We start from the raw sequence: 57671 nt of genomic DNA, 5'->3' as shown, positions 1-57671 counted from the left end.
GTGATCGCACTGACGGTCTACAACGCATCGGTCATCGCGGAAATCGTGCGCTCGGGCATCCGGTCGCTGCCCTACGGGCAGACCGAGGCTGCGCAGGCACTGGGCCTGCGCAAGGGCCAGATGATGTGGTCGATTCTGCTCCCGCAGGCGGTGACGGCGATGCTGCCGGCGCTGATTTCGCAGATGGTGGTCGCTCTCAAGGACACCGCGCTCGGCTATCAGATCACCTATCAGGAGATCGTGCGCCAGGGCCAGCAACTCGGTGCCGCCGAGCAGAACACGGTGCCGGCGCTGATCGTCGTCGCCGTCATCATGATCGCTCTGAACTGGACGCTGACCATGCTCGCCACGCGTCTGGAGCGCTATCTGCGGACCCGGCGGCGCGGCGGCGGGACCGTCCTCGGCGTCGATTCGGTCATCACCGACGGCGCCGCGGGTGTGAACGCCACCGGCGTCCGGTCCTACCCGGATTGATTCGCGCCGAGCACAATCCTCGACCGCCCGCGCCCGGTCATCGATCCTGAACAGGCACCTCCCCCGGCCGCCGGCCACGCCACTCGCGACGGCCGGGGACGGGTGTCCACATCCATCTGCCTCAGCGTGCGAGAAAGTGCCAGCCGAGCCAGGCCCACACCGCCACCGCCACGATCCGCGCGAGCCTGGTGCGGGTCAGATACCGCACCGTCTCACCGAGCGTTGCCCAGGACCGCCGGCGCAGATGAGTTGTCACCACCGCGAGAACGATCGCTACGGCCAAGACGATGAATCCGGTGATCACCACCGCGGATTCGGTCATGGCCGCACCAGCCACCAACCGGCGGCGAGCCACACCAGCCAGCCGGCGAATCGCCCCGGTCCGCCATCGAGCCCCGGGCTGAGCAGGGTCGACAAGGTGGGATGGGCGGGGTCGGGTACCAGCAGCGCCGGTTGTCTCGACCAGGCGAACAGCTCCCAGGCCAGAACCACCGCAAACAGTACCGACCAGAACACGACGCCACAGCGCAGCCGCCGGGTGAACGCGATGTCGACCACCCCGGCTCGCAGGGCGAAGCCGATCGCGACAATCGTGGCACCGGCGACCAGTCCGGTCGCGGCGGCACCGAAAGGCCGCGTACTCGCACCCGCCAGCGCCACCGCGATCCACGCGACCACCAGCGCGGCGCGCTGTGTGCGACTTCGCCGACCGGCCGAATCCGAGGTCATTCGCGCAGCATAGGACGCTTCCGGCCGAGAAGTGGCCAAGACCGCGCCTCCTCCACAGGCTTCGGCCCCCGGCCGATCTGCGCGCCCGAAGATCAGGCAGCTCACCGCGACCGCCGCCCAGACGTCGCGTGTCGGCTGTGGTCAGCGCCCAGCTTCGGGCTCCACGCGATGGGTCTCGGTCCACGACGGGTGCGCCGATTCGTCACTCGGGCGGGTAACCATGGGCAAGTTCTGCTCGGACCACGTCGTAAGCGACCGACTGGCGATATCCCCGCCGCGCGAGCATGCCGACCAGACGGTTGATCACCTTGTCCGAGGACAGATTTCGTGGCATGGTCCGCATCTTGCGTCGCACCAGCTCCGCCGCCTGCTCGGCATCCGGTTCGGGAGCGGACCCGGCGCTCGCCGCCGATGCCGTGCCGACCGCCGATGCCCGGCCCAGGCGCCCGGTGCCGTCGGCGCCCGGCTCGGTATCCGACATGCGCTCGCCGGACGGCGCATCGTCGGCCACCGCGGCCAGCTCGTCCTTCACCACCCTGTACGCCATGGACTGGTCGAATCCACGCCGGGCGAGCACGCCCACCAGGCGGGCGATCGTCTTGTCCCGGGGCAGATCGCGAGACATCGTCCGCATCTTGCGGCGGACCAGTTCGACGGCCTGTTCGGCGTCCGGGCCACCGGTGGACGGAGTCGGAGCCTCCGATACCGTGCTGCGGGTGAGGGAGCGCCGCCCGGGATCGGTACGCGCTACTCCGGCTGCGGTGGACGACGAGACTCCCTCGGGTGGTTCCACCGGGGCACGATCCGCCGCCGCCAGTTCGTCCTTCACCACCGCGTACGCCATGGATTGGTTGAAGCCGCGCCGTGCGAGCATGCCGACGAGGCGGGCGGTTGCCTTGTCCGGTGTCAGGTCGCCGGGCAACGTCGCGAGTTTGCGGCGAACCAACTCGGCGGCGCGGGCACTTTCATCGGCCGGTGTGATCGCCGCGAGCGCGGGTTCGGCATCGGTATCCGACACGCCTTTGCGGCGAAGTTCTTGTGCGAGAACCTTTTTCCCTTTGCCGGAGAAGGTGTGGCGGGAGTGCACCCATTGTTCGGCGAAAGCGGCATCGTCGATGAGCCCGACCTCGGCGAGGCGATTCAGGGCCCGCTCGGCGACCTCCGGCGTGAATCCCTTGGCCGCGAGTTTATCGGCGAGCTCGGTGCGACTGCGGGCACGATCGGTGAGCAGACGCAGGCAGACGTCCTTGGCTTGTGTCTCGGTTCCCGCCTTCGGCGCACCGGCCGGCGCCGCATCGGCACGCTCGTCGCGCCCAGTGCCGGAACGGCGCCGCGATCCGCGGCGTCCGCCCGTACCAGCTCCTGCTCGCCGCCGTTCTCGCGAACGGCCGTCACCCGCGTCCTGATCCAGAGCGCGCGAACCACTGTCGCCGACTTCCCGATCCTCCGCGCGACGATCCTCCGCGCGACGGTTCGGACCGTATGGGTGTCCGCTGCGGTCGGCCTCGACCAGTCCCCGCTCCACCGCGTCGATCCGGTCCTGCAGTGCACGAATCCGATCGTGTGCCCCAGCGCCGACACCACGGACTTGTTCCCCGTCCCTTCTCGTCGGGCCGACGGCAGTCCCCGACTCGACAGTCCCCGACTCGACGCCCACCGCACCGACACAGCCCGATACCGGTCCGTCATCGCCATGCGGCACCCTGCGGTTCGTACCTGAACCGAGCCGTCGGGCGGACTCGGGGACGGGCCGATCCGGCAGCTCGGATGCGCCTATACCTTCGTCGCCCGGCGCACGCACGGGCACCGGACCGTCATCGGAACGCCACACACCGGTGGGCGAATCCCCCGCATTCGGTTTCGATCGCCGGCGGCGGATCGAACCCCCCTGTCGGCGAACGGTTCTCGACCGCGACTCGCCCTCCGGGCCGTCACCGTCCCGGGGGCCGGATTCGATTTCTTCCAGTTGCCGCCGCAACCGTTCGACGGCATCGAGCCGAGAGGCGCCGGGGTCCGGATATGGCGCGGACCCCGGCACTTCCCGGTCCGGCATCGACTAGAAGTCGACGGGCGCCTCGGCACCCGCGTCTGCGGTGACATCGGCACCGATGCCGAGCTTTTCCTTGATCTTCTTCTCGACCTCGTCACGGACGTCGGTGTTCTCCAGCAGGAACTTGCGGGCGTTCTCCTTGCCCTGGCCCAGCTGGTCGCCCTCGTAGGTGTACCAGGAACCGGACTTGCGGATGAAGCCGTGCTCGACACCCATATCGATGATCGAGCCTTCCTTGGAGATGCCCGCACCGTAGAGGATGTCGAATTCGGCCTGCTTGAACGGCGGCGAGACCTTGTTCTTGACGACCTTCACACGAGTGCGGTTACCCACCGCGTCGGTACCGTCCTTCAGCGTCTCGATGCGGCGCACATCCAGACGCACCGAGGCGTAGAACTTCAGCGCCTTACCACCGGTGGTGGTCTCGGGCGAGCCGAACATGACGCCGATCTTCTCGCGCAGTTGGTTGATGAAGATGGCCGTGGTGCCGGAGTTGTTGAGGGCACTGGTCATCTTGCGCAGCGCCTGGCTCATCAGGCGGGCCTGCAGGCCGACGTGGCTGTCACCCATCTCGCCCTCGATCTCCGCGCGCGGAACCAGCGCCGCGACCGAGTCGATGACGATGATGTCCAGTGCGCCGGAACGCACCAGCATGTCGGCGATTTCGAGGGCCTGCTCACCGGTGTCGGGCTGGGAGACCAGCAGTGCGTCGGTATCGACACCGAGTTTGCGGGCGTATTCCGGGTCCAGCGCGTGCTCGGCGTCGATGAAGGCCGCAAGGCCGCCGTTGGCCTGGGCGTTGGCGATGGCGTGCAGGGCGACCGTGGTCTTACCGGAGGATTCCGGACCGTAGACCTCCACGACACGACCGCGCGGCAGACCACCGATGCCCAGCGCCACATCCAGGGCGATCGAGCCGGTCGGAATCACCGAGATGGGCTGATGCGCCTCCTCGCCCAGACGCATGATCGCGCCCTTGCCGAAGCTCTTCTCGACCTGCGCCAGAGCGAGCTCGAGCGCCTTGTCGCGGTCGTAGGCCTGTGGTGCCATCGTCTGTTCCCCTTCTGACGGGTAAGTCTCATTGTGTGGTTGGCGCCCACGCTAGAGGGCGGCACCGACAAGTTCTGACGGCAAGCTTAGACGAACACGTGTTCGAGGCAAGCGACGCGCCCGGCGACACGCGAATCGGCCCCGGCAGCCGCACCCCTGCCCGCAATCCGTGCGTCATCGGCCCCGGTCAAGCGTCCCCGCCGACCCCCGAACCGGCGGTCCGATCCGCCACGATTCGTGGTACCACCTGCGTTGTCGGGCCCCGGCCGCCGTCACCGGGTCCGGGCGGCGGTCGCCGTCGGCACCACCGCGATCCGATCGGTGTGCATCAGCGCCTGCGCCTGCTTCAGCATCCGCAATGTCGGCGTCACCTCCACATCCAGGACCCCATCCAGCGCACCCAGCCGTTCGGTGAGGTAGCGGTACAGATGCGCGCTGTCGCGGCACACGATCGACGCGACCAGATTGGTCGGCCCGGTGGTGGCGCCGACGAATGCCGCCTCCGGATGCTCCGCCAGGGCACGGCCGACGGTGTCCAGATCCGCGGGCCGGGTACGGATCCACAGCGAGGCCCGCACCGCGTATCCCATTCGCTCGATGGCGAAGTCGAGATCGAAATACAGCACACCCGCCGCCGTCAACTCCGCCATCCGCCGGGCGACCCGGGTGGCGTTCCATCCGGTTTCGGTCGCCAGCCGGGCATAGGAGGTACGGCCGTCACGCGCCAGCATCGCCAGCATCGCCTCGTCGGTCGCGGACAGATCCACCGGTGATTCCGGACCGCGCAGATCGTCCAGCGGCGGCCGCCGCCCCAGCTGCCGCAATTGGCCGGCATCGAGAAGCCGGCCGTAGCGCGGCCATTCGTCGGCCATCGGGAACCGGTGGATCATCTCGTAGGCCATCAGACCGGTGATCAGACTGGTGTGCGGAAGGATGTTGAGCAGCAGGGCATCTCGCTGCTCGATCGAGCGCGGCCGGCTGACGCAGGTGACCTCCGCACCGGTCGACAGCAGGGCCACCCAGCTGACATCGGGCAGTTTCGCCAGCGATTCCGCCAGCCGCAACGCCTTGTCGGGGGTGGAACGCAGCCGCAGCATCCACCGGGTATTGCCCATCGGCACGGCGTTCACCAGCCCCGAGATGTGCAGGATTCCGCGCCCGCGCATCGAGCGGTAGCGCCGCGCCACGGTCTGCTCGGAAACCCCCAGGATCGCGCCCAGTTTCGCGAACGGAATGCGTGGGTCGGTGACCAGCCCGTGCACGATCTGCTTGTCGAGCAGATCCATGATGGAGGATTCGATGTCCTCTTCTGAATTCATAGGCGGAATCTCACGTCCGTAGCGGATCGACTGGATGGTCTTTGAAGCATCTCGCAGGCTTGGCGTCGAAATCAATCATTTCTCGACCGGAGGTCGCCATGCGGAAATGGCTCCCCTTGTTCGCCGCGTGCCTGGGCACGCTGATGCTGCTCATCGACGTCACCATCGTCAATGTCGCGTTGCCCGACATCGCCGCCGATCTCGGCACCGGACTGTCCGGGCTGCAGTGGGTCGTCGACGGCTACGCCCTGGCTCTCGCCGCGCTGTTGCTGGTACTCGGTTCCATCGCCGATCGGTTCGGCGCCAAACCCACCTATCTGGCCGGGCTGGTGATATTCGCCGCCGCCTCACTGGCCTGCGGACTCGCCGGATCCTCGAACCTGCTCGTCGCCGCGCGCGCGGTTCAGGGCATCGGGGGCGCGGCCATGTTCGCGACCACGCTGTCACTGCTGCACGCCACCTACAACGGCCGCGATCGCGGTATCGCCTTCGGCGCCTGGGGCGCGGTCTCGGGTGCCGCGGCCGGTATGGGAGTCGTACTCGGCGGAGTCCTCACCGATCTGCTGTCGTGGCGGTGGATCTTCCTGGTGAATCTGCCGATCGCGGTACTCACGATCGTGTTGTCGGTCTTCGCCTTCGGCCCGTCCGCGCGCCGCCCCGGCCGCACGGTGGACGTGGCGGGGATGGCGAGCTTCACCCTCGCCGCGACCGCACTCACCTACGGTGTCATCCGCGGTGGTGAGCACGGGTGGAGCGATGGCGCCGCGGCCACCGCGCTGATCGCCGGCGCCCTGGCGATCGGCGGCTTCGTGCTCGTCGAATATCGCGGCGCCACACCGATGTTCCCGCTACCCCTGTTGCGCAATCGGACCTTCGTCGCGGCGCTGGTGGCCGCCACGGGCTTCAATTTCGCCGCCTTCGCGGCCAGCCCGCTGATCTCGCTGTGGCTGCAGCAGCAACTTCAGCTCGGCCCGTTGCGTGCGGGACTGTCGATGCTGCCGATGGCCGCGACCGCTTTCGTGGTGTCGGGGGTGTTCGGCCGCCGCCTGCACGACGTGTCCCCACGCTGGACCATCGGCGGTGGCCTCGTGGTCGTCGGTATCGGATCCGGGCTGCTCGCCATGATCGACACCGGATCCTCGTGGAGCGCACTGCTTCCCGGCTACCTGATCATCGGCCTCGGCGTCGGAACGCTGGCTCCACCGCTGGTCGCGGTCGCGATGGCCGCGGTCTCCCCGCAGCAGAGCGGAACCGCGGCGGGCGCGGTCAACACCGCACGCCAACTCGGCCTGGCCCTCGGTGTGGCGATTCTGGGCACGGTGATGCGGAGCGTGACCGGTCCGGGACGAACGACGGTGGCGCAGTTCGTGTCCGGACTGGACGCGGCGGTCGCGGTGGCGGCCGGCGTCGGAATCGTCTGCGGCATCGCGGCCTTCGCCCTGTTCGGCACCCGAGAGCCCGCGGTATCCGTCGAATCCACCGGCGACCCGGTTCCGGTCGGCTGAAATCCGGGTCGTCTCCGCGGCATTCACGATCCCCGGAGGCGACCCGGATCCGCCGGTCGCTCAGACCGCCGGTCGCCGAGGCGGCGTTCCCCGCGTCCACACGATGCGTAGTGCCGAGGCGGAGATCCGCCAGCCCTCGGCGGTGCGGACCAGTTCGCTGTCGGCATGACCGGCCGAGACGAAGACGTCCTCGGCCCCGTCGGCGAGCACATGGGTACTCAACTGTGCCCCTCGTGCCGTCGCCGTGTCACCGTGCACCTCGATCACCGCGTTGGTGCCCAGATGGACGGTGCGATCGAACAACGCCATGCCGCGCTGGATACTCGCCAGCACCGCCTCCCGGCCCGACACGGTTCCGATCGGCATCTCGGCCGTCACGTCCGCGGTGAAATAGGTACCGGCCCACTGCTCGTCGAAGATCCCCTCGTCCAGCGACCGCAGATAACGGTCCAGCAAGTCGGCGATCTCGGTGCGGTCCAGCAGGTCACGAATCCGGCTGTCGATTGTCTCGGTATCCATGCCACCACCCTGCAACCTCGAGCCGACTCGAGGTCAATGCCGCTGTGACGTGCCTATCACCCGACCGGCTCCGGGGATCACCAGCGATTCTTCGGGACGTCGAATTCGGCGCAGAGTGCCCGCCAGACCTCACGCGGGTCGATACCGTCCTCGATCGCCTGGGCACCCGTGCGACCGCGCATGGCGGGCAGAACATGATCGGCCAGCAGCAGGTCGCCGCGAGAGACGCCGAATTCGGTATGCAAGAGTTCCTGGAATTCCGTCAACCGCATCATCCCGACGATACCGGTCACCACACCACGCAGTACCGCGCGCACAGCAAGGCGACGCCCCGCGGGCGCGGTGGCACGATCCGGCCGGGAGCCGTCCGCTCAGTTCGCGCGCACCCGGTCCAGTACCCGATGGCAGACCGCGACCGGATCCTCGACATCGCTCGCTGTCGCCGCGGCAGCGCCCGCGGCGGCACGGAAGGACTCCGTCCCCAGCACCGTCGCGACCGCACTGCGCAGCGATTCGGTGGTGAACGGCCGCACCAGCAGCGAGCTCCCCTGCCGGACAGCACGATTCGCCAGCTCCCACTGATCGCCCCCGCCCGGCACCGTCACGATCGGCACGCCCGCGAGCAAGGTCTTCGCCAGCAAGCCGTGCCCGCCACCACCGACCACGACCGCAGCTCGGCGCAACAGCTCGTCCTGTCGTCCCAGCCCGGCGGTGGCCCAGGACGGCAGATCCGGCGGTGGTGTATCCAGCATGGATATCGCCACGCGCACATCGTTACCGTCCAGCGCCTCGAGCGCACCGGTCACCAGGTCCGCGAACCCGGTCAGTGCCGTCGACGGTGCCACGACCACCAGCGGACGGTCGCCGGGCGGCGGCGCCAGCACCTGCGACGTCGGCTCCCACAGCAGCGGGCCCACGATATGGGCGTCCTGCGGCCAATCCGGCCGCGCCACCTCCAAGGCCGGCAGTGTGGCGATCAGGCGGGCATCGGGCCCCGGATCCACCTCGGGCAGACCGACACTCGCACGTGCGACTCCACGCTGCCGCTCGCCCCGGGCGATCGCCCGGGCAGTGAGGCCGCGCAACACGGTATCGCGCATCCGCCCGCGCAATCCCTCCCCCGGCGCGAGCCCACTCCCGAGGGGCGGCAACGCCTTCGACGGCAGATACAGCGGATGTGGTGACAACTCGACCCACGGCACACCGAGCCGCTCGGCCGCCATCCCGCCACCGACGGTCAATATGTCCGACACCACGAGTTCGGGCAGCATCGCACTCAGATCGGGCAGGATCTCGGTGGAGATGTGCGCCGCGCGCTGATGAATACGCGCACCGGCGTCACCGTCATCGTCCTGTGGACGCGGCGCCAGCCCCTTCAATCGCCGGACCGCGATTCCGGCGGCGCGGGCCGCCTCGAACCAGCGCGGTCCGGTGAACAGCACCGGATCGTCGCCCGCCTCGAGAAACCGCAGGCACAACGCGATCGCCGGAAAAGCATGGCCCGGATCGGGACCCGCGACAACAGCCACTCGCATGCGCCCCACCATGCCACACCCGATCCGTGCCCGAACTCGGGCCGGTGCGGCCGCACGACGATCATCGATCCGGACCGGATCGATCGTGACCGCGCACAGCCGGCCCCGCGCCGGAATCAGCCCGCGAAGTGGTACAGCTCGAACCCCACCGCACGATCGGCCTCGAATCCCGCGCACGGACTCGTGGCCCGGTCCACGATCGCACGCACCTGATCCGGCACCGGATCATCGCTGAGCGCACTCAGATATCGGGAATGGCAGGCCAGCGAATCCACCGCGGCCTGCACGGTATCGGTGACATCGACCGCGTGCGTCACGACCGGGCCGACGACCGCCGCCCAGCGCGGTGACCAGATCGGCAGCTCGGCCAGGTCCGGGAAGATCCACTCGTTACCGGCATCCGAGATCGCGTCCATCGCACCGCGGCCCACCGCCCGATGATCGGCACTGTTGACGTACCCCGGCCCCCAGGTATCGCCGAAGTTGAACAGCACCACCATCTCGGGACGATGCCGGCGAATCGCGGCGGCCAGATCCCGGCGCAAGCCGAGCCCACCCTCGATCCGCCCGTCCGGATAGCCGAGGAACTCCACCTCCGTCACCCCTGCCTCCCGGGCGGAAGCGATCTCCTCCTGCTCACGCAACGGTCCGCATTCGGCCGGCGACAGCCCCGCGATCCCGGCCTCACCGCTGGTCACCAGCAGATAGCGGATGTCCTTACCCTGCCGCGTCCAGCGTGCGACGGCCGCCGCGGCACCGTATTCGATGTCGTCGGGATGCGCGACGATCACCAGACCACGCTGCCAATCCTCGGGAACGGGAGTGGGTTCTCGCTGTGCCTCGATCGTTCCTCCTACGCTCACTCGCTACGCTCGCTCGCGCCGTCGGTCCGCAGTCGAGGCCGGTCGGAACACCGAAGGTGCGCTGTTTCGGCAAGGTTAGCCCGGAGCGTCCTTCCTCCCGGGGATGCGGTCCTGGGCAATCGCTGTTCGCCGACGACCGCCGCTCCCCCATGAACGCAGGTGGGCCGTTCGGTATCCACCGAACGGCCCACGCGGAAGGCTCACTACAGCTTGGTGACCGTAGATTTGTTCGAACCCGAGACGGCCTTGTACAGCAGGTACAGGCCGAAGACCACGGCACTGATCATCAGGATCGGGAACAGCGCCTTGACCAGCGCGCCGATGATGATCAGCGCGAGCCACACGAGCGCGACGACGCCCAGAATCTTCCAGAACATGTCCATTCCTCCCGAAGGTTTCCGAACCGCCGTCAACGCGATCCGACTCCTCCATACTGCCAACTTTGTGACGGAAAATCACCAGGTCACGAGCGATATCCGGGAAATCTCAGGGTGAACCCCGAGACATTTCGCCCGCTGGGGTGAGGGCTAGTGACGATCGGCCAGATCGGTCAGTGCCTGGGCCCAGCCGTCCAGCCGATCGGCGGCCTCGCGCAGAGTGAGCATGGCCCAGCCGAATTCGTCGGCGGGCGCACCGGTGGCCGGCGGGGCGGCGAGTATCCGACCGGCGGCACTGACCAGCTGTTCGTATTCGCCGACACCCGATTCGAGGCGTTCGACCATCGCGTCGCGCTGCCGGGACAATTGCGGACCGCACCCCGAATCGGCCACCACCCCGACCGCCTGCTCCATCGCCGCGACATCGCCCGCCAGCGCGTGCAGCGCCGCCGCGCCCGAGCCGGCAGTCGCCAGAGTGTCGGCGAGATCGTCGGCCGGAACCCGGCCGCCCTCCGCGATATGCCGGCCGAGCTCGTACATGGCACGTTCGGCTCGGATCAGCCGTGCGATCGGAGCCCGCGCCGCCGACCGCACCGCCGGAAGTCTGCGCGGGACGAAAGCAGCGGGCGGCAACGGATTTCGCCGCAATTCGAGGTAGCGGCGAGTACTGACGGCGGCACCGGTCACCAGGGCCACGGTGCCACCACCGACCACGACCACCGCCCAGACCGGCGCCGAAATCGCCACCAGCCCCGCGGTTCCCAGGACCGTCATTCCCGAGGCCGCACTCCAACGCAGGCTGCGGCGGCGCACCCGGCGGCGTCTACGCAGTTCACGTTCGCGTGGATCGGCCCACTTCCGGACCGTGTGCAAGGCGAGTTCACCGGCTTCGCGCAGCGCGTCCGGCACTCGCCCGATCCGATCCGCCTGCTCTCCGATTCCCTTCTCGGCCTCGGCATCTCGCCGTGCGGAGCCGGTTCGGGAGCGACGATTCGAGGTACCGGTGGCACTGTCGGACCGGGCACGCCCATCGTCGCGACGCCGACTCCGGCCGCCACGCAGGCCGCGCCGCCGCGATGGGCTCGTCTCCGAATCGTCGGTAGCGTCGGATATCTCGCCGGAGACGGTTCGATCCCGCAGCTCGGCTGCGCTGTGCGTCCCCGCGGCGAGTCCGTTCGGTCGCACCGGGGTTTGTTCATCGGTCGTCGCAGCGAGGTCGACCGCCGGCGTCGGCAAGTAGTCCGGTGCCCAGCCGGGAGCGGAGCGGGTCGAGCCGGTGTCGCGGGTGGCGGCCCCGGAATCCCGATACCGGCCCGATGGTTCGGCGGGAACGGATTCGGCGGAACTCGCGCGCACGTCGTGGCCCGGCGCATTCGATGCCGATGTGGCCCGGGCCGCATCGGCCGACGGTGCGGCGGAGGCGGGCGGCGCGGACACTCCGGCGCGAGCCGACCGGGCCCAGGGGCGCACACGGGTTTCGGTGCCGGCCCGCGTTCTCCCCATCAGTACTGCCTTCCGATCGGCTCGCCGCTCGTACTACTGCTGTGCGGCCTGGCCCGGGTTCGCCTGCGGCTGTGCCGGATTCGCGATCGCGGGACCGGCGGCGGAATCACCCGAGGGCAGTGCGTCACCACGCATGGATGCCCGGATCTGCTCGAGGCGGCTGTGGCCGGCCATCTGCACGCTGGCCTGCTGCACCTCCATCATGCGACCCTGCACGGTGTTCTGAGCCAGCTCGGCGGCACCCAGCGCGTTGGCGTAGCGGCGCTCGATCTTCTCTCGCACCGCGTCCAGGCTGGGGGTGCTGCCCGGCGCGGACAGCGTCGAGTCCATCTGCTGCAGCGAGGCCGAGACCTGCTCCTGCATCTTGGCCTGCTCGAGCTGGCTCAGCAGCTTGGTGCGCTCGCCGACCTTCTGCTGCAGCAGCATGGCGTTCTGCTCGACCGCCTTCTTGGCCTGCGCAGCGGCCTGCAGCGACTGGTCGTGCAGCACCTTCAGGTCCTCGACCGACTGCTCGGCCGTGACCAGCTGGGCCGCGAACGCCTCGGCGGCATTGGTGTACTGGATCGCCTTGTCGGTATCGCCGGCAGCGGTGGCCTGATCGGCCAGCTGAACGGCCTGACGCGCGTTGGCATTGAGCTTCTCGACCTCGTCGAGCTGGCGGTTCAGCTTCATCTCCAGCTGACGCTGGTTACCGATCACCGACGCAGCCTGCTGCGACAGGGCCTGGTGCTGGCGCTGGGCTTCCTCGATAGCCTGCTGAATCTGCACCTTCGGATCCGCATGCTCCTCGATCTTGGAATCGAAGAGGGCCATCAGGTACTTCCAGGCCTTCACGAACGGATTAGCCATCGATTGATCCCGCCTCCATCTGACTGCGCCGCGTCCCAGCGCGGCGGCGGTGCGCGACCGTCACGCACCCTGTGTCCGTATCCTCCATCGCGACCGATCCGGGCCGCCGAACCACCCGAAACAGACGCTTACAGAGAATCTATCCGTTTCCGCTCCGTCGTACAGCCTCGCGGGCACCCAACTCTGCCGATGCCCGCCCCACGGCGACTCACTTCGCTTGTACCAAGACCAGTTTCTCGGCCTTGGGGGCCGGAATCACGATCCGGGTGTCCTCGGCGATACCCGCCCGCGCGGCCGCCGCGTCGGCGGACTCCGCCGTCGCGCTGGCGCTCGGCACCGGTGCGCTGGGCTGCCGGGCGGGTGCCGGAGCGTCCGCATCCGCCATGGCGGCACTGACATCGACCAGTACCTGTGACAACGGCACATCCAGCGCCTGGCAGATGGCGGCCAGCAGTTCGCTCGATGCTTCCTTGCGGCCGCGTTCGACCTCGGACAGATACCCCAGGCTCACCCGCGCCGACGTCGAGACCTCGCGCAGGGTCCGGCTCTGGGCGATGCGAGCGCGCCGCAAACTTTCGCCGATGGCCTCTCGAAGCAGCGTCATCTCGTTCTCCTTCACGTTCTCGCCTCACCGGGCCGAGCACGACCGCCGTCGAGCGTGACGCACCCTCCGTCTACAGTGCCAACGTCGTACACCCTCCGGTTGGTTCCCGCCGATGAATTTCGATCGACGACCACCGCAGAGCCGTCCTCAGCCGGCCATGCGGCGTACCAGCTCCGCAACGGCCGTTCGCACCGCGTTCATCCTGATCGTCCACCGGTCTCCCGCCAGGTGCAACCTCACCACCTCGGTACCGCCGGGTCCACTCAGTCCCAGGAAGACCGTGCCGACCGGGCAACCGTCCTGCGGATCCGGTCCGGCGACACCGGTCAGCCCCAGCCCCCAATCGGCCAGACACGTCGTCCGGGCACCGACCGCCAGCTGTTCGGCGGTCGCCGCCGCCACCGGGCCTTCGCTGGCGAGCGTGTGCTCACCGACCCCGGCCAGACGGTGTTTGAGATCGGTGGCGTAGACGATCAGCCCGCCGCGCAACACCGCGCTGGCACCCGGCACACCGGCGATGGTGGCCGCGAGTAATCCGGCGGTGAGCGACTCGGCGGTCGCCACGGTCTGGCCGCGGGCGGTCAGGGCGGCCACCAGGGCGGCGGTGCCGGGGACCCCGGTGACCGGATCGGGAACATCCGGCAGGCCGGGGGCCGGCGTGCTCATCGCCGCTCGACCGGCCGGGCCCACAGCCGCGCGGCCTGCACCACGTAATCCAATCCGGTGAGCACCGTGAGAACGACCGCCACGTACATCAGCGCCATCCCCGCGCCGGCCCAGGCACCCGCGAGTGGCAGCAGCAGTACGGCGATGGCCACCGACTGCACCAGTGTCTTGGCCTTACCTCCGCGCCCGGCCGGGATCACGCCGCGGCGCACCACGGCCAGCCGCAGCAGTGTCACCCCGATCTCACGAGCACAGATCACGATCGTGATCCACCAGGGCAGATCGCCGAGTGCGGACAGGCCGATCAGCGCGGCACCGATCAGCGCCTTGTCGGCGATGGGATCGGCCAGCTTCCCGAAGTCGGTGACCAGACCGTATTTGCGGGCGACCTGACCATCGATGCGGTCGGTGATCGCGGCGATGCCGAACAGCGCGGCGGCACCGATCCGCCAGCCGGTGTCGTGCCCGTCACCGGCGAACAACGCCAGCAGGAAGATGGGCACGATCAGGATGCGCAGGATCGTCAGGATGTTGGCGATGTTCATCAGCGGCACCGCCGACGGCTCGACCGTGCGCTTCGGTTGTGGCGGAACCAGATTCGCCCGCGCTCTACCGGCCTCGGCCCAGGTCCGGTCCATATCGTCGCTCTGCACGCTCACCGGCACCCCCGGCCGGAATGCGCGCAGCCGCGGCCCCCGGCGGTGAGGGACGGGCGGGCAGACGAGATGTGCGGCACTCCACCAGACTATCGGTTGGCGCGCCGACTACTGTGCACCCCATGACCACGCGGGCACCCCACAGCGATTCGATCGGCGCCACCGGCCCCGGCACTGTGCTCGTCCGACGCGCCCGCACCTCGGATGTCCCCGCCGTCAAAAACCTCGTCGACGTCTATTCGGGCCGCATCCTGCTGGAAAAGAATCTGGTGACCCTCTACGAATCGGTCCAGGAATTCTGGGTGGCCGAGGTGGACGGACAGGTCGTGGGGTGTGGCGCATTACACGTCCTGTGGGCCGATCTGGGTGAGGTCCGCACGGTCGCGGTACATCCGGACGCCAAGGGCCGCGGTGTGGGGCGCCTGATCGTCGATCAGCTGATCACAACGGCCCGGGAGTTACAGCTGCAACGGTTGTTCGTACTGACCTTCGAGGTGGAGTTCTTCTCGCGGCACGGCTTCGCCGAGATCGACGGCACCCCGGTGACCGCCGAGGTCTTCGCCGAGATGTGCCGCTCCTACGACACCGGTGTGGCGGAATTCCTCGACCTCAGCTACGTCAAGCCCAACACCCTCGGCAATACTCGAATGCTGCTGACCCTCTGACCTTTCCGGGAGCGATTGTGCCCATCTTCGCCGTCCACTACACCTACGCCGAGGACGCCGCGCCCGGCCGGGACGAGCACCGGCCCCGGCACCGGCAATGGCTGGCGGATCTGGTCGACCGAGGCGTGGTGCTGTCCACCGGCCCGTATCCCGACGGATCGGGCGCGCTGATCCTGTTCCGCGCCGAGGACGCGGCCGCGATGCGGCAACTGCTCGCGGCCGACCCGTTCGCCCAGCACGATCTGATCGCCGCGAAACGTTTCGTGGAGTGGAGTCCGGTCATGGGTGCGTTCTCCGCGTAATGCCACGCCTGGATCCGGGCGTCGCGCTGACCCGGCTGCGATCTGCCCGCGTCGCCCGGCTCGCCACCGCCGACGAGTCCGGACGGCCACATCTGGTGCCGGTCACCTTCGCGCTGTCACCGGACGGTTCGCTCCTGGTCACCGCGGTCGACGGGAAACCGAAATCCACCATGGCGCTGCGGCGGCTGCGCAATATCGCCGTGCGGCCGCGGGTCTCGGTGCTCGCCGACCACTACGACGAGCAGTGGGCACAGCTGTGGTGGGTGCGCGCCGACGGTATCGCCACCATCCGCACCGGCACCGATCGGAATGCGCCGATCGATTGGCTGCTCGCGAAATACCCCCAGTACCAGGACGATGCACCACGGGGCCCGGTGATCGCGATCGAGCTGGACGAGGTGACGGGCTGGGCCTACACGCGGTGACCGGTCCGGGTGGCTAGCCGCCGGCGTCCGATTCCCCGGCCTCCTCCGGTTCGCCGCCACCACGGATCGAATACAGCAGACCGTCGAGCTCATCGGGTTTGATCAGCACATCGCGCGCCTTGGATCCCTCGCTGGGGCCGACCACTCCGCGGGTTTCCATCAGGTCCATCAACCGGCCGGCCTTGGCGAAACCGACCCGCAGTTTGCGCTGCAGCATCGATGTCGAGCCGAACTGCGAGGTGACCACCAGTTCCACGGCCTGCAGGAAGACGTCGAGATCATCGCCGATATCGGGGTCGACGTCCTTCTTCTCCCCGGCCTTGGCGGTGGTGACGCCCTCCTGATAATCGGGTTCGGCCTGATTCTTGCTGAAGTCGACGACGGCCTGGATCTCCTCGTCGGAGATGAACGCGCCCTGCAGACGGGTCGGCTTGGAGGCACCCATCGGCAGGAACAGGCCGTCACCCATACCGATCAGCTTCTCCGCACCCGGCTGGTCCAGGATGACGCGCGAATCGGTCAGCGACGAGGTGGCGAAGGCCAGCCGCGACGGCACATTGGTCTTGATCAGACCGGTGACGACATCCACCGAGGGCCGCTGCGTCGCCAGTACCAGATGGATACCCGCCGCGCGCGCCTTCTGCGTGATGCGCACGATGGCGTCCTCCACATCGCGTGGCGCGGTCATCATCAGATCGGCGAGCTCGTCGACGATGGCGAGGATGTAGGGGTAGGGCCGGTAGACCCGCTCGCTGCCCAGCGGGGCGGTGATCTGGCCCGACTTCACCTTCTTGTTGAAATCGTCGATGTGGCGGACCTTGCTGGCCTGCATGTCCTGATACCGCTGTTCCATCTCCTCCACCAGCCAGGCCAGCGCCGCCGCGGCCTTCTTGGGCTGGGTGATGATGGGCGTGATCAGATGCGGAATGCCCTCGTACGGCGTCAGTTCCACCATCTTGGGGTCGATGAGGATCATCCGCACTTCGTCCGGGGTGGCCCGGCCCAGCAGCGAAACCAGCATCGAGTTCACGAAACTGGACTTACCGGAACCGGTCGAACCCGCCACCAGCAGATGCGGCATCTTCGCCAGGTTGGCGCAGACGAACTCGCCCTCGATGTTCTTGCCGAGGCCGATCACCAAGGGATGGTGGTCGTTTCGCGTGGACGGCGCCTTGAGCACATCGGCCAGCCGCACCAGTTCGCGGTCGGCGTTGGGCACCTCGATGCCGACCGCGGACTTGCCCGGAATGGGGGCGAGCAGGCGCACATTCTCGGTCGCCACCGCATAGGCGATGTTGCGGGCCAGCGCGGTGATCTTCTCGACCTTCACACCCGGGCCGAGCTCGACCTCGTAACGGGTGACGGTCGGGCCGCGCACGAACCCGGTCACCGCGGCGTCGATCTTGAACTGCACCAGCACCTCGGTGATCGCCTCGATCATCGATTCGTTGGCGGCGCTGCGCTTCTTCGGCGGATCGCCGTCGGTGAGCAGGGTCAGCGGCGGGAGCTGGTAGTCGCCGTCGACCGTGCGATCGGTGACGAATTCCAGCTGCTGCTGCGGTGGCGGCTCCGGGGTCTGATCGACGACCTTGGGCGCCTTGCGTGTCTTGGGTCCGGCCGCCGCGGATTTCGCCGCCGCCGGGGTTTCGCCCTCGTCCGCGGCGATGTCCTTGGCCTCGCGCAGCGGCGGTTCCCCGAGCACCTCGGTGACCGCGTCGGCGCCACCGAATTCGTCGGTGGGATAGTTCTCCGCGGGGCTGCGGCCGCGGCGCGAGGAACGGCTCTTGTGCGTCGGAAAACCGTCCGCGTCATAGTTTTCAGGATCGTAGAGCCCGTATTGCCCGTCGTCATCGTCGTATTCGCCGTCCGGGACTCCGAACAGCTCCCGCAGCCGGTGCGGCACCTCCCGCACGGTCGTGCCCGTCACCAGCAACAGGCCGAAGACCATGGCCAGCAACAGCAGTGGCACCGCCAGCCAGGCGGTGAGACCGTTGCTGAGCGGTCCGCCCATCACATACCCGACGAACCCCGCCGCATGGGCGCGACCGTGGGCATCGGTGGGGGCACCGGCCAGGACGTGCCAGATGCCGAGTGCCGGCAGGCCGATCAGCAGACCGCCGAGAACCAGGCGCGGCCGGATCTCCGGCCGCGGTTCCGTGCGCATCAGCACGACCGCGATCCCGCAGGCGACGAAAGGCACCACGGCAGCGACGGATCCGGCGATGGCCCGCACCGCGGTATCGACCCAGTGCCCGACCGGACCGCCGGCAGCCATCCAGACCGCGGCGGCGATGATCACGCTGAATGCCACCAGCGCCAGGGCGATTCCGTCGCGGCGGTGGCCGTGCTCGATCTCCCCGGCGCGGCTGATGGTGCGGGTGGTGGCGCCGAATCCGCGCGCCAGCACGGACCAGCCGTTTCCGATCCCCCGGCTGAGCACCGCCAACGGTGCGGTCTGCGGCGTCCTGCGCACCGGCCGCCGGGCCGGTGTCCGTCCGCGCGGCGTCGATCGTGTGCGAGAGCCACCGGTGCGAGTCCGCGCCGGAGCCCGCCCCCGGGTGGATCCCGCCCGCGAACTCGTGGTCGTGGTGCCGCGGGACTTACCTGCCATGACCTCAGGCTAGCCGCAACAGCCCCATCGGGACCATCCGCAACACCCATCCCAGCCACATCATTGCCGACCTCACAGCGCCGTCAGCGGCCGGATTCGGCCACTGAACACTGCTCGGCCATCGCGGGCGGACCGGGCCGGAAGGCGGTTCAGACGCTGCGATCGGAGGCGAACACCGCGGCGACGTCGTCCACATCGCCCGTCGCGTCGACCCGGACCTCGTTGCGGCCGAACGCGTGCAGCAGCAGTTCCGATGGCTTTCCGGTGAGTACCACCGCATCCCCGCCCACGTTGTGCGCGGTCACGCGTTCACCCTCCGGCGTCGCCAGCACCACCGTGACCGGGGATTTCCGGTAGGCCATCCGCGCCATCCGCCGCACCGAGGACCACAGTTTCGCCTCGTCGTCGGCGGGCAGCAGGCGCGGCTGCCAATCGGACTGGGCACGCAGGACGTCCTCGTGATGGACGAACATCTCGGTCAGATTGACCACCGCGTCCACCGGCTTGAGCGGTGACCACCACGGCGGTCCGGTACGAATCTGCTCGAGCAGGTCGGTGAACGGCTGCTGCGCCGCCTTGGCCTGCACCGATTCGAGATGGCCGGCCAGCGGCTTCAGCAGAATTCCGGGTGAGGCGTCGGGGCGGCGCTCCCGGACGACCAGGTGGGCGGCCAGATCTTGCACGGTCCAGGTCCCACACAGGGTCGGGGCACCGGGCCCGGCCGCCGTCATGGTCGCGACCAGGGCCCGGCGTTCCCGTTGAGCCATACTCATGGGGCCGAGCGTAATGGGTCAGGGCGCGGAGGCGGTAGCGGAGCGTGACCACGCAGCGCCCCCCATTTCGCTCCGAAAGAGCACAGCGTAATGGGTCAGGGCGCGGAGGCGGTAGCGGAGCGTGACCACGCAGGGCCTTCGCCGGGACAGCTCGCGGACCGACCGGAGCCGACGCGAAGAGCGCCGGCATCCGCGCGAACCTCGCACTCGACCAGAACGTGATGGGTTCGGGCACAAGCGAAGTAGCGCGCGGCCCGCGTCGGCGGGCCGCGCGGGCGATCAGACGCCGAGGACCGTGGGCACGATCATCGGGCGACGGCGGTAGGTGTCGGCGACCCAGCGCCCCACCACCCGGCGCACGCTCTGAGCGATGCGGTGGGTATCGGTGACACCCTCGCCCGCCAGACGCAACAATTCCGCCTCGACCAGTTCCTGCGCACCCATGAGCGCGCCCGGGTCGTCGGAGAAGCCGCGGCCGCTGACCTCCGGCGCGCTGACTGCCTTGCCCGTGGTCTCGTCGACGGCGACGGTGATCGAGATGAAGCCACCCTCACCCAGGACCAGGCGATCCGACAACGTGGACTCACCGACATCGCCGACCGACAGGCCGTCGACATACACCTGCCCGACGGGATAGCGGCCAACGATCGAGGCGATGCCGTCGACCAGGTCGACCACCACACCGTCCTCGGCGAGCACGACCCGGTCCTCCGGCACCCCGGTGGCCACGGCCAGCGCGGCATTGGCGCGCAGATGCCGCCATTCACCGTGCACCGGCATGGCGTTGGTGGGCCGCACCGCGTTGTACAGGTAGAGCAGCTCACCGGCCGAGGCGTGGCCGGAAACGTGCACCTTCGCGCTCTGCTGGGTGATCACCGTGGCGCCGAGCCGGGCCAGGCCGTTGACCACCGCGAACACCGCGTTCTCGTTGCCGGGGATCAGCGAGGAGGCCAGCACCACGAGATCGTCGGCGCGAATGTTGATCTGGCGGTGGTCGCCACGCGCCATGCGCGACAGCGCGGACAGCGGCTCGCCCTGCGAACCGGTCGAGATCAGCACCAGTTTGTGTACGGGCAGGTTCGCGGCCTGGTCCAGGTCGACGACGATGCCGTCGGGGATGGTCAGATAGCCGAGATCCTGAGCGATCTGCATATTGCGGACCATCGAGCGGCCGACGAAGCAGACCCGGCGGTTGTGGCGCTGCGCGACATCGACCACCTGCTGGATGCGGTGCACGTGGCTGGCGAAGGAAGCCACGATGACCCGCCCCTTGGCCTTGCCGATCACATTGTCGAGCACGGGCCCGATCTCGCGTTCGGGCGTGACGAATCCGGGGACCTCGGCGTTGGTCGAGTCGACCAGGAACAGGTCCACGCCCTCGTCGCCGAGGCGGGAGAACCCGGCCAGGTCGGTGAGTCGGCCGTCGAGCGGCAACTGGTCGAGTTTGATGTCGCCGGTGTGCAGGACCAGACCCGCGGGGGTGCGGACCGCGACCGCGATGGCGTCCGGGATCGAGTGATTGACCGCGAAGTACTCGCAGTCGAACGGACCGTGGCCGGTCTTCTGTCCCTCGGTGACCTCGATCAGCTTGGGCTGCAACCGATGTTCGCGGCACTTCGCCGCCACCAGCGCGAGGGTGAATTTCGAACCCACCACCGGGATGTCGGGACGCAGCCGCAGCAGGAACGGCACCGCGCCGATGTGATCCTCGTGACCGTGGGTCAGCACCACCGCGGCCACATCGTCGATGCGATCTTCGATCGGGCGGAAGTCCGGCAGGATCAGATCGACGCCGGGCTGCTGGTCTTCGGGGAACAGCACACCGCAGTCGATGATCAGCAGCGTGCCGTTGTATTCGAAGACGGTCATGTTGCGGCCGATCTCACCGATTCCGCCGAGCGCGTAGACCCGCAGGCCCTGCTTCGGCAGCTTCGGCGGCAGACCGGCCGGCAACGCGGCCGAAACGGATTGCGGTGCAGGCTGTTCCGTGCGACCACGACTGCTCTGACGGCCTCGGCCGGCGCGGCGGGGCGACCGGCCGCGGTCGGCGCTCTGCTCGGCCCGCGCGGGCTGCTCTGCGGCGCGGGCTCCGCCGGAGCGCGCCCCGGCGGATTCTGCCTTGCGGGCCGGTTCGGCCTTTCCGGCCGGTTCGGCGTCACGGACAGGCTCGGGCGGCGAAACCTGTTCCGGTGCAGGTGATACAGGCTTCTCCCGTGACGTGACAGGCTTCGGGTCGGGTGCTCCCGCCACCCGACTGGCGGACCGGCGACGGGGACGAGGGTTCACGGGCTCACTCATGCAAGCACCCCCGCCAGCCGCAGGTCGGCGACAACGGCTTCCAGATTCGCTCCCGCCGGCATCAGTTGCGGCAACCGCGGCTCACCCACTTCCATGCCGAGCATCCGCAGCGACGATTTGATCAGCGCGACACCACCGACCCTGGCCATCGCGCGATTCACCGGCAACAAGCTGGCATTGATGTCACGAGCCGCCGTCACGGCCCCGGCGGCATAGGCGTCGCGCAACTGCACCAGCCGCTCGGGCACCAGATGGCCGATCACGCTGATGAATCCGACCGCGCCCACCGACAGCCAGGGCAGGTTCAGGACGTCGTCACCGGAGTAGTAGGCGAGCCCGGTATCGGCGATGATCTCGGCGCCGGCACCCAGATCACCCTTGGCGTCCTTGACCGCGACGATGTTGGGATGTTCGGCGAGGCGGCGCAGCGTGTCGGGAGCGATCGGCACGATCGAGCGCGGCGGAATGTCGTAGAGCGTCACCGGCAGATCGGTGGCGTCGGCAACCGCGATGAAGTGCGCGAGCAGGCCCTCCTGGGACGGTCGCGAATAGTACGGCGTCACGACCAGCAAACCGCGCGCACCCGCCCGCTCGGCATTGCGCGCGAGTTCGATGCTGTGCGCGGTGTCGTAGGTACCGGCGCCCGCGATGACGGTGGCACGCTCGCCCACGGCGTCGACGACGGCGTGCAGCAGATCGAACTTCTCCGACTCGGTGGTGGTCGGCGATTCCCCGGTGGTGCCGGAGATGGCGAGCAGGTCCACGCCACGGTCGACCAGCTGCGCGGCGAGTGCGACGCCGGAATCGACATCGAGCTTGCCCTCGGCGGTAAAGGGGGTCACCATCGCGACACCGACCGTGCCGGACGCGCGCAGCCCTGTTCGCGTCGATTCACCGTTCGTCATGGTCAGAAAGGCTACCCGGTCGTGGAGACGACACCGAACCGTCGTCCGCCATATCGCCCGACAATCCGGTCACAGTCCAGCGACGACGTCGGCGGTGACAGCACGGTGAAACTGGCAAGACGTCATGTGCGACGTCATACTGGTGTCATGGACTTGAACAAATACACCGCCCGCCTGCACGACGACCTCATCGCGGCCGCCGCACTGGGCGACGAGAAGACCCAGGCCACCGCCGCCGCACTCGCCGCCGCCACCGAGAACTCCCTGCGCCTGACGCTGTTGGCCGCACTGTCGGATCTGGCCGGTGAGATCAACGCCGATCTCGACGACCGGTCGGTGCACGTCGCCCTGTCCGGCACCGATGTCACGGTGGAGGTGCGCCGGACCCGGTCCGAGGATCCACATCCGACCTTCGAGGAGATGACCGGCGACATCAGCCGTGTGACCTTGCGCATGGTCGAGAATCTGAAGTCCCGTGCCGAGGAGGCCGCCACCCAGAGCGGGCAATCGCTGAACTCCTGGCTGGCCGGCGCCGTCCAGGGCGCGCTGCGCGATCAGATGCGCAAGGGCGGGCCGGGAACCGGAGACTGCTGATCTCAGTCGACCACCGTCACCGCGCCGTCGGCGCCGATCTCGGTCCGGCGGTCGTGATCGGGCGCCTGGGCGAGCACCGTGGCCAGTACGCGGCGCCCCGGCGGCAGGATCCGCACGGTGACCGATCCCGCATTGGCGGCATCCAATTCCTTTGCGGCGGTAGCGATCACCCGCTCACGCAGCCAGTGCGCGGTGCCGTCGAAGGCACCGTCGTCGAGCAGGACCACCGCCACCCCGCGTGCCCGGGCACCGCGGGCGGCACCACTCAGTTCATCGGTGGTCAGTTGCGGTGCGCGTAGTCCGTCGCGTAGTTCCGCCTCGAGCAGCCGGCACTGTTCGCGCTCGCCGGTGGTGAGGGCCGCACCGTCGGCGATCCGTTCGAGCATGGGCCGGGCCACCCGATCGAGCCGGGCCAGCTGATGGACGCGTTCGGCATCGGCGGCCACCATGGTCGCCTCGGCCGCCGCCTGCGTGGACGATTCGTCGTGCAGCCGGCGCAGTGATCGCTGGGTGGACCGATTGATCTGCGCGAAGACCGAGATCGCGATCACCGTGCCGACCGGCACGATCGCGGCCACGGTCGCACCGGGAGCCAGCCAGGCCTGGACGCCGTCGACGACGAGGACGACCGCAACCCCGGCCACCCCGAGCCAGGCCGCCGCCATCCGCCCGCGCAGCACCAGTACCGCCAGCAGATACGAGGTCGCATACGTCGTCCAGACCATGTAGCGGGCGTGCGGCGGACTCTGATCCACCGAGGCCAGCGCGGTGGCGACCGCACCGGCGGCGGCCACGAATGCGGTGGCGGCCCACGGCAGCCGCTCGCCCGGGACGATCAGTGCCAGCGCGCCCGCCACCACCATCACGATCATGGCGGCCAGCGCGGGCACCGCGGCGGTGGTGTCGAAGTTGCGCGCCATGGACAGCGCGATGGTCACCTCGAGTATCACGAGGAACAGCCAGGCCGCACCGCCGCGCAGTCCCAGCAACTCGTGCAGCCCGAATCCGGTGTCCCGCGACGGATCAGTACGCACCGTCACCACCCCAGACCAGGGTCACCGTGGTTCCTTCTCCCGGTTGCGATTCGACGAATCCGGCGCCGCCCGGCAGCTGACGCATCCGGCCGAGAATGCTCACCGAGACCCCCAGCCGGTCCGCCGAGACGGTGCCGACATCGAAGCCTGTCCCGTCGTCGGCGAAGATCACCCGGATACTGCCCGCGCTGATCGTGCAGGTCACCGTGCGCGCCACCGAGCGGCCCGGCACCGAAGCGTGCCGCAGACTGTTACGCACCGCCTCGGCCAGGGCCGCGGCCACGGTGCGCGCTGCCGCGGCCGGCATCTGCAGATCGTCGAATCCCGGCCACGTGCGGGTGGCGAATCGGACGCCGGTGTTCACCGCGTGCACCGAGGCGCGCAGGAAGTTCACCGCGGCGGCCGCGTCGAGGACATCGGGCCCGCCCGTCTCCATCCGGATCTCGTCGAGTTGTTCGAGGGTCTGCTCGGCCTGGCGGCGCAGCGCATCCGAGGGCTCGCGGCCGCGCGAGGCATCCAGCAGAGTCGACAGCACCGCATCGTGGATGAGCGCCGCGAACCGCGCGCTCTCGTTGTCGCGGGCGGCGGCCGCGGCGGCTTCGGCAGCCTGGCGGCCCGCCGCAGCGGATTTCCGGTCCACCCGGTCGGCCGCCCGCAGCGCCGACACCGCGCACCACAGGAACAGCGCCGACAAACCGGCGGCCCGCGCCCAGGCACTGAGCACCGACGCGGCCGCGAGCGGTTCGGTCAGAAAGACACTCGTCGCCGCCACCGCCGCCGACCCCACCAGCAGGTAGCCGACGGTGACCATCATCGGCCAGGCCAGTGTGGCGGCGAGTATGCCGAGCGCCAGGATCCGATAGAGCCACACGGATGTGGCGGTGATGCTGTGGGTGTCGACCGCGAGCGTCATCGAGGCCACCGCGGCGAGGTAGCCCGCCGCGGCGCATCCGGACACGGTCCGGATCACCCGGGGACTCCCCGATATCGACACCAGCGCGAGGATCGGGAACAGTCCGAAGGCCAGCACCACCGCGACCGGCGACCACCAGGAGGCGGCGGAGTGCGCCTGTTCGGTGATCTCGGGAAGTTCGGCCAGGCCCATGATGACCCCGCCCACCCCGATCGACAGGCCGAGCCGGCGCAGCACCCCCTCCGCCGCGGGCGCCCCGCGCCGCACCGCGATCCGAGCCGGCATCCGAATACCCGTGGCAGCCGCGGTCCGCGCGAGGATCCCCGGCGTATCGACCGCGATCACTGGTTGTTGCGTTCGGGCACCGGAAGCCACCCGTCCTCCACCGCACGCTTGTACAGATCGGTCTTGGTGGGGGCCGGCCGTCCGGCATCGGCGTACTTCTGGCGGATCCGGCCCAGATAGTCGTTGACCGTCTGCTCGGACAATCCGGTCAGGCGTGCCACCCGGGATGCCTTCTCCCCCGAGGCGTACAGGGTCAGCACCTCCTGTTGACGTGGGCTCAGACCGACGTCGGGCAGTTGCGGATCACCATCGATGGCCGCCGCCCAGTCGGTGGTCACCACCTGCTGACCGCTCGCCGCGGCACGTACGGCCGCGACCACCGTCCGCACATCCTCGGATTTGCGCACCACTCCCAGCACACCGGCGCGGGCCGCGGACCGCACCAGGAAGGGATTGTCGGCGCCGGTGAACACCAGCACCTCGAGTCCACGATCGCGCAGGGCCCGCACATTGTCCTGCGGGCCGGAACCGTCGGCCAGTCGCAGATCCAGTATCACCAGATCCAATTCCGCTGCCGTGGAGAGCAATTCCGATACCGTCCCCGCGGTCGCGACCAATTCCAGATCACTCTCGCCGGCCAGCATGCTTTCCAGTCCGAGCGCGACCGACTCATGGTCTTCGACCAGTCCGATCCGCCGCGGTGGCGTCATGACGATCTGCCCTCCCGAAACCCCGAACACCTCGCCGCACCACGGACCTGTGGGAACGCGGACGGCCTTCCGTCGAGTATGCCGGGGCCGATGATCTCCGCGTGAGACACCAGAAATCGGGGGGTGCGACCGTGCCGTCGCGATTCAGGCCATCAATCCGGCGGCCACCGTCGCCCCCAGCTCCCAGCAACGCTCTCGATCATCCTTGTCCGGCGGCCCGGTCACGATCACCGGCGCGGCCACCTGCTCCCACCCCATTCCGGTGGTCACGGTGGCGATACTACGCTCGGCCCCCTCGGTGCCCTGATTGCCGTGAACATAGGCCCCGTACGGGCGGCCCCGGGTGCTGTCCAGACACGGGTAGTAGAAGGTGTCGAAGGCATGTTTGAGGGCACCGGACATGTATCCCAGATTCGCCGGCGTTCCCAGCACATATCCATCCGCCGCCAGGACATCGGTGGCCGTGACCTGCAGCGCCGCCCGCCGCACCACCTCGACACCCTCGATCTCGGGGTCGGTGGCACCGGACAGCACCGCCTCGAACATGTCCTGAAGGAACGGCGAGGGCGTGTGGTGGATGATCAGCAGGGTGGGCACGCCTGCGAGCCTAGTGCGACGCCCCCCTGGCAGGACCGCGATGGATTCCGCGGATCGAGCCCCGCCGTCGAGGCCCCATCACCCGCGAACCCGCATCAGCCACGTGTCGAAATGATGTCGCCAGCGCGTGCGAACAACGCTGTACGGTTCCAGCCATTGCGCGGGCGGAGCATCGACCCGGTATCCATGGGAATCCAGCACGCACTCGATCGGAATCCAGGTTCGACCGCGTCGGTGCCGACGCGATCGAGTCTCCTGCGCCAGCTCGCCGAGTAATCTCTCGTCGTCCGAATACAGTGCAATGGCCAGTCGGATGAGGCCCGTTCGGTAGCCGATTTCTCCGCGATTCCGGGCACGGTCCACACTCTCGATCCAGCTCCGCTCGTCCTCGTTCGGAATGACGGCCGCCGGATCGCAGAGCAACCTGGCCGAATACTCGTCTCGAAGAGCGGTCAGATGTCCGGCCGCTTCCGCCCTGTCGTGCAACCTGTCGAGTTCGGCGCGGTCCACCCGCCCGTCGAGTAGTGCTCGCCATCGATGGGTGGCGGCTTCGCCCGCCAGCGCCTCGCGTTGTCTGCGGCCCGCCCACAGCTTCTCGACCTCCTGTCGCCTCCGATCGAGGTAGTCGTCGAATCGTGCATGGGAGGCATGGCATGTGATGCGGATCGACTCGGCCCGGGCCGCGGGCAACCCTGTCGATTCGTCGATCGCCTCCGCGAATCGGCGGGCGGTCGCGAAGGTCGACGCGCGCTGGTAACAATTCAGCGGTGTGGACGACACCTCGATCACCTCGTCGAACGCCGCGATCGCCTCGTCCCACCGACCGGCGTCACGCAGGACGTAGCCGCGATGCCGGCCCGCCGGCAGCCGCAACGGGTGCGCCGATTCGAACACTCCGGTCAACAGCTCCACGGACTGATCGACGGTCACCTCTGTGGTCCTCGCGGCGACGAAATCGGCTATCCCGCGACCCATCTCGGTCACCGCCCGGGCGGGCAGCGTCGCCCGCAGCCCGGCGATGGACGGCCCGTGCACGATGGCCTGGCTCAGCCAGTCCTCGTAGACCTTCGACGCGGCCGGTCCGATCGTCAACTCCTGATCGGATACCAGCGAGATGGCCAGCGCGAGCGCCGCGAGCGCCGCCTCGGCATCCATGGCCTCCGACGCGATCCGATGTCGATAATGCAAGGCCGACAGGCCGATCTCGGCACTCTCGCGCCAGTCCCGATCCGACCAGCCGTGCGGAACAGAATGATCGGAGTTCCGGATCGCCGCCCGAATCGCGTCGTGCATGGAGTACGGGAATACCTGCGACCCACGCCGATCGATCATGGGCCGCGCCAGCGCGCGCTGTGCACAACCGTCGTCGACCTGCGCCGCCTCACCGATGACGAACAGGTCGAAGAACGGGAACATCGACGCTGCTCGCAGGGCTCGCTGCTCATCCGCCGGTACATCCGCGAGAACCCGCATCACCAGCTCGTCGAGCGATCCGCCGACATGGTCCAGATCGATGGGAGCACCGCCGGTGACCTTCCGGTTGCGGGCGAGATCCAGTGCGAGATCGAGGAATTGCGGTAGACCGTCCGATGCGCGCGCCAGCTCGCTCGCCACCGGATCGGAAATATCGAGCTCGTACAGTTCCCGGCCACGATGAATGATCCGCAGACAATCCTCGGACGCCAGCGTGCCCACCGGATGCTGTCGCGGTTCCCGCGTCGCGCCGGGAACGAGTCCGGGCCAGGCCGCACGACCGAAAGCAGGCAGGTTCGTGCGTGTGTCGTCGTACCAGTCCAATGGATGCCGCCCCGTGACCACGAACAGAACGTTCGGCATGCGCCACATCAGTTCGTTCAACGCGGCCTCTCCGGTTCGGCGCGGGTCGGCGGCGAGTCGCTCGAACGTGTCGACGAAGACGACGATCTGAGGTGCGTGCGGACCCTCCCATCCGCACAGTTCGAGATCGAGCAGATGGGCGATGTCGATGATCAACTCCGGATGCGGGGCATCGGGCGTGGGCAGGTCGCCACACCGCCGCACCAGTTCTTCGAACCCCTCGTATCGATCGAAGAGCCGGTGCCGCGCGATCTGCGTTCGAGCCTTGTGTACCGCGCCGCGAACGGTTCGAGGGGTGATCCCGGCACACGCAATCCCGCTGTCGGACAGAAGTTCACCGATCGAATCCGCGATGCCCTCGGCCATGGCACCGTCCTCGGTATCCGCGCCGGGCAGCGCCTCCCCCGGCCGGATCGCGGACCAGTAGGCGGCGAACGCGACATCGAACGCCGGCCAGCGCGGCTCGACCTTTCCGAAAGCGCGGCGCAGCGATACCAGCGCGGCCACCATGTCCACCTGCCCCCGGGTCGGATGCAAGTCGATACGGCACGTCGCCGCGACAGGCATCGGCGGCCCCCACCGGTCGACGGCGGGTGATTCGCCGTTGCTCCATGCTTCGAGCCGCTCCGACAACGTCGTCTTACCGATCCCGCCCACGCCGTGGTAGACCAGGACATTCTCGGCGGCCGACATGTCCTCGGTGGCATCCATATACGCGCGGTGCGCCGTGAGCGCGGCAGTGAACACGGCACTTTCCGGAACACGATCGGTGAACAGATCCGCCACACGTGCCGGCTTCGGCAATCGAGAAGAATCGTTTCGAGGCATGGAATGTCGTCCTGGTTCGATTTCTCGAGCAGGTGAAGGAATGACCGACGCACCATTCGGTACGGACTCCCCGGCTCCCGGCCGCATACCCCGACCCACGTCGAAAGATGTTCTGCGACAGATTCTATTCTCGCGCCACGCAGTGTGCTGTCGGTCGTTCGATCGACATGTCCGGGTGTGGATCACGAGGTGGTGGCGGAAGCCGAGGTCGCGCGTCGCGGTGACGACACGGTGTTCGGGAATGCCGCGCATTCCCGGTAGCAACGGACACCAGCTCCGGCCCTGCTGTCCGGGCCGGACCTTTCGCGGCCATCGCCCGGACTGATACGGGCAGGCCGAGTGCCCCGGCTCACGGTCGCCGATGCGGCGGCCTACACCAGATTCAGCCGAGGGGTCGAGGGAAACGTGACCGGCAGCGCCGCCATCGCGCGATGGAAAGGTCCTGGGCGCCAGGTGATCTCGCTCGGATCGACGGCCAGCACGATCTCCGGCAGGGTGTCGAGCAGCTGGTCGATGGCGTCCTGCACCACCAGGTAGGCCACCGTGCGGGCCGGGCACGCGTGCGGGCCAGCACCCCATGCCAGATGCGACCGATTACCGGTGCGGTCGCCGCCCTCGATCACCGGGTCGTTGTTGCAGGCGGCCAGGCTGACCACCACCGGTTGATGGGCGGGTAGCCAGGTGTTGTCGATCAGGATCGGCTGGCGCGGATAGGTGATGGAGAAGTTGGCCATCGGCGGATCCTTGAACAGCACCTCGTCCAGCGCGTCGCGGGTGGACATACTGCCGCCGAGCATGTCACCACCGAAGCGGTCGTCGGTGATCATCAGCAGCAGGGTGTTGGAGATCAGATTCTGCTGCGGTTCGATCCCGCCGCCGTAGAAGACGATCAGGTTGTAGAGCATCTCCTCGTCGGTGAGTTTGGCCGGGTGATGGGCCAGCCGCGAGGTGAAATCGTCTCCGGGTTCGGCGCGACGCAGCTGGACCAGTTCCATCAACGCCCGGCTCAGATGTTCCAGACCCCAGGCGGCGTTCACCGTGTCGAACAATGCCGCCATGCCGGTGGCCACGCGCTGGCCCAGATCCGCCGAACAGCCCACCATGCGGTTGAGCACCTCGAACGCCAGCGGGAATGCGTACTGGGACACCAGATCCGCTGAACCGGATTCACAGAAGTTGTTGATCAACGGGACCGCGATCTTCTCGACCGTGGTGTGCAATGCGTGCAGATCGACCTGGTCGAAGGCCGCCGAGAACGCCTGCCGATACCGCAGGTGAGCACTGCCGGCGCTGCGAATCACGTTCGGATACCACTGCATGATCGGGCGCACCGGGCAGTCTTCTGGCACGGCTCGCTGCCAGGTCCGCGGATCGGCCGGGAAATGATCGGGATCGTTGAGGATCTGCAGCGCGGTGTGATAGCCGATGACCAGCGTCGCGGGCACGCCGGGCGAGAGTTCGATCGGCACCAGCGAACCGTGGCGGCCGCGCATCTCCCGGTAGGCGCTGTGCGGGTCGGCCACGAATTCCGGTGTGTCCAGCAGAATACGGGGGCCACCGGTATCCACCGGGGACCCGGTGTGCGGGACCGGGCGCCCCGGCGCGGCGGACAGATCGAGACGTGATGTTGTCAAAACGGGTGACTCCAGAGAATGAACCGTCAAGCACGACAGAAGTTTGGCCAATGCACCATAGCTAACAGCACCAGCGCGAGTCTGTACGGGAAATGGAGTCTCGGCAGCCCCGCAGCCAACACGTCCGCGAGGGGCGGCCAGGCCGGAGCTCGGCGCCGCGCGGCATCCCGGTCATCCGGGGATCAACGCGAACACCGTCACCACGAAATCCTCCGTCGCACCGGAGGGATCGGAGATGTAGAAACCACGGCGCGACAATGACTTCTGTTCGAGCGGGATGCGTGTTCGCCCGCCGGAGACGATGTTCGACAGCACGCGCTGGTCGTAGTTGGCCCGGACGTCGACCATCACGCTGAAGCGGATCTCCTCGGTGGCGGGTCCGGTCCGCCAGAGCAGTTCTTCGGCCCCCTCCGGCACGGTGGCCAGCGAGAAGTTCTCACTCGACCGAGCCTTCTGAGCCGACCGGGGACGGCAATCCGACCGGACCTCGGCGACCAAGACCTCTCGCATCGCTGCTCTCCCTTGCCTCGTGTCGGCCCTTGCCCTCGAGCCTAGCAATCGGCACCGGGTAAAGCGTGGATCGAATGCGAATCGGTACAGCGGGTTTCGAATCGGGGAGCGCCGGGCTCCACGACGGCGACCGGCGCTTCCCGAATTCTACGGCGCCACCCGGTGGACAGGCAGTTCGCGATGTCCGTTGGTGACAATGCTCGGAAGCGGCCGCAGCGCACCGGGATCGACCGCGAGTTCCATATCGGGAAAACGGTCGAACAGCGCCGGCAGTGCCACCGCCGCTTCGAGCCGTGCCAGCGGCGCTCCGAGGCAATGGTGCACGCCGTAGCCGAACGCGAGGTGTTCTTTGGACCCTCGGCTCGCGTCGAACGAGTCCGCGGTGTCACCGTGCAGTTTCCGATCGCGGCCGGCGCCGGCCAGCGATGCGATGATCACGTCACCGCGGCCGATCCGGACATCCGGGGTATCGGCATCGCCGGCGATGACGAGGTCTTCCACCGCGAAGCGAAGCGGCATGTGCGCCAGTGGGGCGTTCCATCGCAGGCTCTCTTCGATCACCTCCGGCCACGGTGTCTGCTCGGTGCGTGCCGCTTTCCGTTGCCCGGGATGGGTGAGCAGCCCGATGATGCTGTGGTCCAGCAGATTCGCCGTGGTCTCGTGACCGGCGGTGATGATCAGCAGCAAGGTGTCGCGCAGCTCTTGTTCGTCGAGCCGGGATCCGTCCGCGTCATCGTGCGCGTTCATCAGCACGGTGGTGAGGTCGTCGCCCGGATTGTCCCGCTTGTGCTGCAGCAGCTGTTCCATGAGGACGAACAGCGCGCCGAAATGCGCGCCGACCTCGGCCGGGTCGAGACTGGTGTCGAGGATTCCGTCCGCGTGGACCCGCAGCTGCTCGTCCATTCCGGCGGGAACGCCCATCAGTTCGCCGATGACACGAATCGGTAGTGCGGTCGCGAAACCCGCACGCAGATCGACGATTTCACCGGTGGGCACGGCGGACAGCTCATCGAGCAATTCGGCGACGAACGCCTCGATCCGCGGCCGCAACGCCTGGGTGCGCTTGTTCGTGAACGCCGGCGCGACGAGCCTGCGCAGCCGCTGATGCTGATCTCCGAAGGTGGTGAGCATATTTCGCGCCGCCACCCAGGGGAACATCACCCAATCCTGGCCGATCTCGCCCTCGATGAGCCGCGGCCAGTGCAGCTGCGCGTCCTTGGAGACCCTCGGATCGGTGAGCAGCTTCTTGAGCACACCCGCGTCGGTCGCCGACCAGGCCGGCACCCCGCCGGGCAGCACGATCTGGGTGATCGGGCCGCGGGAGCGCAGACGCGCCAGCTCCCCCTGAACGTCGGCGGCGCTGGGATCGAGCACCAGCGGCTGCATATCTGTCATCGGAATCCTCTATCAGGTGAGACGCATCGGCGGACAGGCGGGAAACACCACCGGCAGCGCCACCAGGGCTCGGTGGAACTGCCCGGTCCTCCAACGTAGTTGCTGGGCAGGAACTTTCGGGCGAATATCCGGAAGTGCATCGAGCAGCAGGTCGATGGCCTGCCGCGTGATCGTCTGGGCGAGCGGCTGCGCCGGGCACGCATGCGGGCCGACACCCCAGGCCAGATGGGACCGGTTGCCCTTGCGATCGCCGCCGACGACGTTCGGGTCGTTGTTGCAGGCGGCCAAGCTGATGACCACGGGCTGATCGGCGGGCAACCACACATCGCCGACGAGTTGCGGTTGCCGGGGATAGGTCATGCAGAAGTTGGCCAGCGGCGGATCCTCGAACAACACCTCGTCGATGGCGTCGCGGGTGTCCATGGCGCCGCTGAGCACATCGCCGCCGTACTGTTCGTCGGCCATCAGCAGCAACAGTGCGTTCAGGATCAGATTGCAGGTCGGCTCGGTGCCGGCCGAGAACAGCAGCGCCGCCTGGTTCACCATCTCCATGGGGTCGAGCCCCTCCGGATGGGCCAGCAACCGCGAGGTCAGATCGTCGCCGGGCCGCTCCCGCTTCTGCTCGACGACGCCGAGCAGAGCCTCGATGAACCGCTGCTGGCCTTCTTCGGCGCCGACGCCTTCCAGCATCGCCGCCATCCCCTGGTAGGCCGCCGACGCGGCCTCTTCGGGGAAGCCCATCAGCTCACTGAGCACCCGGAACGTCAGCGGAAAGGCGTAATCCATCCGCAGATCCGCCGCACCGGCCTCACAGAAGGAATTGATCAGGCCCTCCGCGGCTCGCGCGGCGGCGTGGTGGACACTGTGCAGGTTCACGGTGTCGAGCGCATCGCTGAGCGTCCGGCGATACCGGGTGTGCTCCACCCCCGCGGTGCGCAGGGCGTTCTGGCGATAGCCCAGCATCGGGGTGACCGGGCAGTCCGCCGGAGCGTTCCGCTCCCAGCGGCGCGGATCGGCGGGAAAGCGGGCCTCGTCACCGAGGATCTGCATCGCCGCCTGGTAACCGATCACCAGCGTGGCGGGAACGCCGGGCGCCAATTCGATCGGCACCAGCGGGCCCCGGCCGCGCATGGCCGCGTAGGCACGGTGTGGGTCCGCCGCGAACTCGGTCGAGTCCAACCGGAATTGTGGTGCCGGACGTTCCGCCGGTCCGTGCCCCACCGGACGTCCCGGCCTCGGTGTCGCGTTCTCGTCGTTCAGCATGCGCCCCCCTCGCCGAATGTCACCTGTCCTGTTCGATATTTGGCCACGGCGTCGACACTATCGGAAAGTGTTGTAGTCCAATGCCTTTGATATTTCATTCACCGCGGTAGCTTGTAGCGGGCAAGTAACTGACCGACCCGGTGCCCGGACGCGCCGCGATACGGCATCGATCCTGGATGACGGTGTGATAGGGGTTTCGTATGGCGAGCAAGACGGTGGGCGGCGCTTCCAGCGCCGTCGCGGCATCGGCGCATTCCGCGTGCGCGCGGTTCCGGGGCACCGATCCGCTGGTGGTCGGCCGCACCCGTCGTGCCCTCGCCGCCGATGTGGGCTTCGCCGACGATTCGGGGCGTATTCCCGAGGCTCGCTGGATGCGGGCGATGACCTTCGAGCACCTGGTGCGCGATGAGAAGTTCGTCAGCGAGATCACCACCACGACCGTGGGACGACTCGGACTGGATCGCCCCGCGGCGGTCGTCACCGCGAATGCGCTCGTGCAGTTGGACAAGACGGCGGCGCTGCTGGACACGGCCCACACTCGCGCGCTGACGGAGGGCGCGGCGACGCTGATCCACGGCCTGGCGATCACGTTCCCGGGTTTCGAGCAGGATCAGGCCACCGAGGTGAAGCCCGACTTCGCCGTGGTCGCTCCCGCGGTCGGTGGCGACCGGACCTGGCTGGTCATCGGCGATGCCAAGGATTACGAGCGGGTGCGCTCCCGGATCGAGGACACCCGCCTGCTGAAGGGGTTCCTGCAGGTCGCTCTCGGTGCCGAGGCCGCGCAGGCGTGGGTGCGGAGGCCGGCAGGGATGGGGGTGCACACCCACGGCGTCCTGGCGGTGCCGCGCAATGCCTTTCTGCAACCGGAGGCACTCGTCGAGCGACTCGACGATCATCGGGCCGAGGTTCGGATGCGGGTGGCGGAGCGCCGTCTCGAGGCCGAGTTGCAGCCCTACGACGAATCGCAGGATCTGACTCGGTATGTCGGCCATCTGCGATCGGCCTTCGATCCGGCGAGTTGCACCACGTGCACACTGTTCTCCTACTGTCGCAATGAACTTCGCACCTCGGGCGATCCGGCCGATCTGCTGGTCGAGCTCGGTATCGCCGCGGACATCCGCCCGCAGTTGATCGGTCTCGTCGACGGCACCGGTGGCGGTGAATCCGCCCCCGCGTCCGTGGTCGCGAATGTGACCGCGACACGAGACGGCGTCGCGCAGGCCACCGGCCAGCGGCGCATCGATCCGGCGGGGTCGGCGGGCACCGTCAATGTGGTGATCGCCAAATCCGATACCGCCGCTCTCGGTATTCACGGCATGGCGCTGCAGCGGATCACCGCCGCCGGCCGGGAACCGTGGCAGATCACCATTTTTCACGATCGGCAGTCGTCGCCGCGGACCCGGCGCGAGGTGATGCGCCTGCTCGGCGCGGAACTGAGCGAGGCGATGGCCGGGCAGCACGCGGCCGACCCGAACGCGCCGGGTTCGGTGCATCTCGTGGTTCCGGACCCGTCCACGGCCGATGTGCTCGCCTCGATCGCCGACAACCTCGCGGGTATCGAGCTCAGCCGGTTGCGATGGGAGCACGACCGCGCGATGGGCCGCACGCCCCTGACCTTCGACGGTGAACCCGCCGAAATTCCGCCGGCTCTCGCCGAAACCGCGCGCACCGCGGTGTCGTTCCTGCTGGAAGAGGACCGAGCGCGCGCCCTGGCGCTGCGCTCGCCCATCGTCGACCTGCGCGAAGCCCTGGCACGGCACATCGTCGCCGGTGGACCGGCCGTCGCCGCGCAGCGATTGGACTATCTGGTGGGGTGGGCCGATTCGCGCGATTCCGGCCGTTTGGATCCGCGAGCGTTCGAGGATCTGATCGAAGCCGGCGAGCACACCCCGGGCGCGCGATCGACGAGTCCGAGATCGGATGCCATCCACACCGCTCTGGTCGGATCGCGTGGCGTGGCGCCGGATCCGGCGGCATACGAGGAGCTGGTCGGCGAGGAGCTGCGCTACAAATGCTCGATCCTCGAACGGGCCCTCGACATCCTCGCCACCGTGCCGGATTCGGCACTGCGGCACGTGCATCGGGCGATCGAGAGTGACGCGCAGGCGGTCTGGCGGCGACGGCTCGCACTGCACGCATCGGACCTCGTCCGGTTCGGGCGCACCTATCGATACTGGCGCAATTCGCTGGTGCCGGTGATCGAGAGCGACGGGAAATGCCGCGATCAACTACTCGCACTGGGCAATCCGCAGGTGGCCTCCGATCGGGCCGCGGCGGCCGGCGACCGATCGATCGCCGATGCGGTTGTCGTGACGGTGGATCCGCTGGTATTGCGGGTCGATTCCCGGCGCATCGGGGACGAGTCCAAGATCGTGCTGTTGCACATCGGCGGTGATCCGTGTGTGGAGCGCCCGGGAGTCGAATTGGCGGTGCAGAAGGGCAGTTTCAAGTTCACGGGCTTGCCGATCGGTCCGCTGTCGAGCACCGGCGACCATGCGCGCCTGTTCGCGTGGGCCCCACTGGTGGTTCCAGAGTTGACGGTCGGTGATCGGCTGGTCGTCGCCGATTACGAGTGGTTCTCGAGTAACAAGACCTACAAGGCGCTCAATGTCACCCGGCCGAAGTCCGACGAGATCTCCTCGCCCCGGGCCGACTGCGAATCCGGCTCCTACGCGGAGGATCCCGATGCTCATCAGTACTGTTGCCGACCACACGAGGTCTTCGAAGCCGACCGGGCCGACCAGCTCGCCGAACTCCGGGAAAACGGCGAACTCAATCCGCAGACCTGGCCGCCGGTGGTGGACGCGGACGCGTTCGAGGTGACCGCGTCCGGTGCACCCACCGCGAATCTGGCTGCCGCGCCCGCCGATCCGGTGCCCGACGACGTGACGATGGACGACCTCGAATGACGATCGAATTCACCCAGCCGCGACCGCGGCACACCCGGCGCGTGCATCACGCGCGGGCAGCCGCCGGTAACGCGGCAGTCGCGGACGAGGCCGTCGGGGTGCTGCGCGACGCGCTGTCGGGGGCCGCGCAGATCGATCGAATTCTGCTCAAGGCGGCTGCGGGAGCGGGCAAGTCGTTCGTCTTGGCACGGCTGGTGTCCGATGCCGTCGCGCATCCGCAGTGCGCGTGGGTGGCGATCGTCGCGTTCACCAACAAACAGATCCACCCACTCGCGAAATCGATCGGGCGCAACCTCGGCAAGGAACGGGTGTGCCTGTTCGTATCCAAGGAACGGCTGGCCGACGTACCCGACGACACGGCGGCGCATGCGACCGTGGCCACGAGCACCGCCGGTATTCCGCCCGAGTGCGCCGTGGTGATCTCCACCTCGCACAAACTCGGGGCGATGGGCGAGGCGAAGCGGTTGCGCGAGCACCTCGCGCCGTCCCGGCACGAGGATCACGTCTTCGACGTGCTGTTCGTCGACGAGGCCTGGCAGTTGCCCCACCACCTGTTCGACAAGGTCGCCAAGATCGCGCCGATCACGGTCGGGGTCGGCGATGTGGGGCAGCTGCCGCCGCTGGAGGTCAGCACGAATCCGTGGCGCGGCGATCCCGGCTACAACCCCTACCGCGCCTGGCCCACCGACTTCGATACCGACGAGCGCACCTGGTCGGTGGAACTTCCGGCGGTATGGCGCCCAGCCGCCGGTCATCTCGATCTGTGGCGAGCGTTCTATCCCGAATGGGGCGAGCTCGATTGTGTGGCGGCCCCGGGTGACCGGGCGCTCGTGATCGGTGCGGGACTGCCCGACTCGATCGCCGGGATCTGGCGGCAGGTCGGAACCGGTGTGCCGACACTGCTCGAAATCGACGGCCTGCCGGCCCCGGAAGCGGCCGACATCGACCTGCCACTGATGCAGACGGTCGAATCGTTGCTCGATGGTCTACTGTCCGTGGGTTTTTCGCTCGAGCAGGCGGAGTACGACGGCACGGGGGCGCCGACGGGGGCCGTTGTCACCAAGCGACCGGGCGACCGCGACGGCGATCCGCTCATCACGATCCTGGCGACCCGCAACCAAGCGGTCGACGACGCGACCGATGTCGTGGCGCGCCTGCGCGCCGAATACGGCCTCGACGACACCGATATCGTGGCGTCGACGGTCGACTCCTGGCAGGGCCAGACCAATGGGATCACCATCGCGATCCACCCACTGAACTCCGCGGTCGCACTCGACGAATTCAATTCCGCCTTCGGCCGATTGGCCGTCACCTGCACCCGCGCGACCCACGGCCTGCTGATGGTGACCCGCCCCGGACTGGACCGGCTGCTCGGCGAATCCCCGGCCCGCCCCGGCACCCCGTTCGGCGAACCCGGTAACCGGCAGCTCCCCCGTCAAACCCACCAGCGCATCCTCGAGACCTTCGCCCATGGGATCCTCGACACCGCCGACCGGAGCGCACAACCGGCATCCTGACGGGTGGCCCCGGCGGCGATGTCATACCCGGTCGCGCCGCCGGATGCGCGGCGCCACCCACACCACCGCGTGGTAGGCCAGCACGGCAGGAACCACGATCAGCAGGAGCAGGCGCAGCGCGACGACCGCCGCACCGACCGCCAGATAACCGAGCCCCGGTCCTTCCGGCGATCCGAAGCCGTGCCGCGCCGACAGCGCCGCCAGTACCGGACGCAGGACGAGATACAGCACGAACAGGACCAGCGGGAGGCCGATCGATCGCAGTGCGGCGAGCACCCGCCGGACGGTGAGCCCCTTCATCGCGCCAGCTCCGGGCCGGAGGTGAGGAAGGCCAGCAGCAGCGCGTTGCCGATCACCCCGCCGGTCGCGAAACGTAACCGGGGGCCGCTGCGCAGGGGCAGACCGAGAAGGTCCGCGGTGCGGAACAGGCGAGTGAAGATGTCACGGTGCCCGAAAGCCCGGGCGGGCGCGAGGGCGAAGCCGGTGGCGGAGACCGACACTCCGAGAAGCACCGGGCCGCTGTCCATATCGCCGGAGCCGTGATGGCCACGGCCGTATTCGTGTATGGCACTGAATCCCAGCAGATTTCGCTCCTGCCGGAATGCCCCGCCCGCCAGCTGCTCGGCCAGGGTGCGATCGGCGAAGCCCGCGTAGTACGCCGCCAATCCGGTTCCCGAGGCGCGCGGGGCGTCGTGCGCGCGGCCGTCGGTCCCCATGCGCTGGACGACCAGCCCGGTGTCCCGGTCGATCTGGACCGCGCGGACCTGTCGCGCCCAATGCGCGAGTACCGCGGAATGGTCGGCGCCGGTGGCCCGGCCGTGCACCGCGATCGCGGCGGCCACGGCCGCCACATCGGTCGGGTAGGCCTCACCGGGATAGGTGTCGATCAGCGCGGTCGGCGAAGCGAGCAGTCGTCGTTCGAAGGAAGCGACGATCGCGTCGAGTTCCGCGGCCGGGCCACGCGGAAATGCCGGGTCGACCAGCCGTGCCATGGCGAGCGCGAGTGCCGGGTAGGAGAGATAGGCGTGGCCGTGCGCGCTGTCGAGATGAGCCATGCCGTCCTCGCCGTGCCAGGCATCGGTGAACACCGTGCGCAATTCGGGCGACAGACTCTTCGTTGCCGCCCGGGTGGCGATCGGGGCATAGCGATCTCGCCAGTCGGGATGCGCCAGTACCACCTGCGCCAGCCCCAGCGCCGTCATCTCATGGGCCAGCAGTCCCCACATACCGTCGAGCGCACCGGATCCCGTGGCCCGCTGCCGGTCGTCCTCGGCCTCGGCCTCGAAGGCCACCAGTTCCTCGGCGAGGCCACGTACTCGCGAGGGATCACCGCGATACCACGCATCCGCCTCACGTCCGCACCACCAGCGCGGCACCACCCACGCCACCAGGAGCGCGACGAGAATCCCGATCACGATGGCGACCAGCCGACGACTCCCGACGCCCGACGGGGCAGGTCGTGCCGGCTCCCGCTCCGCGACGGCGTGCTCGGTCACTTTCTGGCGACCGCCGCGTAGAAATTCACTTCCGCGTCCAGCGAATCCGGCGGTTCGATCCCGGCCCGCCAACGATGAGGTGGAACCACACCGGGCTCGACGAGGTCCAGACCGGCGAAGAAGCGGGAGAATTCGGCATGGCTGCGGACCTGGGGAGTCAGTCCGCGCTGGGCGTAGATCCGTACCGCCTCGCCGATCGCGACCGGGTCGAAATCGGCGGTGGCCTGACTCATGGCCAGGTAGGAACCGCGCGGCAGGGCGGCGAGCAACTCGGTGACCAGGCCGTGGGCGCCGGCGGTGTCGGGGACGAAATGCATGAGCGCGATCATCGTCAGCGCCACCGGTCGCGACAGGTCCAGGGTCTCGCGCAGCTGGGGTGCGTCGAGGATGTCGCGCACGCGCCTGACGTCGGCATCGATGTAGGCGGTCCGTCCTTGCTGACTCGTCAGCAGGGCGCGGGCATAGGCCATCACGATGGGATCGTTGTCGACGTAGACGACCCTCGCCGCGGGGAGCACGTCCTGTGCGATCTGATGCAGATTCGGCTCCGTCGGGATACCGGTGCCGATATCGAGAAATTGATCGATACCGGCCTCGGCCGCCAGCCACCGCACCGACCGATGCATGAAGTCCCGATTCGAGCGGGCCATGACACCGACTGCGGGATAGTGCTTCTCGACCTCCGCGGCGGCATCGCGATCGACGGCGTAGTTGTCCTTTCCGCCAAGGAAATAGTCGTACATCCGCGCGGCAGCGGCCCGTGTCACATCCGCCTCACGACTGTCTGCACCCACCAGCCCACCTCCCCGGTCCGGCCCGATCGCGGGCCCTCCGAGCCGCGACCGCTGCATTGTGCAGGCAAGAGTATTGGACGGGGTGCGAGCCCGCTACCGGAACAGCGATGGTTCACATCTTTTCCGAACGGGTGCGGACAGGCCGGCCGCTCGCAGCGGGTCCCGCGCCGCGGCATCCTCATCCGGGCAGCGGTGGTAGCTCCAGATTCTCGCGAAAGGTCGCGCCCACCTGGTCGGTTCCGAGGATGCGGCGGCGGCGCAGTTCCGGAAGCAGGCCATCGAGCAGAAAGTCGCGGCTGCGTGGGTCGTCGAGGCCGCTCAGACCGATCACGTCCAGGACACCGGCGTCGTAACGTTCCTCGATCGCGTCGGCGAGCTGTTCCGGAGTTCCCGCGGCCGCCCAATGCCCGGTGTCCTTGGCCGCGACGATCAACTCGCGCAACGTCTTACCGGATCGCGCCGCGGCGGCGAAGATCTCCGCCCGGCCCCGACGGCGATTCACCGATTCCACCTCCGGCAGCAGGGACTCGGGGATCGGCCGGTCCAGCGGCAGCTCCGCGAGATCGATGCCGCCGCCGAGCATATCGGCCAGCACATGCCGTCCCGCCTCGAAATCGGTGGCGTCGGCTCGTTCCCGGACCAGCCGGCGGGCCTCGGCCTCGGTGGCACCGTAGGTGGCGTGCAACGAGCTGAAGATGAACGGCAGTCCGTCGGCGCGGCCCAGCTGCGCGGCCCGGGCCCGGATCTTCTTCGTGTAGCCCAGGGCATCGTCCAGTGTCGCCAGCGAGGTGAACACCACCTCGGCGTGCCGGGCACCCAATTCCACTCCGCCCGCGGACTGCCCGGCCTGGAACTGGACCGGACGGCGCTGCGGCAGCGGTGGAATGTTCAGCGGGCCGCGCACGGTGAAATACCGTCCCGCATGGTCGATGGGCCGCACCAGCTCGGCATCGAGGATCGCACCACCGTTCCCGTCGGGGGTGAGCGCGCCCGGCCCCCAGCTGTCGAACAGCGCGGCGACCACCTCGAGCACCTCAGTCGCGCGCGCGTAGCGCTGTTCGGGGCTCGGGAGTTCACCCGCACCGTAGTTCTGTTCACCGAGCGAGGAGGTCACCGCGTTCCAGGCCGATCGGCCGTTGCTGATGTGATCGAGTGTTCCGAACAACCGCGCCAGATTGTACGGGTGATGGAAAGTCGTTGTGACGGTGGCGATCAGGCCCACACGCTCGGTCACGGCAGCGAGCGCGGACAGGAAGATCAGCGGCTCCTGCGCGCCGATCGCGCCCTGCGCACCGAAACTCAGCAGATCCGCGGCGAACAGCGCGTCGAAACCATGTTCCTCCGCGAGCCGGGCGATGGTGAGCGCGTCGTCGAGCGTGGAACGTCGCGGATCGATCGCCGCGTCGTAGACATTCGGTGAACCACTCACCCCGGTAACGATTTTCAGCGCTCGCCGCCCAGCCCTGCCGTCCATTCTCCGACGGTATCGACGCGCGGTGTGATACCCACCGGTTGCACTCACCAGGATCCTTACCGTCCGGCCCGGCTCCCTCACCGTGCGGCCGGGCACAGCACCGTGATCAATCGGCGCAGACGCGAGGGGCGGACCCGGCGAGTGGGCCGCTCCGGGACACCGCGGGCGCGCTCACGTTCCCGCCGTGGTGACAGCTCCGACGAAATCCGGGTTTCAGCGCGCATTTCTGCGCCACTCGTCCGCGAATTCCCATCGTTCCGAGTGACGCGGAAGACCGGGTTCCGCTTTGAGGCACGCTCGCTTCGGCGGCACCGCATGCCGACGGTCGTCACGACATGCATGTCCATGCCATGATCGCGGCCGCCCGCGCAACTGCGGAACAAATCACCGGCCGCCGGCGGTTGCCCCGGCAGACAACGTCACCGCGAACTCTGGAGATGCGATGCTGGCAATCGGATTCGACGTACCCGGCGGCCCGCAGGTGCTGCGACCGGTCGAGGTGCCCGAACCACATGCCGGGACGGGTGAGGTGCGAATTCGTGTCGCTGCCGCGGCGGTGAATCCGTCCGACACCGTGACCCGGTCCGGGATGGCACACGACCGCTACCGCGCGGTGTCGCCACCGTATGTTCCGGGATGGGATGCCGCGGGCATCATCGACGAGGCCGGCCCCGAGACCGGCTGGCGCCCCGGCGACCGGGTCGTCGCGATCACGCTGCCGGTGCTCGCCGGCGGCGGGGCCTACGCCGAGAAGATCGTGGTGCCCGCCGGCCAGGTGGCCCGCCTGCCGGAGGGAAGCGATTTCGTCTCCGCCGCAACACTTCCGATGAACGGGCTCACCGCCTGGTTCGCCTTGGACGCACTCGATCCACCGGCGGGCGCCACGATCGCGGTGACGGGTGCGGCCGGCGCCGTCGGAGGCTATGTGATCGAGTTGGCGAAAATACGCGGCCACACCGTCATCGCCGATGCGAAACCGTCCGATGCGCAGCAGGTCCGCGAGTTCGGCGCCGATATCGTGCTGCCTCGTGGTGCTGATCTCGCATCCGGCATCCGTGCACAGGTGCCCGACGGCGTCGACGCGTTGATCGACACCGCACTCCTGGGTGACGCGGTACTCGCGGCCGTGCGCGACGGCGGTGCGTTCGTCGCCCTCCGGCCCGCGGCGCTCGGCGGCGGGGCGACCCCGCAGCGCGGTATCTCGGTCCACCACGTGATGGTCGCCGACCACCTCGACGAACCGGATGCGCTGCGCGAACTGAGCCGTCTGGCCGCCGAGGGCGCGCTCACGCTGCGCGTGGCCCGCACCTTTCCCGCCGAGCAGGCGGCGCGCGCCCACGAACTTCTCGAGGCCGGCGGCCTCCGCGGCCGCATCGTCCTCGAATTCCCCCGGGTCGCCGATCAGCCCTGCGGATAGAACAGGAACAGCGTGCACCCGGCCGGACTGGCGGGGATGTGCCACGAGCCAGCCGGGGCGTGCAGGAAGGTGCCCGCGGGATGGTCGCGGGCACCGTCGTTGAAGGTTCCGGCGACGACGTATACCTCTTCCGGGCCGGGTTCGTGCAGGTCGCGATGGGGCCACGCGGCTCCGGGGTCCATTTCCAGGACGTTGGCGTGCGCGCCGGTGGGGCCTTGCCAGAGGGGACGCAGGCGGATACCGGGGAAGAGTTCGCGGACGGGCGCCTCGGCGACGGTGGTCCAGGTGTAGCCCGGCTGGGCGAGAATTTCGGGATTCACACCCGTCACGGTGCCGGATGCGGCAGGACGCCGACAGTGTCGAAGATGACGTTGAGGGGTACATTCTTGCCGTGCATCGTGTGGTGGCACTGGTACGGCCGGTGCAGTCGACATTCGAACTCGGTTGTGCCGTGGAGGTTTTCGGCACCCGACGGGACGGGACAGCGCAGCACTACGAGTTCGAGGTGTGCACCGAGGCACCCGGCTCGGTACCGACCACCGGGGGATATGCGATATCGGTGACGCGGGGACTGTCGGCACTCGACACCGCGGACACCGTGATCATTCCGGGCTGGTTGCCCGTGGACCAACCGCTGTCGGCCCTGGTCCGGGACGCGCTCATTCGAGCGCATGCCCGCGGCGCGCGGCTGGTCACGATCTGTTCCGGCGTGTTCGCACTGGCCCGTACCGGCCTGCTGGACGGCCGTTCGGCCACGACGCATTGGGCGCGCGCCGGGCAGTTGGCGCGAGAATTCCCGCAGATCCGGGTGGAGCCCGATCGGCTCTACGTCGACCATGGCGATGTGGCCACGAGCGCGGGCGCGGGCGCCGGCATAGATCTGTGCCTGCATCTGGTCCGCGCCGATCACGGTGCCGCGCACGCCGCGCTCATCGCGCGGGTCATGGTGATGCCGCCACATCGCGACGGCGGGCAGCTCCAGTACGTCCCGCCACCACCGGATTCCGACGGATTCGACGGTCTGCTGGAATGGGCGGAGGCACGGCTCGGAACCACGCTGTCGGTCGCCGAGATGGCCGCGCAGATCAACGTGTCGCCGCGCACGCTGGCCCGCCGGTTCACCGATCAGCTCGGCGTCGGCCCGGGCGCGTGGCTGTTGTCGCGCCGGGTGGCGCGAGCGCGTGTCCTGCTGGAAGACACCGACCTGCCGGTCGATACCATCGCGGTTCGAGTCGGTCTCGGCTCACCGGTCAATCTCCGCCGGCGCTTCCGCGATCAGGTGGGTACCACACCGGGTGCGTATCGGCGCACCTTCCGGGGCTGACGGACCCACCGTGCCGGAGCGACGAGGTCAGGACGACGGGTTCCGCTCGGCCCGCTCCAGCTCCACCGCTCGCCGCATGACCTCGCGGGCACGGGTGCGGTCACCGGCGTAGTCGTAGGCGCGGGCGGCCCGATAGTTGGTACGCCAATTGTCGGGGTCGGCCTCGTATTCCTTCTTGACCCGCTCGAACAGTTCGTCCGCGGCGGCCTTCTCCAGGCGGCCGGAGGGACGATGCGGCAGATCCGAGGTGTCGAGCTCTAGGCCCTCGTCGTGGATGCGCCGGGCCAGGTGCTGGTGAGCGAGCGCGGCGCGGATGCTCGTCGCCACCACCCAGACACCGAGGATCGGCAGGATCAGGACCCCGACACCCATGGCGATCGCGGCCGGTTTCCCGGAGCCCATCAAGTCGATCGCGATCCGCCCCAGCAGCAGGAAGTAGAACGCCAGCGCGACGACCAGGAAGACGATGAACCCGACGATGCGCAGGACCTGCCGGCCGCTGTCGGGTTCCCGGCCGCTCACAGGTCGAGCAGCGGGTCGAGACCGACGGTGAGACCGGGGCGGGTGCCGATCTGCCGCACACCCAGCAGGACGCCGGGGGCGAAGGAACTGCGGTCGATCGAGTCGTGCCGGATGGTCAGGGTCTCGCCCTGGGTGCCGAACAGCACCTCCTGGTGGGCGACCAGACCGGCGAGCCGCACCGAATGCACGTGCACACCGTCGACGCTCGCCCCGCGGGCACCGTCGAGTTCGGTGGTGGTGGCATCGGGACTCGGGCCGACACCGGCCCGTTCACGGGCATCGGCGATGATGCCGGCGGTGCGGTAGGCGGTGCCCGACGGCGCGTCCGCCTTGTTCGGGTGGTGCAGTTCGATGACCTCGACCGAATCGAACCAGCGGGCCGCCTGCTCGGCGAACTTCATCGACAGCACCGCACCGATGGCGAAGTTCGGAGCGATCAGCACACCCACCTCGGGAGCGGCCGCGAGCCAGCCGCGTACCTGCTCGAGCCGCGACTCGTCGAATCCGGTCGTACCGACGACGGCATGAATCCCGTTCTCCACCAGCCACTTCAGATTCGGCATCACCACATCGGGATGGGTGAAGTCCACGACCACCTGGGTCCCGGCGGCGGTGAATGCCTCGAGCGCGTCATCCTTGTCCAGCCCGGCGGCCAGTTCCAGGTCGTCGGCCGCTTCGACCGCCGCGCAGATCGCCTGCCCGACCTTGCCCTGCGCGCCGAGTACGCCAACCCGGATCCGGTTCGTTGCCACCGTGCACTCCTCACATACCGTTCGATGCCGTTGAGCAGAGCCTATCTGCCACCGGATACCGGCCCGGCATGCCGGTCACCCCGGAGTCGGCCACATCACCCCGCGGTGTCCAGCACGGCACGAAACCGGCTCAGTCGAACACGATCACCTGACGCAGACCGTGCCCGGCGGCCAGCTCGTCCATCGCGTGGTTGATGTCGTCGAGCCGGATCCGCGCCGATACCAGCCGCTCGACCGGCAACCGTCCCGCCCGCCACATCGTGACGTATTCGGGGATGTCGCGCGCCGGCACCGCCGAACCGAGATAGCTCCCCACGATCGAGCGCCCCTGCGCCACCAGGCCGAGCGGTGAGATACTCGCTCGTGCTTCGGGATTCGGCAGTCCGACGGTGACCGTCGTACCACCGGGCGCGGTGGCGGCCAGCGCGGTCTCGAAGGCACGGACATTGCCCGCGGCCTCCACCACGACCTCGGCGACGATGCCCTGATCGGCGAGTTCCGCGGGGGTGTGGACCCGGGTGGCACCGAGTTCGCGGGCGAGCGTCAACTTCTCCGGCAGGGTGTCGACGGCGATGACCTCGCCACCGAGACTCTCCCGCAGCGAGGCGGCCACCAGCACCGCCGCCATTCCGACTCCGCCCAGGCCGACCACCATGATGCGGTCGCCGGGGCCGGGTCGTGCCGAGTTCAGCAGCGCACCGCCACCGGTCAGCACGGCGCAACCGAGTACGGCGGCGATCTCGGGCGGCACATCGTCGTCGACCGGGACCACCGACCGCCGGTCCACCACGGCGTGGGTGGCGAAGCCGGACACCCCGAGATGGTGCTGCACCTCGACCTCGCCCCGGGTGAGCCTGCGACCGCCACCGAGCAGCTCACCGCTGTTGTTGGCCGCACTTCCCGGTACGCACGGTGTCCGCCCGCCGGTGGCGCATCCCTCGCACTGCCCGCACCGCGGCAGGAAGGTCATCACCACCCGCTGCCCGATCCGCAGATCACTGTCTCCGGGACCGAGCCGCTCGATCCGCCCCGCCGCTTCGTGGCCCAGCAGCATCGGCAACGGCCGCACCCGGTTTCCGTCGACCACCGACAGATCCGAATGGCACAGCCCGGCCGCCTCGATCCGGACGAGCAATTCCCCCGGCCCCGGCTCCGCCAGCTCCAGCTCCTCGACCACGATCGGCGTCGAGTCGGCGTAGGGAACCGGATCCCCGATCCGCTCCAGTACGGCACCACGAATCTTCATGGGACCGACGGTACCGGGCGGGCGGATAGCCGGCGTCGGGTTCACCGGCCGCGACGGCGGGACGCGAGCGTGAAGCGGCCCGGTCCGGCAGGATCGAATCGAGTCATCCGGCCGAAGGGTCGTGCGCGGCCGCGACATTCGCGAGAGCATGTGCCAGCGCATCGCCCACGCCGCGGATATCGGCCTCGGTGAGGCCGTCGAAGAACTCCGCGGAGACCGCCGCGAAAGCGGGCACGAGCGCGGGGACGAGTTGGCGGCCGGCCGCGGTGAGTTCGAGTACCACCGCCCGCCGGTCCTCGGCGGCGCGATGCCTGCGCAGCAGGGCCTTGCTCTCGAGTCGGTCGATGAGCCTGGTGGCGCCGGCCGTGTCGGTGCCCAGAGTCGCTGCCAGCTGTTTCGGGCTGGTCTCCCCGTTCGCGAGGGCCACCAGCAATGCGGCCTGCTGGGCTGTCACCCCCCGGGTGGCGAGTCGGCGGTCCAGCGATTTCGACAACTGTCGCGCGGATTCGTGCAGCAGCGAGGCGGTGCGCATGACACTGGCATGTTCCATACCCCCACAATAATTGTCTAGACAGTAATTGTCTCGACAGTTATCGAGCCGGGTCCGCCGGACCGTCCGCGCCCGCGGCTGCCGCACCGATCCAGCCGTGGATGACCGCGTTGTCGGCCGACACCGCGCCCTGGTAGGTGACTCCGGTGAAATCGGGGTGAGCCGCCGACGGCCCCGCACCGATCCGCGCACCGTCGAAGATCGTGCGCGCCGCACCGAACCGGGCGCCCGCGAACGTGACTCGGCCGCCGTCGATCCGCGCGCCGTCGAAACGGGTGTGCGCGCCCGCGAAGCGGGTGTCGTCGAAGGCCGTACTCGCGGCCGCGAATCGGGCCCGGGAGAACGACACCGAACTGCCCGCGAACCGGGCGCCGGTGAATCGCGTGCGCGGGCCGCCGAATCGGGTGTCGGTGAAATCGGCGGCGCCGTGGAAGACGGCATCGACGAAGCTGGTCCCGGACCGCCCGGTCGCGGCGTCGTCGGGCGACGGGGTGAACAGCGTGCCGCCGAACAGAGCATCGCTGTCGAAGCGGGCGCTGTGGAAGGTCACGTGTTTGCCGATGAATTCGACATTCTCGAAATTGGCCGACCGGTCGCCGATGAAGCGGGCGCCGCGCAGGTGGGTGTGGCCGCCCGCGAACACCGCCCAGCGGAAGTCGACATCCTCGAGCACCGCGTCGTCGAAATTGAAATCGCAATCAGACCAGGATGTTTCGGCCTGCCGCCGCAGATGCGACACGATCACCGCGACGATGGTGCGCCGTACCTCGCGATCGTTCTGGCGCACCTGATACACCCGCTCGACCTCCGCGCCGTCGGTGTTGCCGGTGGTTGTGCGCGAGCTCAGATGCGTTGCGCCGTCGGCCGGATCGTAGGGCAGCCGCAGATATCCGCACAGCACATCGATGCACTGCTGACGGCGACCGCGGGCCGCGAACTCGTCCGCCACACCGGCCATGGCGTAGACACCGGCCATCCGCACCGCGACATCGGCATTGCCGAGCTGTGCCGCCGCGGCGCCGAACAACTGCGCGAAGCGACCGCGTTCGTTGTCGCGCTGCCGCCGATAGGCCACCACCAGCGCCACGGCGCCACCCACACCGGCCGACACCGACAGCGCGATCTTGGTCAGGTCCAGCTGATTCGGGGTGTCGGCCTTGGCGCCGAGTAACAGCCACAGCACCCACCACGCGAACACGGCGATGGCCAGCGCCCCGACGACAACCGAGACCACCGCCACCAGTAGCGCGGACGCCCGCATCCGCTGCGTCTGCCGCTCCAGAAATCTCCCCCGCCCGACCATGGCGGCATAGTAACGGCACTCCGGCGCCCACCGCCCGGTGAGCGCCGTAGTGCCGTGTCCGGCAATCGGTTCGGCCGATTCAGGCCGCGGTTCGACTGCTGCGCAATCCGATCGCCGCGGCCGCCAGGCACGCACCGGCGACGACTACCGCGAACCACGGGAAGATGGTGCCCATTCCCCATTCGGTCGCCGCCCACCCCGCCAGCACGGTGGGCAGGGCCATGGCCGAATAGGCCAGCAGATAGTAGGCCGACATGGTCTCACCGCGCTTGTGCTGCGGTACCACATTCGACAGATGACGCAGCGAGCCACCGAAACCGAGGCCGAAGGTCCCGCCGAGCAGTACTCCCGCGGCCAGCACCACACCCCAATTGTGGGTGGCCAGGGCCGGCAGCGTCAGCAGCAGTGCGATCGCCATGCCGGTGTCACCGATGACCGCCGCGCGCCGCGCCGGAATCGAGGTCGCGAACAACTGGGCCAGCGCCGCCGCGGTGGCCGTCGACGCGACCACCGCCCCGCCGAACACCAGATTGTGCACACCGGTCTGCTCCGCGGCCAGCGACGGATACAGCGACAGCAACACACCGAGCACCGACCAGGCCGCCATCACACCCAGTGCCGAGAACCAGAAGTCGCCGCGAATCTCTTGTGGTACGGCCGGTTTCGCGATCCGGATGGGCCCCGGCACCCGGGTGGTGTGGGTTTCGGTCATCACCACCACGCCGACCGCGATCAGCAGGCACAAGACGGTGATCACCACATACGGCGTGCGCAGCGGATGCGGAACGTACTGCGCCAGCAGAGCCGAGCCGAGAATCGCCACGGCCATGCCGGCGTTGAACGCCACCCCGGTGAGCTGGCCCGAACGGGCACCGTGCTGCGGCCGCAGGTCCAGCAGCGCCGCCGCGCTCGCGACCACCGTCGCGCCGACCGCCACCCCGTGCAGGGCCCGCGCCACCAACAGCATCGCCACATTGTCGGCGAGCAGGAAGACGATCAGCCCGACCACCATCGTGGCCAGTGCGCCCAGCAGCACCGGTTTGCGGCCGACCACATCGGAGACCTTGCCCGACACCAGGACCGCGGCCAGCGCGGCAACCGCGTAGACGGCGAAGACGATCGTGGTGGTCAGCGGCGAGAAATGCCATTCCTTCTGATAGAGGCCATAGAGCGGGGCGGGAGCTCCGGATACTCCGAGCGCTACCCCGCTGGCGATCAGAATCAGTGCATAGGCCCAGGACTGGGTGGTCCGCTGAGCCGGTGCAACCATCACAGTTGCGGCCATCGATTCTCCCCATCAGGTAAGTTTGATTGCGATCGAACTCAACCACCGTATCCACGGTTTGATTCCCATCGAACCGATTTTCCCGTGAGAAAGATCATGACCCAGACCAATACGAGCGTGGAATCCCATCCGGTCGCCGCCGTGGGGGAGGTCCTCGGCGCCCTGCACGATCCGGTGCGCCTGGAGATGGTGCGCAGGCTCAGCAATGCCGGCGAGCCGATGCGATGCGGTCAGCTCTACGACACGATCAACAAGTCGACCGCCACGCATCATCTGAAGATCCTGCGGGAGGCCGGTGTCACCGAACGCATCGTCTCCGACGGGCAGACCTACGCGCGACTTCGCGCCGAGGAAGTCGATCGGGCCCTGCCGGGCCTGCTCGCGGCGGTGGTCGGCGCGGCCAACCGAGCCGGCGAGCAGAGCCCCGCCCACGACTGAGTTCAGTCCACCAATCGTCGTACCGTGCCGGGCAATTCGCGGGTGCGCCGGTACGGTCCCGCGACGGCCGCCGCATACGGCCGGGCGAGCAGGCTCGCCGCGACGGCCGACACCTCGTCGGTGGTCACCGCGTCGATCCGGGCCAGCGTCTCGGAGACGCTGCGATGATTGCCGTAACTGAGTTCGCTGCGGCCGATGCGATTCATCCGAGAACCGGAATCCTCCAGGCCCAGGACCAGACCACCGCGCAGTGAACCCTTGGCCCGGGCGCACTCCGCATCGGAGATCCCTTCGGCGGCAACCTCTTCCAGTACCCCGCGTGCCAAACTCGCCACCTCGCCGAGGTTTTCGGGCTGGCACCCCAGATACACCGAGAACGCCCCGGTATCGGCGAAGGTGTCGACACTCGAATACACCGAGTACGCCAGCCCCCGCTCCTCCCGGATGCGCTGGAACAGCCGCGAACTCAGGCCACCGCCGAGCACGGTGTTCAAGATCGACAGCGGCCAGCGCTTGTGCCCTTCGTGCCGGCCGAAGGCCCGCACGCCGAAGACCAGATGTGCCTGTTCGCTGTCGCGATAGCTGCGGTACAGCCGCGGCGTGGACCGCGTGCGGAAACGGCCCTCGCGCCGAGGTGCCGGATCACAGCCCGGGTCGAGTCGATCGCCGAACGCACGGTGGACCAGTTCCACCGTGTGCTCGTGTTCGATATTGCCGGCCACCGCCACCACCATCCGGTCCGGCCGGTACCGGCGCAGATGGAATCCGCGCAGCTGCGCGGCCGTCATCTGCTCGATCGAGTCCACGGTGCCGATGACCGGCCGCCCGATCGGATGATCGCCGAACAGCGCGGTGAGGAAGCTGTCACCGACCAGATCCTCGGGATCGTCGTCGCGCATCGAGATCTCCTCGAGCACCACCTGACGTTCCACATCGACATCGTTGGGCCGACACAACCCGTTGAGCACCACATCGGAGACCACGTCGATCGCGAGCGGCAGATCGTCGTCGAGGACATGGGCGTAGTAGCAGGTCTGTTCCTTCGCGGTGAAGGCGTTGAGTTCCCCGCCGACCGCGTCCACGGCCTCCGCGATCTGCAGCGCCGAACGCGACGGAGTCGCCTTGAACAGCAGATGTTCCAGGAAATGCGCGGCACCGGCGACGGTGGGACCCTCGTCGCGGGATCCGACACCCACCCAGACGCCGATCGAGGCCGACCGCACGCCGGGAACGTGTTCGGTCACCACCCGCAGGCCGCCGGGCAGCACCGTACGCCGCACTCCGCTGTCGGACAGGGAACCGTCGGCGGCGAGTACCAGCGAAGAGCCCCCCTGCTCGACCGAGAGCAAGGGGGCGGCATCGGCACTGGGAGTACTCGCCGGTGTGGTTGCGCGCGTGGAACGCGCGGCACGAGCTTTACTCCCCGACGCGCGCGCGGAACTCGTCGAGTTCGTCACGCGCGCCGAGGGCTTCTTCTTCGTCACACCCAACTATTACTCGGCCGCGGCCTCGGCGGCAGCCGGAACCTGCTCAGCGTCGGAAGCGGATTCAGCGGAAGCTTCCGCTGAATCTTCTTCGGCGACCGGGACCAGCGAGATCTTGCCGCGGTTGTCGATATCGGCGATCTCGACGCGGATCTTGTCGCCGACATTCACCACGTCCTCGACCTTGCCGACCCGCTTGCCGTTGCCCAGCTTCGAGATGTGCACCAGACCGTCGCGGCCCGGCAGCAGCGAGACGAACGCGCCGAAGGCGGTGGTCTTGACGACCGTGCCCAGGAAGCGCTCGCCGACCTTCGGCAGCTGCGGGTTGGCGATGGCGTTGATCGCGTCGATCGCGGCCTGCGCCGACGGGCCGTCGGTCGCGCCGACGAACACGGTGCCGTCGTCCTCGATGGAGATGTTGGCGCCGGTGTCCTCGGTGATCTGGTTGATCATCTTGCCCTTGGGCCCGATGACCTCGCCGATCTTGTCGACCGGGATCTTGATGGCGGTGACGCGCGGAGCGTAGGGGCTCATCTCGTCCGGGGTGGCGATGGCCTCGGCCATCACGTCCAGGATGGTCAGGCGCGCATCGCGGGCCTGGTTGAGCGCACCGGCGAGCACCTTCGAGGGGATGCCGTCGAGCTTGGTGTCCAGCTGCAGCGCGGTGACGAAGTCCGGGGTACCGGCGACCTTGAAGTCCATGTCACCGAACGCGTCCTCGGCACCGAGGATGTCGGTGAGCGCGACGTAGCGGGTCTCGGACTCGCCCTTGTCGTTGGTGACCTCGTCGGACACCAGGCCCATGGCGATACCGGCGACCGGGGACTTCAGCGGCACACCCGCGTTCAGCAGCGACAGCGTGGAGGCACACACCGAACCCATCGAGGTGGATCCGTTGGAGCCCAGCGCCTCCGACACCTGACGGATGGCGTAGGGGAACTCCTCCTGGCTCGGCAGCACCGGCACCAGCGCCCGCTCGGCGAGGGCGCCGTGGCCGATCTCGCGCCGCTTGGGCGAGCCGACGCGGCCGGTCTCACCGGTGGAGAACGGCGGGAAGTTGTAGTGGTGCATGTAGCGCTTGCTGGTCTCCGGGCCGAGCGAGTCGACCTGCTGCGCCATCTTCACCATGTCCAGGGTGGTGACGCCCAGGATCTGGGTCTCGCCACGCTCGAACAGCGCCGAACCGTGCGCCCGCGGCACGACCGCGACCTCGGCCGACAGCGCACGGATATCGGCCAGACCACGACCGTCGATCCGGAAGCTGTCGGACAGGATGCGCTGGCGCACAAGCTTCTTGGTGACAGCGCGGAACGCCGCGCCGATCTCCTTCTCGCGGCCTTCGAAATCCTCGGCCAGGGCGGACAGCACCTCGAGCTTGATCTCGTCGGTGCGCTCGTCGCGCTCCTGCTTGCCGGCGATCGACAGCGCCTGGCCCAGCGGAACCTTCGCGGTGCCCTCGACGGCGGTGTAGACGTCGGCCTCGTACGGCGGGAAGAGCGGGAACTCCTCGGTGGGCTTGGCGGCCAGCGCGGCCAGGTCGGCCTGCGCCTTGCACAGCCGGGCGATGAACGGCTTGGCGGCCTCGAGGCCCTCTGCCACAACGGTTTCCGTCGGCGCCTGCGCACCGGCCTCGACCAGGGCGATGACCTTGTCGGTCGCCTCGGCCTCGACCATCATGATGGCGACGTCACCGGACTCGACCACGCGACCGGCCACGACCATGTCGAAGACGGCGTTCTCGAGCTGCTCGACGGTCGGGAACGCCACCCACTGGCCGTCGATCAGCGCGACGCGCACGCCGCCGACCGGGCCGGAGAAGGGCAGACCCGAGATCTGGGTGGACGCCGAGGCCGCGTTGATGGCGACCACGTCGTAGAGATCGTTGGGATCCAGGCTCATCACCGTGACCACGACCTGGATCTCGTTGCGCAGGCCGTCGACGAACGACGGGCGCAGCGGCCGGTCGATCAGGCGGCAGGTCAGGATCGCGTCGGTGGAGGGGCGGCCCTCGCGGCGGAAGAAGGATCCGGGGATCCGGCCCGCGGCGTACATCCGCTCCTCGACATCGACCGTCAGCGGGAAGAAGTCGAACTGGTCCTTGGGGTGCTTACCGGCCGTGGTGGCCGACAGCAACATGGTCTCGTCGTCGAGGTAGGCGACCACGGAGCCGGCGGCCTGCTTGGCCAGGCGCCCGGTCTCGAATCGCACCGTGCGGGTGCCGTAGCTGCCGTTGTCGATCAAGGCCACCGATTCGAACACGCCGGGTTCGACCTCGATGGCGGAGCTTGTCTGAGTTTCGGTCATATTTATGTCTCAACCTCTCGTCTCGCCGGATCCAACGCCGTACTGGCGCGATCCGGCTGGTGTCCCTACGCTGTGGCCTCCTGCCGAAAGCAGGGGCCGACCTGCACAGGGCAGCCGTACCCGGGTTCGGGCGCGCGGCAGCCCTCCTGGCTGCGGCGGCGCACACCCTGCCGATCCCCCATGGAACCGGCGACGCGGAGGCGGTCATCGATCGAAGCCCGCCGACTGCTCTCGTCGAAAGGCCACTACCGAAGACCGACGCCACGCGTGCGGGTGCATACGGCTGGTGCGGTGCCGATACTGTGCGGCTGGGCGCCGATACATACGACTAACCGACGGGGAGAGTCTATGCCTCCCCGTCGGCTGCGCGTCAACCAGCTGTGATCGTCAGCGCGTCTCGTTCGCGTCCGTGCGGGCGCGAACGGATCAACGCCGCAGTCCGAGCCGCTCGATCAGCGAACGGTAACGCTCGATGTCCTTGTTCTGCAGGTACTTCGACAGGCGGCGACGCCGGCCGATCAGAGCCAGCAGGCCATGACGGGTGTGGTGATCGTGCTTGTGCACCTTCAGGTGCTCGGTGAGGTCGGAGATCCGCTTGGACAGCAGCGCGATCTGGGCCTCCGGCGAACCGGTGTCCTTCTCGTGCACGCCGTATTCCTTGAGGATGGCCGACTTCTGCTCGGTGGTCAGAGCCACGTATTCACTCCTGATTTCTCAGTCCGCGCTCGGGGAACCGGGAAATTCCCGGGCGGGCGCCACCGCGGACCGCAGCAGACCCGACGAGCCAGCATACCGGATCACCTGCGCCGATCCGAATCGGCCGGTTCGGACCCACGCTCCCCACGGCATGCGCACCGGGGCCGCATTACCCGAGGAGTAATCGCTTCCGTTCCCTCCGGCTGCGAATGTCGATGGCACACCACCGAACAGGAGACGACGATGCCGAACTTCCTCACCACCGACCGGACCAGCCTCGCCTACGAGGTGTACGGGACGGGCGCCCCGATCGTGTTCCTGGCCGGCTGGTCACTGAACACCGACATGTGGGAGCACCAGGTGCCGTACTTCGTCGAACGCGGCCATCGGTGCATTCTGCTCGACCGGCGCGGGCACGGACGCTCGGACCGGCCGGCGGACGGATACGACAACGACACCCGCGCCGACGACGTGGCAGCACTGCTCGAGCACCTCGACGTGCGCGACGCTGTACTGGTCGGCCACTCCGGCGGCGGCGCCGAGGCGATCCACTATCTGGCCCGCCACGGTCAGGACCGGATTCGCCGCCTGGTGCTGGTGGCCGCGGCGGCGCCGAAGCTGAGCTGGAGCGAGGACCATCCCGCGGGCGTTCCGCGGGCCCTGCTCGACGCCTCGATAGCGGCGCTGCGGGCCGACCGGGCCACGTGGACGGCCGACCGGGCCCAGGGCTATTTCGCGACCCACCTGGGCAACGACGTCTCCCCGGCACTCATCGAACAGGAGGTCCGCCGGACGCTGTCGACCGCGCCCTGGGCTGCGACGACGATGCAGCGTGCGATCACCGAATCCGATCTGCGTCCCGATCTGGCGGAGATCACCATTCCGGTGCTGCTGCTGCACGGCCTGGCGGATCAGTCGATCCCGATCGAGCCGAGCAGCCGGGTGGCGGTACAGCTGCTGAAGGATGGTGTGCTGAAGGAGTACCCCACCGCCGGGCACGGGCTCTATGTCACCCACGCCGCCGAACTCAACACCGATATCGCCGAATTCATCGCGGCGTGAACACAATTCGTGGCCGCCGCGGCATCGTGGCGGTCACCGGCGCGGGCGAACCGCGCCGATCAGCGGCCGGCGTCGCCGGTGTCGGTCGCCGCCAGGATCTGCCGGGTCTGCTCCACGTCGCCGCGCATCGCGGCGATCAGCTCGTCCACCGAGTCGAAGCGGCGCATACCGCGCAGATGCCGGACGAAGTCGACCGCCACGTGCTGGCCGTACAGATCGGCCTCGGTGTCGAGGACGAAGGCCTCCACGGTTCGGGTGCGGCCGGAGAAAGTGGGGTTGGTCCCCACCGAGATCGCCGCCATGGCGGGTTTGCCGGGGCGGGTGTCACCGACCGTCTCGCCGGCGGCCAGCACGGTGAACCATCCGGCGTAGACGCCGTCGGCGGGGATGGCGGCATGCATCGGCGGCGCCACGTTCGCGGTCGGGAAGCCCAGTTCGCGGCCGCGGCCGTCACCGTGCACGACCACACCCTCCACGCGATGCGGACGGCCCAGCGCATCGGCCGCGGCGGCCATGTCACCGGCGTCGACACAGGCGCGGATGTAGGTGGAGGAGAAGGTGACCGCGTGCTCGCCGACCAGGGTGACCCCGTCGACCTCGAATCCGAACCGGCCGCCGAGCTCGCGCATGGTCTCCACGGTGCCGGCGGCCTTCTTGCCGAAGGTGAAATTGTCGCCGACCACGACCTCGGCGACGTGCAACTTCTCGACCAGCAGATCGTGCACGTAGCGGCCGGGGGGCAGCTTCATGAAGTCCTGGGTGAACGGCATGACGCAGAACACGTCGATACCGAGTTCCTCGACCAGTTCCGCACGCCGGGT

The 57671-nt window shown here is 68.5% G+C and carries 54 protein-coding genes and 1 pseudogene (2 of these 55 running past the window's edge); 12 read left to right on the top strand and 43 right to left on the bottom strand.

Annotated elements, in window-relative coordinates:
* Nucleotides 1-474: the 3' portion of an amino acid ABC transporter permease gene (locus AB0L57_RS12130; protein WP_364960478.1), read on the top strand. Its footprint begins 435 nt before the window's first position; the window shows 474 of its 909 coding nt (coding positions 436-909); its start codon lies off the left edge, out of view; its stop codon occupies nt 472-474.
* 121 nt (nt 475-595) lie between these two features.
* Here AB0L57_RS12130 and AB0L57_RS12125 read toward each other — a convergent pair whose 3' ends face one another.
* The 5 genes and pseudogenes from AB0L57_RS12125 to AB0L57_RS12105 all read right to left on the bottom strand — a co-directional run bounded on the left by AB0L57_RS12125 (nt 596) and on the right by AB0L57_RS12105 (nt 5622).
* The gene (locus AB0L57_RS12125) at nt 596-796 is read right to left on the bottom strand and encodes a DUF6186 family protein (RefSeq protein ID WP_364960476.1); all 201 of its coding nucleotides are present in this window, start codon (nt 794-796) and stop codon (nt 596-598) included.
* On the bottom strand, nt 793-1203 hold the full coding sequence (locus AB0L57_RS12120) for a hypothetical protein (RefSeq protein ID WP_364960474.1): 411 nt from the start codon (nt 1201-1203) through the stop codon (nt 793-795). The genes AB0L57_RS12125 and AB0L57_RS12120 overlap by 4 nt, the downstream gene beginning before the upstream one ends.
* Before the next feature lie 805 nt (nt 1204-2008).
* A pseudogene (gene recX, locus AB0L57_RS12115) lies at nt 2009-2614 on the bottom strand (recombination regulator RecX); the annotation flags it as partial.
* 645 nt (nt 2615-3259) lie between these two features.
* Nucleotides 3260-4303 (bottom strand): recombinase RecA, encoded by a 1044-nt coding sequence (gene recA, locus AB0L57_RS12110; protein WP_364960472.1) that lies wholly within the window; start codon nt 4301-4303, stop codon nt 3260-3262.
* A 272-nt stretch (nt 4304-4575) separates the two neighbouring features.
* Complete coding sequence (locus AB0L57_RS12105) at nt 4576-5622, bottom strand: Lrp/AsnC family transcriptional regulator (RefSeq protein ID WP_364960470.1); 1047 nt, start codon at nt 5620-5622, stop codon at nt 4576-4578.
* A gap of 98 nt (nt 5623-5720) precedes the next feature.
* On the opposite strand from AB0L57_RS12105, the gene AB0L57_RS12100 reads away from it, so the two are divergent.
* A complete protein-coding gene (locus AB0L57_RS12100; RefSeq protein ID WP_364960468.1) occupies nt 5721-7127 on the top strand; it encodes an MFS transporter in 1407 nt (468 codons plus the stop codon).
* A 60-nt stretch (nt 7128-7187) separates the two neighbouring features.
* On the opposite strand, the gene AB0L57_RS12095 is transcribed toward AB0L57_RS12100, so the two are convergent.
* The 10 genes from AB0L57_RS12095 to pgsA form a co-directional block, all read right to left on the bottom strand.
* Nucleotides 7188-7646: a nuclear transport factor 2 family protein gene (locus AB0L57_RS12095; RefSeq protein WP_364960466.1), complete on the bottom strand. Its 459-nt coding sequence runs from the start codon at nt 7644-7646 to the stop codon at nt 7188-7190.
* A gap of 77 nt (nt 7647-7723) precedes the next feature.
* Complete coding sequence (locus tag AB0L57_RS12090) at nt 7724-7918, bottom strand: DUF3046 domain-containing protein (protein ID WP_364960465.1); 195 nt, start codon at nt 7916-7918, stop codon at nt 7724-7726.
* A gap of 99 nt (nt 7919-8017) precedes the next feature.
* Nucleotides 8018-9181, bottom strand: a complete 1164-nt coding sequence (locus AB0L57_RS12085) for a glycosyl transferase (RefSeq protein ID WP_364960463.1) — start codon at nt 9179-9181, stop codon at nt 8018-8020.
* Nucleotides 9182-9297: 116 nt separating this feature from the next.
* Nucleotides 9298-10044 (bottom strand): PIG-L deacetylase family protein, encoded by a 747-nt coding sequence (locus AB0L57_RS12080; protein WP_364960461.1) that lies wholly within the window; start codon nt 10042-10044, stop codon nt 9298-9300.
* Between the two features lie 203 nt (nt 10045-10247).
* Nucleotides 10248-10421 (bottom strand): hypothetical protein, encoded by a 174-nt coding sequence (locus AB0L57_RS12075; protein ID WP_364960459.1) that lies wholly within the window; start codon nt 10419-10421, stop codon nt 10248-10250.
* Between the two features lie 150 nt (nt 10422-10571).
* Nucleotides 10572-11924, bottom strand: a complete 1353-nt coding sequence (locus tag AB0L57_RS12070; protein WP_364960457.1) for a hypothetical protein — start codon at nt 11922-11924, stop codon at nt 10572-10574.
* Between the two features lie 33 nt (nt 11925-11957).
* A complete protein-coding gene (locus tag AB0L57_RS12065) occupies nt 11958-12773 on the bottom strand; it encodes a PspA/IM30 family protein (protein WP_364960455.1) in 816 nt (271 codons plus the stop codon).
* A 208-nt stretch (nt 12774-12981) separates the two neighbouring features.
* Nucleotides 12982-13377, bottom strand: a complete 396-nt coding sequence (locus AB0L57_RS12060; protein WP_364960453.1) for a helix-turn-helix transcriptional regulator — start codon at nt 13375-13377, stop codon at nt 12982-12984.
* Nucleotides 13378-13524: 147 nt separating this feature from the next.
* Entirely contained in the window at nt 13525-14043 is a 519-nt protein-coding gene (locus AB0L57_RS12055) for a CinA family protein (RefSeq protein WP_364960451.1), read from the bottom strand.
* On the bottom strand, nt 14040-14588 hold the full coding sequence (pgsA, locus tag AB0L57_RS12050; protein WP_364960606.1) for a CDP-diacylglycerol--glycerol-3-phosphate 3-phosphatidyltransferase: 549 nt from the start codon (nt 14586-14588) through the stop codon (nt 14040-14042). The genes AB0L57_RS12055 and pgsA overlap by 4 nt, the downstream gene beginning before the upstream one ends.
* A gap of 233 nt (nt 14589-14821) precedes the next feature.
* Here pgsA and AB0L57_RS12045 point away from each other — a divergent pair, with 233 nt between their 5' ends.
* Genes AB0L57_RS12045 through AB0L57_RS12035 form a run of 3 tightly spaced genes read left to right on the top strand, consistent with a single transcriptional unit; the run spans nt 14822 to nt 16091 of the window.
* Nucleotides 14822-15364, top strand: a complete 543-nt coding sequence (locus AB0L57_RS12045; RefSeq protein ID WP_364960449.1) for an amino-acid N-acetyltransferase — start codon at nt 14822-14824, stop codon at nt 15362-15364.
* A 17-nt stretch (nt 15365-15381) separates the two neighbouring features.
* Nucleotides 15382-15666: a YciI family protein gene (locus tag AB0L57_RS12040; protein ID WP_364960447.1), complete on the top strand. Its 285-nt coding sequence runs from the start codon at nt 15382-15384 to the stop codon at nt 15664-15666.
* A complete protein-coding gene (locus tag AB0L57_RS12035) occupies nt 15666-16091 on the top strand; it encodes a TIGR03668 family PPOX class F420-dependent oxidoreductase (RefSeq protein WP_364960446.1) in 426 nt (141 codons plus the stop codon). Before AB0L57_RS12040 ends, AB0L57_RS12035 begins: the two co-directional genes overlap by 1 nt.
* 13 nt (nt 16092-16104) lie before the next feature.
* On the opposite strand, the gene AB0L57_RS12030 is transcribed toward AB0L57_RS12035, so the two are convergent.
* The 4 genes from AB0L57_RS12030 to dapA form a co-directional block, all read right to left on the bottom strand.
* Nucleotides 16105-18702 (bottom strand): DNA translocase FtsK 4TM domain-containing protein, encoded by a 2598-nt coding sequence (locus AB0L57_RS12030; protein WP_364960444.1) that lies wholly within the window; start codon nt 18700-18702, stop codon nt 16105-16107.
* 149 nt (nt 18703-18851) lie between these two features.
* Nucleotides 18852-19475: a TIGR03085 family metal-binding protein gene (locus AB0L57_RS12025; RefSeq protein WP_364960442.1), complete on the bottom strand. Its 624-nt coding sequence runs from the start codon at nt 19473-19475 to the stop codon at nt 18852-18854.
* A 279-nt stretch (nt 19476-19754) separates the two neighbouring features.
* A complete protein-coding gene (locus AB0L57_RS12020) occupies nt 19755-21773 on the bottom strand; it encodes an RNase J family beta-CASP ribonuclease (RefSeq protein ID WP_364960439.1) in 2019 nt (672 codons plus the stop codon).
* On the bottom strand, nt 21770-22678 hold the full coding sequence (dapA, locus tag AB0L57_RS12015) for a 4-hydroxy-tetrahydrodipicolinate synthase (protein WP_364960437.1): 909 nt from the start codon (nt 22676-22678) through the stop codon (nt 21770-21772). The genes AB0L57_RS12020 and dapA overlap by 4 nt, the downstream gene beginning before the upstream one ends.
* A gap of 147 nt (nt 22679-22825) precedes the next feature.
* Between dapA and AB0L57_RS12010 the strand changes: the two genes are divergently transcribed.
* Nucleotides 22826-23272 carry a hypothetical protein gene (locus AB0L57_RS12010; RefSeq protein WP_364960435.1) on the top strand — a complete coding sequence of 149 codons (447 nt, stop codon included), beginning with the start codon at nt 22826-22828 and terminating at the stop codon, nt 23270-23272.
* A 2-nt stretch (nt 23273-23274) separates the two neighbouring features.
* Here the strand turns inward: AB0L57_RS12010 and AB0L57_RS12005 are convergent, their stop codons facing one another.
* The 9 genes from AB0L57_RS12005 to AB0L57_RS11965 form a co-directional block, all read right to left on the bottom strand.
* Nucleotides 23275-24306 (bottom strand): hypothetical protein, encoded by a 1032-nt coding sequence (locus AB0L57_RS12005; RefSeq protein ID WP_364960433.1) that lies wholly within the window; start codon nt 24304-24306, stop codon nt 23275-23277.
* The gene (locus AB0L57_RS12000) at nt 24296-25504 is read right to left on the bottom strand and encodes an ATP-binding protein (protein ID WP_364960431.1); all 1209 of its coding nucleotides are present in this window, start codon (nt 25502-25504) and stop codon (nt 24296-24298) included. Before AB0L57_RS12000 ends, AB0L57_RS12005 begins: the two co-directional genes overlap by 11 nt.
* 56 nt (nt 25505-25560) lie before the next feature.
* Nucleotides 25561-26214: a response regulator transcription factor gene (locus AB0L57_RS11995; protein ID WP_364960429.1), complete on the bottom strand. Its 654-nt coding sequence runs from the start codon at nt 26212-26214 to the stop codon at nt 25561-25563.
* Between the two features lie 144 nt (nt 26215-26358).
* Nucleotides 26359-26811, bottom strand: a complete 453-nt coding sequence (locus AB0L57_RS11990; protein WP_364960427.1) for an NAD(P)H-dependent oxidoreductase — start codon at nt 26809-26811, stop codon at nt 26359-26361.
* A 78-nt stretch (nt 26812-26889) separates the two neighbouring features.
* On the bottom strand, nt 26890-29451 hold the full coding sequence (locus AB0L57_RS11985) for a hypothetical protein (RefSeq protein WP_364960425.1): 2562 nt from the start codon (nt 29449-29451) through the stop codon (nt 26890-26892).
* Between the two features lie 395 nt (nt 29452-29846).
* Nucleotides 29847-31109, bottom strand: coding sequence for a cytochrome P450 (locus AB0L57_RS11980; RefSeq protein WP_364960423.1), 1263 nt, complete (start codon nt 31107-31109; stop codon nt 29847-29849).
* Between the two features lie 171 nt (nt 31110-31280).
* On the bottom strand, nt 31281-31619 hold the full coding sequence (locus AB0L57_RS11975; protein WP_364960421.1) for a hypothetical protein: 339 nt from the start codon (nt 31617-31619) through the stop codon (nt 31281-31283).
* 147 nt (nt 31620-31766) lie between these two features.
* Nucleotides 31767-33014, bottom strand: coding sequence for a cytochrome P450 (locus AB0L57_RS11970; RefSeq protein WP_364960419.1), 1248 nt, complete (start codon nt 33012-33014; stop codon nt 31767-31769).
* Nucleotides 33015-33026: 12 nt separating this feature from the next.
* On the bottom strand, nt 33027-34277 hold the full coding sequence (locus tag AB0L57_RS11965) for a cytochrome P450 (RefSeq protein WP_364960417.1): 1251 nt from the start codon (nt 34275-34277) through the stop codon (nt 33027-33029).
* Between the two features lie 200 nt (nt 34278-34477).
* On the opposite strand from AB0L57_RS11965, the gene AB0L57_RS11960 reads away from it, so the two are divergent.
* A complete protein-coding gene (locus AB0L57_RS11960) occupies nt 34478-37186 on the top strand; it encodes a hypothetical protein (protein ID WP_364960415.1) in 2709 nt (902 codons plus the stop codon).
* Nucleotides 37183-38703 carry an AAA family ATPase gene (locus tag AB0L57_RS11955; RefSeq protein WP_364960413.1) on the top strand — a complete coding sequence of 507 codons (1521 nt, stop codon included), beginning with the start codon at nt 37183-37185 and terminating at the stop codon, nt 38701-38703. Before AB0L57_RS11960 ends, AB0L57_RS11955 begins: the two co-directional genes overlap by 4 nt.
* 21 nt (nt 38704-38724) lie before the next feature.
* Here the strand turns inward: AB0L57_RS11955 and AB0L57_RS11950 are convergent, their stop codons facing one another.
* From AB0L57_RS11950 to AB0L57_RS11935, 4 genes are all read right to left on the bottom strand, one after another.
* The gene (locus tag AB0L57_RS11950; RefSeq protein WP_364960411.1) at nt 38725-39003 is read right to left on the bottom strand and encodes a hypothetical protein; all 279 of its coding nucleotides are present in this window, start codon (nt 39001-39003) and stop codon (nt 38725-38727) included.
* Nucleotides 39000-40199, bottom strand: coding sequence for a hypothetical protein (locus tag AB0L57_RS11945; protein WP_364960409.1), 1200 nt, complete (start codon nt 40197-40199; stop codon nt 39000-39002). The genes AB0L57_RS11950 and AB0L57_RS11945 overlap by 4 nt, the downstream gene beginning before the upstream one ends.
* Entirely contained in the window at nt 40196-40993 is a 798-nt protein-coding gene (locus tag AB0L57_RS11940; protein ID WP_364960407.1) for an SAM-dependent methyltransferase, read from the bottom strand. The genes AB0L57_RS11945 and AB0L57_RS11940 overlap by 4 nt, the downstream gene beginning before the upstream one ends.
* Before the next feature lie 178 nt (nt 40994-41171).
* Complete coding sequence (locus AB0L57_RS11935) at nt 41172-42467, bottom strand: NtaA/DmoA family FMN-dependent monooxygenase (protein WP_364960405.1); 1296 nt, start codon at nt 42465-42467, stop codon at nt 41172-41174.
* A gap of 442 nt (nt 42468-42909) precedes the next feature.
* Between AB0L57_RS11935 and AB0L57_RS11930 the strand changes: the two genes are divergently transcribed.
* The gene (locus tag AB0L57_RS11930) at nt 42910-43884 is read left to right on the top strand and encodes an NADP-dependent oxidoreductase (protein WP_364960404.1); all 975 of its coding nucleotides are present in this window, start codon (nt 42910-42912) and stop codon (nt 43882-43884) included.
* Here the strand turns inward: AB0L57_RS11930 and AB0L57_RS11925 are convergent.
* On the bottom strand, nt 43869-44204 hold the full coding sequence (locus AB0L57_RS11925; RefSeq protein WP_364960402.1) for a cupin domain-containing protein: 336 nt from the start codon (nt 44202-44204) through the stop codon (nt 43869-43871). The two genes, AB0L57_RS11930 and AB0L57_RS11925, sit on opposite strands and share 16 nt — an antisense overlap.
* Before the next feature lie 71 nt (nt 44205-44275).
* On the opposite strand from AB0L57_RS11925, the gene AB0L57_RS11920 reads away from it, so the two are divergent.
* Complete coding sequence (locus tag AB0L57_RS11920) at nt 44276-45208, top strand: helix-turn-helix domain-containing protein (RefSeq protein ID WP_364960400.1); 933 nt, start codon at nt 44276-44278, stop codon at nt 45206-45208.
* A 27-nt stretch (nt 45209-45235) separates the two neighbouring features.
* Here AB0L57_RS11920 and AB0L57_RS11915 read toward each other — a convergent pair whose 3' ends face one another.
* The 6 genes from AB0L57_RS11915 to AB0L57_RS11890 form a co-directional block, all read right to left on the bottom strand.
* Nucleotides 45236-45730 carry a hypothetical protein gene (locus AB0L57_RS11915; protein WP_364960398.1) on the bottom strand — a complete coding sequence of 165 codons (495 nt, stop codon included), beginning with the start codon at nt 45728-45730 and terminating at the stop codon, nt 45236-45238.
* Nucleotides 45727-46467 carry a 4-hydroxy-tetrahydrodipicolinate reductase gene (gene dapB / locus AB0L57_RS11910; protein WP_364960604.1) on the bottom strand — a complete coding sequence of 247 codons (741 nt, stop codon included), beginning with the start codon at nt 46465-46467 and terminating at the stop codon, nt 45727-45729. The genes AB0L57_RS11915 and dapB overlap by 4 nt, the downstream gene beginning before the upstream one ends.
* A 145-nt stretch (nt 46468-46612) precedes the next feature.
* Complete coding sequence (locus AB0L57_RS11905) at nt 46613-47728, bottom strand: alcohol dehydrogenase catalytic domain-containing protein (RefSeq protein ID WP_364960397.1); 1116 nt, start codon at nt 47726-47728, stop codon at nt 46613-46615.
* Nucleotides 47729-47831: 103 nt separating this feature from the next.
* Nucleotides 47832-48278, bottom strand: coding sequence for a MarR family transcriptional regulator (locus AB0L57_RS11900; protein ID WP_364960395.1), 447 nt, complete (start codon nt 48276-48278; stop codon nt 47832-47834).
* A 40-nt stretch (nt 48279-48318) separates the two neighbouring features.
* Nucleotides 48319-49581, bottom strand: a complete 1263-nt coding sequence (locus AB0L57_RS11895; protein ID WP_364960393.1) for a pentapeptide repeat-containing protein — start codon at nt 49579-49581, stop codon at nt 48319-48321.
* A 79-nt stretch (nt 49582-49660) separates the two neighbouring features.
* Nucleotides 49661-50851 (bottom strand): MFS transporter, encoded by a 1191-nt coding sequence (locus AB0L57_RS11890; RefSeq protein ID WP_364960602.1) that lies wholly within the window; start codon nt 50849-50851, stop codon nt 49661-49663.
* Between the two features lie 111 nt (nt 50852-50962).
* Between AB0L57_RS11890 and AB0L57_RS11885 the strand changes: the two genes are divergently transcribed.
* On the top strand, nt 50963-51304 hold the full coding sequence (locus AB0L57_RS11885; RefSeq protein ID WP_364960600.1) for a helix-turn-helix transcriptional regulator: 342 nt from the start codon (nt 50963-50965) through the stop codon (nt 51302-51304).
* A gap of 2 nt (nt 51305-51306) precedes the next feature.
* Here the strand turns inward: AB0L57_RS11885 and AB0L57_RS11880 are convergent, their stop codons facing one another.
* The 3 genes from AB0L57_RS11880 to rpsO form a co-directional block, all read right to left on the bottom strand.
* The gene (locus AB0L57_RS11880; RefSeq protein WP_364960598.1) at nt 51307-52623 is read right to left on the bottom strand and encodes a pitrilysin family protein; all 1317 of its coding nucleotides are present in this window, start codon (nt 52621-52623) and stop codon (nt 51307-51309) included.
* A gap of 174 nt (nt 52624-52797) precedes the next feature.
* Complete coding sequence (locus AB0L57_RS11875; protein WP_364960391.1) at nt 52798-55092, bottom strand: polyribonucleotide nucleotidyltransferase; 2295 nt, start codon at nt 55090-55092, stop codon at nt 52798-52800.
* 426 nt (nt 55093-55518) lie between these two features.
* A complete protein-coding gene (rpsO, locus tag AB0L57_RS11870) occupies nt 55519-55788 on the bottom strand; it encodes a 30S ribosomal protein S15 (protein ID WP_364960389.1) in 270 nt (89 codons plus the stop codon).
* Between the two features lie 243 nt (nt 55789-56031).
* On the opposite strand from rpsO, the gene AB0L57_RS11865 reads away from it, so the two are divergent.
* A complete protein-coding gene (locus tag AB0L57_RS11865) occupies nt 56032-56850 on the top strand; it encodes an alpha/beta hydrolase (protein WP_364960387.1) in 819 nt (272 codons plus the stop codon).
* Nucleotides 56851-56909: 59 nt separating this feature from the next.
* Here AB0L57_RS11865 and AB0L57_RS11860 read toward each other — a convergent pair whose 3' ends face one another.
* Nucleotides 56910-57671, bottom strand: the 3' portion of a protein-coding gene (locus AB0L57_RS11860) for a bifunctional riboflavin kinase/FAD synthetase (protein ID WP_364960385.1). It continues 222 nt past the right edge of the window; only the last 762 of its 984 coding nucleotides appear in the window; its start codon lies beyond the right edge, outside the window; it ends in the stop codon at nt 56910-56912.

This window comes from Nocardia sp. NPDC052254 (genome assembly GCF_040679495.1).
In the GTDB taxonomy this organism is placed as follows: Bacteria; Actinomycetota; Actinomycetes; order Mycobacteriales; family Mycobacteriaceae; genus Nocardia.
Note: the sequence above shows the minus strand (reverse complement) of the source record. Positions and strands in the feature narration are given on the sequence as shown.

Bases quoted from the DNA above. Each gene is read 5' to 3' on its own strand.
- AB0L57_RS12125 (WP_364960476.1), bottom strand. From the start codon at position 796: ATGACCGAATCCGCGGTGGTGATCACCGGATTCATCGTCTTGGCCGTA.
- AB0L57_RS12120 (WP_364960474.1), bottom strand. From the start codon at position 1,203: ATGACCTCGGATTCGGCCGGTCGGCGAAGTCGCACACAGCGCGCCGCG.
- recA (WP_364960472.1), bottom strand. From the start codon at position 4,303: ATGGCACCACAGGCCTACGACCGCGACAAGGCGCTCGAGCTCGCTCTG.
- AB0L57_RS12105 (WP_364960470.1), bottom strand. From the start codon at position 5,622: ATGAATTCAGAAGAGGACATCGAATCCTCCATCATGGATCTGCTCGAC.
- AB0L57_RS12100 (WP_364960468.1), top strand. From the start codon at position 5,721: ATGCGGAAATGGCTCCCCTTGTTCGCCGCGTGCCTGGGCACGCTGATG.
- AB0L57_RS12095 (WP_364960466.1), bottom strand. From the start codon at position 7,646: ATGGATACCGAGACAATCGACAGCCGGATTCGTGACCTGCTGGACCGC.
- AB0L57_RS12090 (WP_364960465.1), bottom strand. From the start codon at position 7,918: ATGCGGTTGACGGAATTCCAGGAACTCTTGCATACCGAATTCGGCGTC.
- AB0L57_RS12085 (WP_364960463.1), bottom strand. From the start codon at position 9,181: ATGCGAGTGGCTGTTGTCGCGGGTCCCGATCCGGGCCATGCTTTTCCG.
- AB0L57_RS12075 (WP_364960459.1), bottom strand. From the start codon at position 10,421: ATGTTCTGGAAGATTCTGGGCGTCGTCGCGCTCGTGTGGCTCGCGCTG.
- AB0L57_RS12070 (WP_364960457.1), bottom strand. From the start codon at position 11,924: ATGGGGAGAACGCGGGCCGGCACCGAAACCCGTGTGCGCCCCTGGGCC.
- AB0L57_RS12065 (WP_364960455.1), bottom strand. From the start codon at position 12,773: ATGGCTAATCCGTTCGTGAAGGCCTGGAAGTACCTGATGGCCCTCTTC.
- AB0L57_RS12060 (WP_364960453.1), bottom strand. From the start codon at position 13,377: ATGACGCTGCTTCGAGAGGCCATCGGCGAAAGTTTGCGGCGCGCTCGC.
- AB0L57_RS12055 (WP_364960451.1), bottom strand. From the start codon at position 14,043: ATGAGCACGCCGGCCCCCGGCCTGCCGGATGTTCCCGATCCGGTCACC.
- pgsA (WP_364960606.1), bottom strand. From the start codon at position 14,588: ATGAACATCGCCAACATCCTGACGATCCTGCGCATCCTGATCGTGCCC.
- AB0L57_RS12045 (WP_364960449.1), top strand. From the start codon at position 14,822: ATGACCACGCGGGCACCCCACAGCGATTCGATCGGCGCCACCGGCCCC.
- AB0L57_RS12035 (WP_364960446.1), top strand. From the start codon at position 15,666: ATGCCACGCCTGGATCCGGGCGTCGCGCTGACCCGGCTGCGATCTGCC.
- AB0L57_RS12030 (WP_364960444.1), bottom strand. From the start codon at position 18,702: ATGGCAGGTAAGTCCCGCGGCACCACGACCACGAGTTCGCGGGCGGGA.
- AB0L57_RS12025 (WP_364960442.1), bottom strand. From the start codon at position 19,475: ATGAGTATGGCTCAACGGGAACGCCGGGCCCTGGTCGCGACCATGACG.
- AB0L57_RS12020 (WP_364960439.1), bottom strand. From the start codon at position 21,773: ATGAGTGAGCCCGTGAACCCTCGTCCCCGTCGCCGGTCCGCCAGTCGG.
- dapA (WP_364960437.1), bottom strand. From the start codon at position 22,678: ATGACGAACGGTGAATCGACGCGAACAGGGCTGCGCGCGTCCGGCACG.
- AB0L57_RS12010 (WP_364960435.1), top strand. From the start codon at position 22,826: ATGGACTTGAACAAATACACCGCCCGCCTGCACGACGACCTCATCGCG.
- AB0L57_RS12000 (WP_364960431.1), bottom strand. From the start codon at position 25,504: ATGCCGGCTCGGATCGCGGTGCGGCGCGGGGCGCCCGCGGCGGAGGGG.
- AB0L57_RS11995 (WP_364960429.1), bottom strand. From the start codon at position 26,214: ATGACGCCACCGCGGCGGATCGGACTGGTCGAAGACCATGAGTCGGTC.
- AB0L57_RS11975 (WP_364960421.1), bottom strand. From the start codon at position 31,619: ATGCGAGAGGTCTTGGTCGCCGAGGTCCGGTCGGATTGCCGTCCCCGG.
- AB0L57_RS11970 (WP_364960419.1), bottom strand. From the start codon at position 33,014: ATGACAGATATGCAGCCGCTGGTGCTCGATCCCAGCGCCGCCGACGTT.
- AB0L57_RS11965 (WP_364960417.1), bottom strand. From the start codon at position 34,277: ATGCTGAACGACGAGAACGCGACACCGAGGCCGGGACGTCCGGTGGGG.
- AB0L57_RS11960 (WP_364960415.1), top strand. From the start codon at position 34,478: ATGGCGAGCAAGACGGTGGGCGGCGCTTCCAGCGCCGTCGCGGCATCG.
- AB0L57_RS11955 (WP_364960413.1), top strand. From the start codon at position 37,183: ATGACGATCGAATTCACCCAGCCGCGACCGCGGCACACCCGGCGCGTG.
- AB0L57_RS11950 (WP_364960411.1), bottom strand. From the start codon at position 39,003: ATGAAGGGGCTCACCGTCCGGCGGGTGCTCGCCGCACTGCGATCGATC.
- AB0L57_RS11935 (WP_364960405.1), bottom strand. From the start codon at position 42,467: ATGGACGGCAGGGCTGGGCGGCGAGCGCTGAAAATCGTTACCGGGGTG.
- AB0L57_RS11930 (WP_364960404.1), top strand. From the start codon at position 42,910: ATGCTGGCAATCGGATTCGACGTACCCGGCGGCCCGCAGGTGCTGCGA.
- AB0L57_RS11905 (WP_364960397.1), bottom strand. From the start codon at position 47,728: ATGAAGATTCGTGGTGCCGTACTGGAGCGGATCGGGGATCCGGTTCCC.
- AB0L57_RS11900 (WP_364960395.1), bottom strand. From the start codon at position 48,278: ATGGAACATGCCAGTGTCATGCGCACCGCCTCGCTGCTGCACGAATCC.
- AB0L57_RS11895 (WP_364960393.1), bottom strand. From the start codon at position 49,581: ATGGTCGGGCGGGGGAGATTTCTGGAGCGGCAGACGCAGCGGATGCGG.
- AB0L57_RS11890 (WP_364960602.1), bottom strand. From the start codon at position 50,851: ATGGTTGCACCGGCTCAGCGGACCACCCAGTCCTGGGCCTATGCACTG.
- AB0L57_RS11885 (WP_364960600.1), top strand. From the start codon at position 50,963: ATGACCCAGACCAATACGAGCGTGGAATCCCATCCGGTCGCCGCCGTG.
- AB0L57_RS11875 (WP_364960391.1), bottom strand. From the start codon at position 55,092: ATGACCGAAACTCAGACAAGCTCCGCCATCGAGGTCGAACCCGGCGTG.
- AB0L57_RS11865 (WP_364960387.1), top strand. From the start codon at position 56,032: ATGCCGAACTTCCTCACCACCGACCGGACCAGCCTCGCCTACGAGGTG.